Source organism: Mucilaginibacter psychrotolerans (assembly GCF_004519315.1).
GTDB lineage: Bacteria > Bacteroidota > Bacteroidia > Sphingobacteriales > Sphingobacteriaceae > Mucilaginibacter > Mucilaginibacter psychrotolerans.
In genome coordinates this window covers 1-57,014 of sequence record NZ_SOZE01000023.1, presented here as the reverse complement: position 1 = coordinate 57,014, position 57,014 = coordinate 1, and the positions used below count along the sequence as shown (strand labels likewise).

General features: G+C 46.5%; 59 protein-coding genes and 1 riboswitch (1 of these 60 running past the window's edge). Of the genes, 40 read left to right on the top strand and 19 right to left on the bottom strand.

The genetic code is table 11. From position 1 onward, the window contains the following. On the top strand, positions 1-2,036 hold the 3' portion of the coding sequence (locus E2R66_RS19705; protein WP_133233755.1) for a YfhO family protein. Its footprint begins 505 nt before the window's first position; only the last 2,036 of its 2,541 coding nucleotides appear in the window; the start codon falls outside the window, past its left edge; its stop codon occupies positions 2,034-2,036. A gap of 236 nt (positions 2,037-2,272) precedes the next feature. Here the strand turns inward: E2R66_RS19705 and E2R66_RS19700 are convergent, their stop codons facing one another. The 5 genes from E2R66_RS19700 to E2R66_RS19680 form a co-directional block, all read right to left on the bottom strand. Then, positions 2,273-2,812: a hypothetical protein gene (locus tag E2R66_RS19700; protein WP_133233757.1), complete on the bottom strand. Its 540-nt coding sequence runs from the start codon at positions 2,810-2,812 to the stop codon at positions 2,273-2,275. Positions 2,813-3,402: 590 nt separating this feature from the next. Continuing rightward, positions 3,403-4,065 (bottom strand): hypothetical protein, encoded by a 663-nt coding sequence (locus E2R66_RS19695; RefSeq protein ID WP_133233759.1) that lies wholly within the window; start codon positions 4,063-4,065, stop codon positions 3,403-3,405. A 216-nt stretch (positions 4,066-4,281) separates the two neighbouring features. Beyond that, complete coding sequence (locus tag E2R66_RS19690; RefSeq protein WP_133233761.1) at positions 4,282-4,842, bottom strand: YciE/YciF ferroxidase family protein; 561 nt, start codon at positions 4,840-4,842, stop codon at positions 4,282-4,284. A gap of 82 nt (positions 4,843-4,924) precedes the next feature. Then, entirely contained in the window at positions 4,925-5,545 is a 621-nt protein-coding gene (locus E2R66_RS19685; protein WP_133233763.1) for an Abi-alpha family protein, read from the bottom strand. Positions 5,546-5,581: 36 nt separating this feature from the next. Continuing rightward, positions 5,582-6,910 (bottom strand): APC family permease, encoded by a 1,329-nt coding sequence (locus E2R66_RS19680; protein ID WP_133233765.1) that lies wholly within the window; start codon positions 6,908-6,910, stop codon positions 5,582-5,584. 519 nt (positions 6,911-7,429) lie between these two features. Between E2R66_RS19680 and E2R66_RS19675 the strand changes: the two genes are divergently transcribed. Together E2R66_RS19675 and E2R66_RS19670 are read left to right on the top strand one after the other, a co-directional pair. Further along, positions 7,430-8,164 (top strand): acyl-CoA desaturase, encoded by a 735-nt coding sequence (locus E2R66_RS19675; protein WP_133233767.1) that lies wholly within the window; start codon positions 7,430-7,432, stop codon positions 8,162-8,164. 200 nt (positions 8,165-8,364) lie between these two features. Further along, positions 8,365-9,621, top strand: coding sequence for a pyridoxal phosphate-dependent aminotransferase (locus E2R66_RS19670; protein ID WP_133233769.1), 1,257 nt, complete (start codon positions 8,365-8,367; stop codon positions 9,619-9,621). A 158-nt stretch (positions 9,622-9,779) separates the two neighbouring features. On the opposite strand, the gene E2R66_RS19665 is transcribed toward E2R66_RS19670, so the two are convergent. Next, positions 9,780-10,496: a hypothetical protein gene (locus E2R66_RS19665; RefSeq protein ID WP_133233771.1), complete on the bottom strand. Its 717-nt coding sequence runs from the start codon at positions 10,494-10,496 to the stop codon at positions 9,780-9,782. Between the two features lie 55 nt (positions 10,497-10,551). On the opposite strand from E2R66_RS19665, the gene E2R66_RS19660 reads away from it, so the two are divergent. Together E2R66_RS19660 and E2R66_RS19655 are read left to right on the top strand one after the other, a co-directional pair. After that, a complete protein-coding gene (locus tag E2R66_RS19660) occupies positions 10,552-11,259 on the top strand; it encodes an SAM-dependent methyltransferase (RefSeq protein WP_133233773.1) in 708 nt (235 codons plus the stop codon). Between the two features lie 6 nt (positions 11,260-11,265). Then, positions 11,266-12,870 (top strand): FAD-dependent monooxygenase, encoded by a 1,605-nt coding sequence (locus E2R66_RS19655; protein WP_133233775.1) that lies wholly within the window; start codon positions 11,266-11,268, stop codon positions 12,868-12,870. 463 nt (positions 12,871-13,333) lie between these two features. Here E2R66_RS19655 and E2R66_RS19650 read toward each other — a convergent pair whose 3' ends face one another. Next, positions 13,334-14,992 carry a glutamine--tRNA ligase/YqeY domain fusion protein gene (locus E2R66_RS19650; protein WP_133233777.1) on the bottom strand — a complete coding sequence of 553 codons (1,659 nt, stop codon included), beginning with the start codon at positions 14,990-14,992 and terminating at the stop codon, positions 13,334-13,336. Positions 14,993-15,280: 288 nt separating this feature from the next. On the opposite strand from E2R66_RS19650, the gene E2R66_RS19645 reads away from it, so the two are divergent. The 11 genes from E2R66_RS19645 to E2R66_RS19595 all read left to right on the top strand — a co-directional run bounded on the left by E2R66_RS19645 (position 15,281) and on the right by E2R66_RS19595 (position 22,707). Beyond that, positions 15,281-15,703 (top strand): cobalamin B12-binding domain-containing protein, encoded by a 423-nt coding sequence (locus tag E2R66_RS19645; protein ID WP_133233779.1) that lies wholly within the window; start codon positions 15,281-15,283, stop codon positions 15,701-15,703. 10 nt (positions 15,704-15,713) lie between these two features. Further along, on the top strand, positions 15,714-16,496 hold the full coding sequence (locus E2R66_RS19640; protein ID WP_133233781.1) for an enoyl-CoA hydratase/isomerase family protein: 783 nt from the start codon (positions 15,714-15,716) through the stop codon (positions 16,494-16,496). A gap of 262 nt (positions 16,497-16,758) precedes the next feature. Then, positions 16,759-17,343, top strand: a complete 585-nt coding sequence (locus E2R66_RS19635; RefSeq protein WP_133233782.1) for an outer membrane beta-barrel protein — start codon at positions 16,759-16,761, stop codon at positions 17,341-17,343. Between the two features lie 197 nt (positions 17,344-17,540). Beyond that, a complete protein-coding gene (locus E2R66_RS19630) occupies positions 17,541-17,744 on the top strand; it encodes a hypothetical protein (protein ID WP_133233784.1) in 204 nt (67 codons plus the stop codon). Between the two features lie 226 nt (positions 17,745-17,970). After that, entirely contained in the window at positions 17,971-18,540 is a 570-nt protein-coding gene (locus tag E2R66_RS19625) for an outer membrane beta-barrel protein (protein ID WP_158288455.1), read from the top strand. A 194-nt stretch (positions 18,541-18,734) separates the two neighbouring features. Next, on the top strand, positions 18,735-20,168 hold the full coding sequence (locus E2R66_RS19620; RefSeq protein WP_133233788.1) for a sigma-54-dependent transcriptional regulator: 1,434 nt from the start codon (positions 18,735-18,737) through the stop codon (positions 20,166-20,168). A gap of 7 nt (positions 20,169-20,175) precedes the next feature. After that, positions 20,176-20,385, top strand: a complete 210-nt coding sequence (locus E2R66_RS19615; RefSeq protein ID WP_133233790.1) for a hypothetical protein — start codon at positions 20,176-20,178, stop codon at positions 20,383-20,385. 76 nt (positions 20,386-20,461) lie between these two features. Beyond that, positions 20,462-21,505: an AI-2E family transporter gene (locus E2R66_RS19610; RefSeq protein ID WP_133233792.1), complete on the top strand. Its 1,044-nt coding sequence runs from the start codon at positions 20,462-20,464 to the stop codon at positions 21,503-21,505. Between the two features lie 116 nt (positions 21,506-21,621). After that, positions 21,622-21,888 (top strand): YtxH domain-containing protein, encoded by a 267-nt coding sequence (locus E2R66_RS19605; RefSeq protein ID WP_133233794.1) that lies wholly within the window; start codon positions 21,622-21,624, stop codon positions 21,886-21,888. Between the two features lie 48 nt (positions 21,889-21,936). Next, entirely contained in the window at positions 21,937-22,275 is a 339-nt protein-coding gene (locus E2R66_RS19600; RefSeq protein WP_133233796.1) for a phage holin family protein, read from the top strand. A gap of 3 nt (positions 22,276-22,278) precedes the next feature. After that, entirely contained in the window at positions 22,279-22,707 is a 429-nt protein-coding gene (locus E2R66_RS19595; protein ID WP_133233798.1) for a hypothetical protein, read from the top strand. Positions 22,708-22,791: 84 nt separating this feature from the next. On the opposite strand, the gene E2R66_RS19590 is transcribed toward E2R66_RS19595, so the two are convergent. Further along, positions 22,792-23,004, bottom strand: a complete 213-nt coding sequence (locus tag E2R66_RS19590; RefSeq protein WP_133233800.1) for a hypothetical protein — start codon at positions 23,002-23,004, stop codon at positions 22,792-22,794. A 266-nt stretch (positions 23,005-23,270) separates the two neighbouring features. Here E2R66_RS19590 and E2R66_RS19585 point away from each other — a divergent pair, with 266 nt between their 5' ends. Further along, entirely contained in the window at positions 23,271-24,560 is a 1,290-nt protein-coding gene (locus E2R66_RS19585; RefSeq protein ID WP_133233802.1) for an HAD-IB family phosphatase, read from the top strand. A 100-nt stretch (positions 24,561-24,660) separates the two neighbouring features. Here the strand turns inward: E2R66_RS19585 and E2R66_RS19580 are convergent, their stop codons facing one another. Continuing rightward, positions 24,661-25,125: a universal stress protein gene (locus E2R66_RS19580; RefSeq protein WP_133233804.1), complete on the bottom strand. Its 465-nt coding sequence runs from the start codon at positions 25,123-25,125 to the stop codon at positions 24,661-24,663. Between the two features lie 55 nt (positions 25,126-25,180). After that, on the bottom strand, positions 25,181-26,518 hold the full coding sequence (locus E2R66_RS19575) for a voltage-gated chloride channel family protein (RefSeq protein WP_133233806.1): 1,338 nt from the start codon (positions 26,516-26,518) through the stop codon (positions 25,181-25,183). Positions 26,519-26,545: 27 nt separating this feature from the next. Next, a riboswitch (Fluoride riboswitch) is annotated at positions 26,546-26,610 on the bottom strand. A gap of 115 nt (positions 26,611-26,725) precedes the next feature. Between E2R66_RS19575 and E2R66_RS19570 the strand changes: the two genes are divergently transcribed. Both E2R66_RS19570 and E2R66_RS19565 read left to right on the top strand, forming a co-directional pair. After that, positions 26,726-27,280, top strand: coding sequence for a hypothetical protein (locus tag E2R66_RS19570; RefSeq protein WP_133233808.1), 555 nt, complete (start codon positions 26,726-26,728; stop codon positions 27,278-27,280). A gap of 135 nt (positions 27,281-27,415) precedes the next feature. Then, entirely contained in the window at positions 27,416-28,369 is a 954-nt protein-coding gene (locus E2R66_RS19565; protein ID WP_133233810.1) for a tryptophan 2,3-dioxygenase family protein, read from the top strand. Between the two features lie 283 nt (positions 28,370-28,652). On the opposite strand, the gene E2R66_RS19560 is transcribed toward E2R66_RS19565, so the two are convergent. Next, on the bottom strand, positions 28,653-29,111 hold the full coding sequence (locus E2R66_RS19560; protein WP_133233812.1) for a hypothetical protein: 459 nt from the start codon (positions 29,109-29,111) through the stop codon (positions 28,653-28,655). A gap of 105 nt (positions 29,112-29,216) precedes the next feature. Here E2R66_RS19560 and E2R66_RS19555 point away from each other — a divergent pair, with 105 nt between their 5' ends. Further along, positions 29,217-30,281: a branched-chain amino acid aminotransferase gene (locus tag E2R66_RS19555; protein ID WP_133233814.1), complete on the top strand. Its 1,065-nt coding sequence runs from the start codon at positions 29,217-29,219 to the stop codon at positions 30,279-30,281. 230 nt (positions 30,282-30,511) lie between these two features. Here E2R66_RS19555 and E2R66_RS19550 read toward each other — a convergent pair whose 3' ends face one another. Both E2R66_RS19550 and E2R66_RS29155 read right to left on the bottom strand, forming a co-directional pair. After that, positions 30,512-31,258 carry a class I SAM-dependent methyltransferase gene (locus E2R66_RS19550; RefSeq protein WP_133233816.1) on the bottom strand — a complete coding sequence of 249 codons (747 nt, stop codon included), beginning with the start codon at positions 31,256-31,258 and terminating at the stop codon, positions 30,512-30,514. Beyond that, entirely contained in the window at positions 31,258-31,791 is a 534-nt protein-coding gene (locus E2R66_RS29155; RefSeq protein WP_133233818.1) for a serine acetyltransferase, read from the bottom strand. The genes E2R66_RS19550 and E2R66_RS29155 overlap by 1 nt, the downstream gene beginning before the upstream one ends. A 113-nt stretch (positions 31,792-31,904) precedes the next feature. Between E2R66_RS29155 and E2R66_RS19540 the strand changes: the two genes are divergently transcribed. The 3 genes from E2R66_RS19540 to E2R66_RS19530 all read left to right on the top strand — a co-directional run bounded on the left by E2R66_RS19540 (position 31,905) and on the right by E2R66_RS19530 (position 34,587). Next, complete coding sequence (locus E2R66_RS19540) at positions 31,905-33,179, top strand: glycosyltransferase family 4 protein (RefSeq protein ID WP_133233820.1); 1,275 nt, start codon at positions 31,905-31,907, stop codon at positions 33,177-33,179. Beyond that, on the top strand, positions 33,179-33,925 hold the full coding sequence (locus E2R66_RS19535) for a glycosyltransferase family 2 protein (RefSeq protein WP_133233822.1): 747 nt from the start codon (positions 33,179-33,181) through the stop codon (positions 33,923-33,925). Before E2R66_RS19540 ends, E2R66_RS19535 begins: the two co-directional genes overlap by 1 nt. Before the next feature lie 200 nt (positions 33,926-34,125). Next, on the top strand, positions 34,126-34,587 hold the full coding sequence (locus E2R66_RS19530) for a ferritin-like domain-containing protein (protein ID WP_133233824.1): 462 nt from the start codon (positions 34,126-34,128) through the stop codon (positions 34,585-34,587). Between the two features lie 104 nt (positions 34,588-34,691). Here E2R66_RS19530 and E2R66_RS19525 read toward each other — a convergent pair whose 3' ends face one another. Beyond that, positions 34,692-36,350, bottom strand: a complete 1,659-nt coding sequence (locus tag E2R66_RS19525) for a M28 family metallopeptidase (RefSeq protein ID WP_133233826.1) — start codon at positions 36,348-36,350, stop codon at positions 34,692-34,694. A gap of 270 nt (positions 36,351-36,620) precedes the next feature. Here E2R66_RS19525 and ileS point away from each other — a divergent pair, with 270 nt between their 5' ends. The 4 genes from ileS to E2R66_RS19505 all read left to right on the top strand — a co-directional run bounded on the left by ileS (position 36,621) and on the right by E2R66_RS19505 (position 41,787). Beyond that, the gene (ileS, locus tag E2R66_RS19520; protein ID WP_133233828.1) at positions 36,621-40,004 is read left to right on the top strand and encodes an isoleucine--tRNA ligase; all 3,384 of its coding nucleotides are present in this window, start codon (positions 36,621-36,623) and stop codon (positions 40,002-40,004) included. Between the two features lies 1 nt (position 40,005). Continuing rightward, entirely contained in the window at positions 40,006-40,389 is a 384-nt protein-coding gene (locus E2R66_RS19515) for a TraR/DksA family transcriptional regulator (protein ID WP_133233830.1), read from the top strand. Next, entirely contained in the window at positions 40,390-40,995 is a 606-nt protein-coding gene (locus tag E2R66_RS19510) for a lipoprotein signal peptidase (RefSeq protein ID WP_133233832.1), read from the top strand. A gap of 294 nt (positions 40,996-41,289) precedes the next feature. Then, positions 41,290-41,787, top strand: a complete 498-nt coding sequence (locus tag E2R66_RS19505; protein WP_133233834.1) for a thioredoxin family protein — start codon at positions 41,290-41,292, stop codon at positions 41,785-41,787. A gap of 276 nt (positions 41,788-42,063) precedes the next feature. Here E2R66_RS19505 and pyk read toward each other — a convergent pair whose 3' ends face one another. Together pyk and E2R66_RS19495 are read right to left on the bottom strand one after the other, a co-directional pair. Then, the gene (pyk, locus tag E2R66_RS19500) at positions 42,064-43,500 is read right to left on the bottom strand and encodes a pyruvate kinase (protein ID WP_133233836.1); all 1,437 of its coding nucleotides are present in this window, start codon (positions 43,498-43,500) and stop codon (positions 42,064-42,066) included. A 63-nt stretch (positions 43,501-43,563) separates the two neighbouring features. Further along, positions 43,564-43,989, bottom strand: coding sequence for an IPExxxVDY family protein (locus tag E2R66_RS19495; protein WP_240049354.1), 426 nt, complete (start codon positions 43,987-43,989; stop codon positions 43,564-43,566). A 143-nt stretch (positions 43,990-44,132) separates the two neighbouring features. Between E2R66_RS19495 and E2R66_RS19490 the strand changes: the two genes are divergently transcribed. From E2R66_RS19490 to rnc, 3 genes are read left to right on the top strand one after another with little or no spacing between them, the layout of a single operon-like run. Beyond that, positions 44,133-44,369 carry an acyl carrier protein gene (locus E2R66_RS19490; protein WP_031266521.1) on the top strand — a complete coding sequence of 79 codons (237 nt, stop codon included), beginning with the start codon at positions 44,133-44,135 and terminating at the stop codon, positions 44,367-44,369. A gap of 20 nt (positions 44,370-44,389) precedes the next feature. Further along, a complete protein-coding gene (gene fabF / locus E2R66_RS19485; protein WP_133233840.1) occupies positions 44,390-45,643 on the top strand; it encodes a beta-ketoacyl-ACP synthase II in 1,254 nt (417 codons plus the stop codon). A gap of 11 nt (positions 45,644-45,654) precedes the next feature. Next, on the top strand, positions 45,655-46,380 hold the full coding sequence (rnc, locus tag E2R66_RS19480) for a ribonuclease III (RefSeq protein ID WP_133233842.1): 726 nt from the start codon (positions 45,655-45,657) through the stop codon (positions 46,378-46,380). 91 nt (positions 46,381-46,471) lie between these two features. On the opposite strand, the gene E2R66_RS19475 is transcribed toward rnc, so the two are convergent. Beyond that, complete coding sequence (locus E2R66_RS19475; RefSeq protein ID WP_134737950.1) at positions 46,472-47,242, bottom strand: hypothetical protein; 771 nt, start codon at positions 47,240-47,242, stop codon at positions 46,472-46,474. Positions 47,243-47,430: 188 nt separating this feature from the next. Here E2R66_RS19475 and E2R66_RS19470 point away from each other — a divergent pair, with 188 nt between their 5' ends. The 10 genes from E2R66_RS19470 (at position 47,431) to E2R66_RS19425 (ending at position 54,176) form a co-directional block, all read left to right on the top strand. Next, positions 47,431-48,309, top strand: a complete 879-nt coding sequence (locus tag E2R66_RS19470; protein WP_240049353.1) for a YicC/YloC family endoribonuclease — start codon at positions 47,431-47,433, stop codon at positions 48,307-48,309. A 90-nt stretch (positions 48,310-48,399) separates the two neighbouring features. Further along, entirely contained in the window at positions 48,400-48,969 is a 570-nt protein-coding gene (gene gmk, locus E2R66_RS19465) for a guanylate kinase (RefSeq protein ID WP_133233846.1), read from the top strand. Between the two features lie 56 nt (positions 48,970-49,025). After that, positions 49,026-49,373, top strand: coding sequence for a four helix bundle protein (locus E2R66_RS19460; RefSeq protein ID WP_262710312.1), 348 nt, complete (start codon positions 49,026-49,028; stop codon positions 49,371-49,373). 61 nt (positions 49,374-49,434) lie between these two features. Beyond that, positions 49,435-50,010: a nicotinate (nicotinamide) nucleotide adenylyltransferase gene (gene nadD, locus E2R66_RS19455; protein ID WP_133233850.1), complete on the top strand. Its 576-nt coding sequence runs from the start codon at positions 49,435-49,437 to the stop codon at positions 50,008-50,010. Positions 50,011-50,014: 4 nt separating this feature from the next. Next, positions 50,015-50,203: a hypothetical protein gene (locus tag E2R66_RS19450; RefSeq protein ID WP_133233851.1), complete on the top strand. Its 189-nt coding sequence runs from the start codon at positions 50,015-50,017 to the stop codon at positions 50,201-50,203. 123 nt (positions 50,204-50,326) lie between these two features. Next, complete coding sequence (gene miaE / locus E2R66_RS19445; protein ID WP_133233853.1) at positions 50,327-50,926, top strand: tRNA-(ms[2]io[6]A)-hydroxylase; 600 nt, start codon at positions 50,327-50,329, stop codon at positions 50,924-50,926. Positions 50,927-51,138: 212 nt separating this feature from the next. Then, the gene (locus tag E2R66_RS19440) at positions 51,139-52,251 is read left to right on the top strand and encodes a Kelch repeat-containing protein (RefSeq protein WP_133233855.1); all 1,113 of its coding nucleotides are present in this window, start codon (positions 51,139-51,141) and stop codon (positions 52,249-52,251) included. 332 nt (positions 52,252-52,583) lie between these two features. Further along, positions 52,584-52,784, top strand: a complete 201-nt coding sequence (locus tag E2R66_RS19435) for a hypothetical protein (protein ID WP_133233857.1) — start codon at positions 52,584-52,586, stop codon at positions 52,782-52,784. Between the two features lie 22 nt (positions 52,785-52,806). Beyond that, on the top strand, positions 52,807-53,184 hold the full coding sequence (locus E2R66_RS19430) for a response regulator (RefSeq protein WP_133233859.1): 378 nt from the start codon (positions 52,807-52,809) through the stop codon (positions 53,182-53,184). 62 nt (positions 53,185-53,246) lie between these two features. Next, positions 53,247-54,176 carry a PepSY-like domain-containing protein gene (locus E2R66_RS19425; protein ID WP_133233861.1) on the top strand — a complete coding sequence of 310 codons (930 nt, stop codon included), beginning with the start codon at positions 53,247-53,249 and terminating at the stop codon, positions 54,174-54,176. Between the two features lie 453 nt (positions 54,177-54,629). On the opposite strand, the gene E2R66_RS19420 is transcribed toward E2R66_RS19425, so the two are convergent. Continuing rightward, positions 54,630-55,460 carry an N-acetylmuramoyl-L-alanine amidase gene (locus tag E2R66_RS19420; protein ID WP_133233863.1) on the bottom strand — a complete coding sequence of 277 codons (831 nt, stop codon included), beginning with the start codon at positions 55,458-55,460 and terminating at the stop codon, positions 54,630-54,632. Positions 55,461-56,229: 769 nt separating this feature from the next. After that, positions 56,230-57,014: IS3 family transposase (locus E2R66_RS19415; protein ID WP_158288454.1), on the bottom strand; the 785-nt coding region annotated here is incomplete at its 5' end.

Here is a 57,014-nt window from a genome sequence, read left to right as displayed (position 1 = left end):
ATCTCAGCGGCTCGGCATTGGCAGCTTTTTTTCTGGCCATGGAAATTCGCTCCAACCACATTCAAATGACCTATTACCTGCTGTTATCTATTCTCATTTTAATGGGCATCGAATTATTTCATGCCGTAAAAGGGAAAAAACTACAGCCGTTTTTAAAGGCATTGGGCTTTTTGAGCGTGGCTACTTTATTAGCAATAGCTGTAAATGCCTCAATCCTTTGGAGTACTTATGATTACGGCACAGAAACAATCCGTGGAAAATCAAATCTTAAATCTACTACTGCCGAGCCTACTAATGGTTTAGATAAAGAATATGCTTATCAATGGAGCCAGGGCGTTGGCGAATCGTTTACGTTTTTGGTACCCAATGCTTATGGCGGTGCGCTACCAAGCTCGGTACCAATAAGCGATGATGCCGCAACTATCAAAGTATTTACCGATAAAGGCGTACCACAAGATCAGGCCAAACAATACGCGCAGCAAATAACATCCCAAATAATACCTCTTTATTGGGGTAACAAGCCGGGCACATCGGGGCCATTTTATTTTGGTGCCGTAATTTGCTTTTTGTTTGTATTGGGTCTAATTATCGTACGCAACCGCTTAAAATGGTGGTTACTGGGTACAGTGTTACTTACGCTTTTCCTTTCGTTTGGCCGCAATCTGCCGTTCCTTTCAGATCTGTTTTTCCAGTATTTCCCACTTTATAACAAGTTCCGCGCGGTAGAATCTATATTGGCTGTCGCAAGTCTTTGCTTCCCTATACTTGCACTGTTGGCCGTACAGGAAGTTATTGAGAATCCCGACAAAAAGGCTATTACTAAGAAATTATACTTAGCCGGCGGTATTGTGGGTGGGCTTACCTTAATTTTGATTGCAGTACCCAGCGTATTGTTAAGCTTTAGGACTGATAACCATACAGAAATGGTTAATTACCTGTCACAAATGCTGAGAAGCGATGCTGCCACAGCCAATGCCGTTGGCGATGCCGTTGTTAAGGACCGAATGTCTCTTGAGCGAATGGATGCTATCCGCACCTTTATATTCCTGCTATTAACCTTTGGCGTTTTATGGGCATACATTAATAATAAAATACAGGTGCAGATACTGTCTGTAATATTATTTGTTGCCGTTTTGGTAGATTTTTGGCAGATAGATAAACGCTACCTGAAAGAGAGTAGTTTTCAGGATAAGGTTGAAGCCGCACAAGTAGTAACACCGCGCGAAGTGGATAACTTCATTATGAAAGACCCCGACCCCGATTTCCGTGTATTTGATGCGGGTGCAGATTTTCGTTCGGATACTTTCAATCCATTCTTCCATAAATCGGTAACGGGTTATTCGGCTGCCAGGCTAAAACGCTATGAGGAAGTATTTTTAAATCAGTTTGCTAAAAGCACCAATCACGATGTTTTAGATATGCTGAACACGAAATACATCATTACAACTGATGAGAAAACGAACAGCGCTAAGCTACAGAATAACCAAACCGCTTGTGGCCACGCCTGGTTTGTGAGTAGCATTAAATATGTGAAAAATGCCGATGAAGAGATGCAGGCCATCAGCAGCTTTTCGCCAAAGGATGAGGCAATGGTTGATATGCAATACAAAGCTGTTGCCGAGGCCAGGACGCTTGCAGGCGATACCGCTGCAAGAATAGACCTGGTGAAATACTCGCCCGATCATATGATTTATAAGAGCACTTCTGCGGCCAACCAGGTAGCGGTGTTCTCTGAGATATATTACAACAAAGGCTGGAAGATGTTGATAGATGGTGCTGAGCAGCCGTACTTCAGGGCCGATTATTTATTGCGTGCCGCCAATATCCCGGTAGGTAACCACACTATCGAATTTGTGTTCCACCCGGCATCATATTACACCGGCGAAACCATCTCTTTGGCAAGTTCGATATTATTGGTGCTAGCCCTGGCCGGTGCTTTGTTTGCCGAGATAAAAAGAAAAAGAAACGAGCCGGTGCCTGCGCCGATTGTGGTTGCTAAAGCTGCAGCTAACCCTCCGGCAAAGAAGACCAAATAGGAGGCGCAGTTTGTTAAAAACAAAAAGAGCGATGAGATCACCTCATCGCTCTTTTTGTTTGGCGGGCAAATCGGCCTTTTAGGATAATAAGGCCGCCAACCGGATTTATTTGATGTTGTAATCTATTATACGTTCTTTTCCAATTTCGGTGCCGAATGCTTCGCTATCTATTTCTATTAGCCCCACACCTTTGGCTACAAAAAAATGGTAAGTACCATAGCTTTCAAAACCGGCACCTAGTAATCATACTCAAGGTCGATCTGGGTGTTTATAACATCTGTGAAAGTGTGGCCGCCAATAGTTTTGCTTACGCCTTTTTCTATTACCTTGCCCGTAAGCCTGCCGGGTATTCCGTTAATCAGGCCGCTATCTGTAGGTTTGGCTGTCCAGGTATGGCCAACGGCGGTAGTATCGTTAAGAAACTGAAAATCTAAGGTAAGGCCGTTCACAATGGTGTTGGCCCTTAGCACAGCAATATGGTTGCCGTAATAATATAGTCCGGCTGTGCTACCATGGGCTTTTGATGTGCTGGTAATGTTGTGATACAATTTGCCGTTTACGGTGCTTGTTTCGCCGGTTACCCTGATGGTGAGGGTGTCTGGCGCCGTGCCTGTTATTACGTTGTTATACGTCCAGTATGACCCTGATGTCAGGGGCATATAACTGTCGGATTTGGTGCCACCGCTGCCGCTGGTTGCTATGTCAGGGGCATCAAGTTTACAGCTCTGCGTAAATAAAGCTGCCAGGGTAATAAGGATTAGGGTTTGCTTTTTCATACAGCTAAATATAGTTATAATTATTTAGCTGTAAGTTAATTGCTTAAATAAGCGATTTTATTATGTGATTATTTCGTTGCGTTTGATATGATAATAGTACAATGATAACCGGTCAATAGGGGTACCATCACATTTTTTTCTATTACGCTACGCGCTATCTGTATGAAGATCGCAATTGGTAAACGTTTGATCTTTATTCTTTATCCTGTTGCAAAAGTATTTTGATATGGGTTACTCTTCCAGGTGTTATGCCGTCAAACAATCGCATGTTGTTGGTAAATGTTTACGCATTAATCGCATCGTACACGCATTGTTTTGCTGATGCTGAAAACGGTATGGTAGGGTTTTTTTTACGCAAAAAAACAAATGCCCAACCCTTTTTATGTATGGGTTGGGCATTAAACAGTCCCCCAAGAAACTTCGAATTTATTTTTATAGTGATAGTTTTTAGAGACCGACCTTTACGGAGTTGCTTAGCTAAGCATTTGTTTTTCATAGTGTGTAGGGTAGCTAACCATCCACAAGGCTACGCATCCGGATGGTTAAGGTAGCTTTATGGTTCCGCGCTGGTTTATTGGCTTGGTGCAGCATTATTTGATGTTGTGGTTAATCAGTTCAGATTTACTCACGGGGGTGTCATCGTACCTGGTATATATAGCAATTACGCCAATGTTTTTCGCTACATAAAAATCGAAGGTGAATATCGTAGTAAACACGCCTCCCAGTTTGCTTTGCAGCTCAAGTTTGTTGTGGATTACGTTATTGTATGTTTTACCCAAAATGGTTTTGGTGATACCCTTTTCTGCCACGATGCCCTTTATCTGAGATTCGGGAGCGCCTGCAACTACTATAGGTACTGTCCAGGTATCGCTAACCGCCAGTTCATCGTTCAGGTAAGGCAGCTCCAAAGCCATGTCGGCTTCAGCATTAAAGCTGTAATTGTAATAAACGTGATTGGTGAAATTAAGATAGGTGCTTTCGGTCTCGCCGCCGGTAACAGAGGTAAGCTTATAAAATGTTTTGCCATTGTACACTTTAGTGGCATCAGTCATGGTGTTTACGGTAATTTCTACTTCGGCATCGGTGTCATCGCCAATGGCGGCAGTCTCGTTGCGATAGCTCCAGGTAGAACCTGCGGTAAATGGCTGGTAAGCGCCGCTTTCATTAGGCGCTGGGTTGTTAGCATTGTCTTTTTTGCAAGCACTGAATAATATGGTGGTTATTGCTAACAAGGATAGGATGTATTTTTTCATGGTCGTAAAAATGGATGGCGCATGGCCATCTTTTAAATTGTGAATAGATGTATTTAATGCATAATGCTGCGCCATACGGGCCCTGTACTTTGTAACATTATGATTACCATGACGGGAGGCAAGGTGTATGTGTTACACCAGCCCTGTTTTTTTACAAAATAAAAATGGCCACCCGCAGGGCAGCCATTTTACTAACGCTTTCTAAAAAATGCCGAATTATTCTTTTTCGGTTTTGGCAGTATCGTTGATACCGGCCTCCGCTATTTGGGTAAGCAGGCTATCGCAATTCTTTTCTTCATCAAGTGTGGCTTGCAGCAAATCAGCAGCCTCGGCATAACCTAAAGTTAGTGCCAGCGTGCGCAGGGTGCCGTATGAAGCGATTTCGTAATGTTCAATCTTTTGCGCGGCAGAGATGATACCTGCATCGCGGGTTAAGGTGCCTTTTTCTGTTTCGCTAACGATTTCTTCGCCCTCTTTCAAAAGTCCGGCCATGGCTTCGCATTTTACGGCTACGGCTTTTTCGTCCAGCGAAGCAAACGCGCTTTCCAGTCGTGTAATATGGTTTTCCGTTTCGGCGATATGTGTTTGTATCGCATTTTTCAATTCTTCTGATGTAGCTGCTTTAACCATTTTCGGCAAAGCCTTCACCAGGTGCTTTTCTGCCCAGTAAATGTCTTTAAGTTCATCTAAAAATAATTCGTTCAATGCCGAGTCTTCAACCAAGTCGGTTGTCTCGGGTGCTTTTTTTGTGCTGGTTGATGCTTTGGTAGTTGCCATAGGTAGTTAATTTTTGATTTTGTTTATACCTTGTCAACACAAGCCGTAGCTATAAGTTTTAGTTACTATGTAATTAATTTAATTATAACGATTGATCTGAGACCGCGTAGATGCGGCACGCCTGGTAAAAACTTTTGCCAAATCTTGTCGGGAAAAATATTCCGCTGGGGTATGCAATGTTGCTAGATAATATACCCCTACCACCGTCATTTCTCATCCTCTCCTCTATCAGATTTAATCGAGTTACGTTTCCTATTTCTTCTTCCGTAAATTGTTTAACGGTGAAGGTGTTTAAATCTGTTTTGACAATTATAAATTCGAGCAAAGCCAATTCGTTGCTTGACAGTTGTTTTAACACATCTGGATAAACATGCGATATCAAGTTTTTACTGGAATCGATATAGTTTGACATAAGATTAGCCCAGGCTTCTTGTAAACTTTCTTCTTCCTCCAACCCAACTGCTTCTAAATATGGAACCAATGCTTTAAGATTTATCTGCCGCATGGTAATATTATTATCAGCAACAATCTTTTCGATTTTCTTGAAATTTCTTATTTGATTTTTAAGTCGAAACATTTTGAGATTATCCGTCATTCTTAAACTCAATTCTTCAACCACACTGCCAAAAAGTTTATTAAATAACCCACTCGCGACGTCAAGTGATTTTTCGATTGTAGTAGATTTTAGGTTTAGGTCTCCCATAGGTTCATATTTTTAGTAGACGCAATATAAGGTTATTTACCTATGCCTCCTGAAATGCGGTTTCCTCCAGCATACTACCTGCCAGAATAGTTCGGCAGTGCTCAATACCGCAATGGCAAAAAGCGCAGCTTTTACGCCGCCACCCTCGGATGCAAATGCCCCGCCCAAGGCAATGAAATATACGCCGAATGGCAACAACGCCGCAATACAAAGTCCAGCAGTACTTAGTGGTATCTTAAAGGGCCGTTTAGTATCGGGCTCGGAAATGCGCAGTCGGATAAGCGAGATGTATTCCAGCGATAGGCCCGCACCGTAAACCGTTACATCAATGATCAGCAGCTCGGCCAGGGGCCATAATATCATGAAGCTTACCACCAGCGAGCACAGGACGATAGAGACGTACGGCGTACGGAACCGCGAATGCAGTATGTTTAGTTTCTTTGGCAGTAGGCCATCGGCGGCCATGGCTTTAGGCACGCGTGATACAGAAAGCAGTACCGCCGCATAAATACCTAATGAACTGGCCATGCCACCCGCCGCCAAAATAGCGCCCAGCCAGTGCCCGCCCACTAATTCGCCTAAAGCGGGGAAGCCCTTGTCAAAAAACAGCTGATGGCCAATGCCGGCTTGTATGGCCACTGCTACCGCGAAAAAATAGATTACCATCACCAGCGCAAAGGCGATAAATGTAGCCCTAAGGTAAGAGCGTACCGGTTTCTCTACTTCCTCGGCATAGGTGGTGATGTTATCCCAACCAAGGCAGTTCCACATCACGAAATAAAGCGACATGCCGAAAGAGGGGAACGACAGGCCATGCAATGTTTGATGCGGTATGGTTAGGCTGCCGCCATGCTTATAAATAGCCATCACGTACAACACGATGAGCGGCGACAATACCGCCGCGCTCAGGAATAAGGCCACCCGGCCTACGGGCACTATCCCCAGTATGTTTAGCCCCGCCGATGCCCATATGATGCACAGGCAAACAGGTATGCGGTATGCTTCTATCCCCGGGAAAAAGAACGATGCATAGCCTACGAAAAGCACAGGGTATATGGCAAGGTCTACGAAAGTGTATATCCAGGTCCACCAGCCTTCGTAGAAGCCCCAGCGGGTACCCAGCGCGTGCTTAACCCATTTGTAATAGCCGCCTGTAACGGGCATCATACAATTAAGCTCCATCACCGTGAAAATGGCAGGCACATCCCAAAGCAATGGCGTTATCAGCAGTATGAGGATAGCAGCATGATTGCCGGCGTAGGCCAGTAATTGCTCCAGCCCATAGGGCCCGCCGGATACGGTAAAGAATATCAACGCAACCAGTTGGAAGGGCTTTATCTTTCTGTTTAAGGCGGGTTGCTGCATGAGCTATAAAAATATCATAAATTAGCCATTCTCGAAACGATGAGCCAATTTTGCCCGCCACGCATGCTTTTTTTGAGCGAAGTGTTTCGCTTTGCGAGTGACACACCCGAAACACCTGCTTTTTTTCTAAATATATGATTATCATGTATTTAATTCACATACGCAAAATTCCGTGAAACAACCTTTTGTTCAAGTAGGTTTATTAATTGTCTTTATATTAATTACTTAACAAAAAATAGTAAAAGTCAGTGAAACACTTTTTCGGGCAGAATTGAACTGCTTTTGAAACACCTCATGTAAACCCTACGCCAAACTAACATCTACCTGCAAAACAGAAAGGGGCAATTACGCACTCCGCAGGAGTCTGTCGGAAAAGAGGAGGAATCGCACATGCCTCCCGTGCATGGTTTCTAAAAGGCAATCCCCGTAATTAATCAGTCGTTTTTAAAACCAAATCGCTTTTTAAATCGTACATTTGTAATGATTATAAATAATACCACCATAATTAAATAGACTATTGTGATAATACTCATCTTCTTTCTTGCCCATTGGTTTTTATCCCTGTTCTTCCAAACGTTTTTCCTGCACAGGTACGCTTCGCACAAAATGTTTACCACCAATATATTTTTTGAACGGACATTTTACATAATGACTTACGTTTTCCAGGGCTCATCTTTTTTAAACCCCAGGGCTTATGCCATTATGCACCGTGAGCACCATGCATATAGCGATACCGAGAAAGATCCGCATTCCCCTCACTTTTTTACCGATGTTTTTCAGATGATGTGGCACACCGTATTGAGCTACCGTGACCATATCAAGCGTTTAAAGGAACCCGAAGAACGCTTTAAAGGCAATTACCCGGAATGGAAGTTTTTGGATTATATAGGTTCGTCTATCGTTTCCCGTTTAATCTTCGGCGGTTTATACATCGCTTTCTACGTGCAGTTTGCAACCGCCTGGTGGATGTTCCTGCTGATTCCTATCCATTTCATGATGGGCCCTATCCACGGCGCTATTGTAAACTGGTGCGGCCACAAATACGGTTATGCTAACTTCGATAACAACGATAAATCAAAAAACACTACGCCATTCGACTTTTTGATGCTTGGCGAGTTGTTCCAGAATAACCACCATAAACGCCCTAACAATGCAAACTTTGGCGCCAAATGGTTCGAGATAGACCCGGTTTACCCGGTGATGAAACTGATGCACTGGGCCAGGATTATCAGGCTGCGAAAGGCATACTTGTAACAGAAGCAAGAAATTAGATACAAGAATCAAGAAAGACGGGAATCGAAAGATATCCCGTTTTTTATTTTTTGGTGAGTTTTAGTAATTCCCGCTACCTGTTTTTGCCCTGCTATTGCTTAATGTCTTGATTCCTGGCTCTTGCTATCTTGCTTCTTTCTCCGGCTGTCTTTTATCTTCCGGCAAAAATCTATATTTGCCTCATGAAAGTATCGGTATTAGCGCAGAATTTAAGCGGCTCTGAAATTATTAAGATAGCAGGCGAAATAAATGAGTTGAAAAAACAAGGGCAGAACATCGCCAACCTCACCATAGGCGATTTCGACTCAAATATTTACCCTATCCCTACCGAACTGAAAGAGGGTATTATTGATGCCTATAACCACAACCAAACCAACTATCCCCCGGCAGACGGCATGCTCAGCCTGCGCGAAAGCGTGGCGGGTTTCCTGAAAAGCCGACTGGGTTTGGCCTACGCGCCCAATGAAATATTGATTTCGGGCGGTTCACGCCCCTTGATATACTCAACTTACCTTGCTTTGATAGATCCGGGCGACTGGGTGGTCTTCCCGGCACCTTCGTGGAACAACAACCACTATTGCGACCTTACCGGCGCCGAGCCAATCATCGTAAACACGCGTGCCGAAAATAACTTTATGCCTACGGCCGATGAATTGCGCCCGCATGTTAAAGGGGCTACGCTGCTGGCACTATGTTCGCCCCTGAACCCAACGGGTACCATGTTCAGTAAGAAGGACCTGGAGGAGATATGCGACCTGGTGATCGAAGAAAACAAAAGTCGCCCCGAAGGCCAAAAACCATTGTACCTGCTGTACGATCAGATATACTCGCAGCTTACCTTTGGCGAATACAAACACTACGACCCGGTAACCCTTCGCCCGGAGTTGAGGGATTACACCATCTTTGTAGATGGCGGCTCTAAATGCTTTGCGGCAACGGGTGTGCGTGTAGGCTGGGGCTTTGGCCCGGCAGCAATCATCAACCACATGAAAGCCATTGTTGGTCACATGGGGGCATGGGCGCCCAAGGCTGAACAGGTTGCCATGGCCGAGTATTTAAAGAATGAGCCTGTGGTTGATACTTACCTGGATAAATTAAAAGCCAATATACAAGCAAGCCTGAGCACCCTTCACTTGGGTTTCCAGGCCTTGAAAGCCGAAGGCTTCGCCATAGATTCTATAGTACCGATGGGTGCTATATATTTGACGGTAAAAGTAGACTACATAGGCAAAACCACGCCCGATGGCAAAGTGCTCGCCAACTCGGCCGATGTGAACTTTTACCTGATAAAAGAAGCAGGCGTTGCCCTGGTGCCGTTCTCAGCCTTCGGTACAGATGACATGAACCCCTGGTTCCGCGTATCGGTAGGGGCAAGTGCTTTACAAGAGGTTGAAGATTTATTGCCGAGGGTGAAAGCGGCGTTGAGCAAGCTGAAGTAAATCACCGCTCAGGTGACTTAAAATCAATAACCAACCACCTTCATTGCCGTCTCATTTATGAGACGACGGGGCAATACATGAGTGCACTATTCCGTTGGCTGAAGCCCAACGACAATGAAGGTGGAAAGCTGAACATATACTTGCAAATCGCCTACCGATCAGGCCGCACTCGATATATACTTCACCAAACTCCGCTTTGCTACCGGTAATAAAGTTTGCTCCAGCGGGAAAGCAATATCGCTTTGTACGTAATACACAGCCGGGTTGGGCAGGTGTTTGCGGCGGCGAATCAGGTCGAGCTTGATATTTTCGGGTGTGGCAACGATGCTTTGCTCATAGGTATCTACAAATTGCACATTAATGCCTCGGAATTTATCGTCCTTATGCTCAAAAATAGTTACCTGGTATTCGTAAATGTAATTGGTACGTTCCTTGCCGTTACGCAGGCTAAAATAGCCGTGGTAGGGCATTAAGGGCACCAGCCCGATCGGGTCAATAACGAGACGGCTTTCTACAAAATCATAAATTTCTTTGCCCGTTTGTATAGCAGGGTTCATTTTGGCAAGCGCATAATAAATAATGCTTTCAATTTCGGCCATCGCGTTATCATCCTGCACTATTTTTTGATAGGTGAGCTTCACGGCAGCTATATCTGCCTTGGTTAGGCGCTGCGGAAAAGTTTGCTGTAAGGCGGTTTTGTTGTTCCTGAAATCGAGCAGGTTGTTGTGATGGAATATCAGGTCGCTCAGGTTTGGGTACAGGCGGCTTTTATCGAAATGGCGATTTATCTCCTGTAGATAATCCAGCAAAATGTATTTTTTATGCTCAAAATCTATTGAGCCTTCTATGAACCAGTTGATGCCTAATGATTTCATATTTTAAACGATTTTACGATTAGCTTAAATTAAATAAAAAACGTCAATTTGTAGCATGCAACCAGGAACGCTTTTTTTAATACCAGTACCCCTTGCCGATGCAGCTGCTGCTAAATCGCACACACCGTACCTCGTCGACACTATAAACGCCGTAAAAGAATACATCGTAGAGAACGAAAAAACCGCCCGCCGCTTTTTAAAAGAGGCCGGTTTGAAAACCCCGCAAAGCGAATTGCTGATACATGATTATGGCAAACACAACCGCGACGCAGGCCTAAAAGAATTCTTTACAGGTTTGATGGCCGGTAACGACGTTGGTTTAATGAGCGAAGCCGGCTGCCCCGGCATTGCCGATCCGGGCGCCGACATCGTAGCCGAAGCACACCGCAAAGGCATCAAGGTAGTGCCCCTGGTTGGCCCAAGCTCGATATTGCTGGCGCTGATGGCATCGGGCTTCAATGGGCAGAGTTTTACTTTCCACGGGTATATACCCATTGATAAATTAGAGCGCGCCAAAAAAATAAAGGAGATGGAGGTGTTAGCCGAAAAAAAGCAAACACAAATTTTTATAGAAACGCCTTTTCGCAACGATAGTATGCTGGAAGATGTGCTTAAACACAGCAAGCCGCAAACCAGGCTTTGCATTGCCTGCGATATTACTGCGTCGACAGAATTCATTAAAACCCTTACCATTGCCGACTGGAAAAAACAGGTGCCCGACCTGCGCAAGCGGCCGGCTATCTTTTTGTTGTTCCATGCCTGATAAGCTATGATACCCCTGCCGAAACATACACAGGTGCTTATCGTAGGCGCAGGCCCGTCGGGCCTGATGATGGCGGCGCAGTTGCTGCGCTACGGTATTGTACCGGTTATTATAGATACCCGGCAGGGGCCAACCAGCCAAACGAAGGCATTGGCGGTGCAGGCCCGTTCCATGGAAATTTACCGGCAAATGGGCCTTTCCAACCAGGCGCTGAAAGAAGGCAAACCGGCTACCGGGGCGGTATTGCACCGTGGTGATACCGTTATGGCCCGCATCCCGCTAACGGAAATTGGCGTAGGGCAAACACCCTTCCCATACGTTTTTATGTTGCCGCAGAGCAAGAACGAGCGTATTTTGCTGGATTACCTTACGCTGAATTGCTGCCCCGTTTACTGGGAAACATCGCTTAATGCCTTAAGGCAGACAGGCGATGGGGCAGATGCTACTTTACAAGCAGACGATAGTACCCACACCCTGCATGCTGATTATGTGATTGGTGCCGATGGTGCACATAGCGTAGTGCGCAAGCAATTGGGCATACCCTTTAGCGGCGATACATACGCGCACAAGTTTTACCTGGCCGATATCAAATTCAAAGATGGTTTTGACGACGACTGCCTGCATATGTTCCTTTCGAACATGGGTTTCGCGGCCTTTTTCCTGATGCCAGAAGAGCGTACTTACCGCGTAGTAGGCAACCTGCCCGCAGCATTGGATAAGGACGGTATTACTTTTGAAGAAGTATTGCCCCACCTGCGTGCGGTTACCACCCAGCCGCTTAATATTGAGAACCAAAACTGGTTTACGGTGTATAAACTGCACCACCGTATGGCCGATAAATTTAATGAGGACCGCTGCTTTTTAATTGGCGATGCCGCGCATATCCACTCGCCGGTGGGCGGACAGGGCATGAACACTGGCTTGCAGGATGCCTATAACCTGGCCTGGAAACTGGCAGGCGTGGTAACCGGGCAATTGGCACCTGGCATATTAATCAGTTATGCCGAAGAACGAATGCCCGTGGCCCGCGCCCTGCTAAGCAGTACTGATAGGGCGTTCAATGTGATTACCTCGCAAAGCTTTTTCAGTAACCTGTTTAAACGCTTTATCGTTCCGCCGCTGCTTAAATACATCTGGAAAAAGGATAAGATGCGTACTGATGCATTCCGGGCCTTATCGCAAATAGGTATCAACTATCGCGATAGCAAAATCAACCTGCACCTGAGCCACAACAGCAAAATAAAAGCTGGCGACAGGCTGCCCTATCTGGAGATATTCGATGAGAAGAAACAAGAGATGACGGATATACACGCCTGGTGCAGCAAGCCCGGGTTTACGCTCATCACCATTGGTATCGTACAGGAAAACTACCTGTTTGCCCTTGCCAAATGGATTACACAGCAATATAACCTAACGCTTAACTTTTTCCACCTACCACCTTCAGATAAAAACCAGCACATCCTGGATACCTTTGAGATACGCCCCGGCCAGCGCAAAGCACTCATCATACGCCCCGATATGTACATCGGCTACGTAAATGATATCATCGATATGGATATGATGGATAATTACCTGCGGGAGGTTGTAGCGTTTAGCCCCCTAACCCCCTGAAGGTGGAGCTTTTAATTAGCATTTAAATTTTTATTCTTTTTTCAATCAGCAGGAAAGCTTCGGGTGAAAGCGGGCAGAACGTGGTGGGCTGTGCGGCTGCAAGGGCATAGGGATTGTTTGCTGAAGCGAGGGGGCGGCGCGGCGAAGCAAGGGGCAAATTATCCCAGCCCGTGGTTCTGCCCGGTTTGCAGGGCAAAGGCTCGTGCGGCAAAGAAGCCTCTCTGCTGAAAGCACTTTTTGGTTACTTTTTGGTGCTTCAAAAAGTAACAAGCCCCTCGCGGCGAATGAGCGAGCGGATGCTTTCATTTAAGCACATGGTTTGTAAAAGTCCCACAGCACTCCGCCCGTCCTATGAGATTGCCACGTCGCCCCATCGCACATCCCCCCGCCGCTCCTCGCAATGACAAATTGGTAAGTTTTGCTCACAAAAAAGCCCGCCTGATAAAATCAAACGGGCTGCTAACTACTTCTTCACCCACCCATCCTTCAACGTCACTGTGCGGTTAAACACCAGTTTATCGGCGGTTGAGTTCTTATCCAGCGTGAAATAGCCTTTACGCATAAATTGTACCGGGGTGCCAATTTTGGCGTTAGCCAAATCCGGTTCTATATAAGCCGTAGTTAATACCTGCAGGCTGTTGGGGTTGATGTAATCTTTAAAGTCGCCGTCCTCGTTACTCGGGTCTTCCACCTGGAAAAGACGGTCATACAGACGCACTTCGGCGGTTTTGCCGTGCTCTACGCTCACCCAATGGATGGTGCCTTTTACGTTGATGCCGCTGGTATCATTACCGCTTTTTGATTCGGGAATGTAGGTGCAATGTATCTCGGTGATGTTGCCATCAGCATCCTTCACAACACTTTCACCTTTGATGATGTAAGCGTTTTTGAGGCGCACCATGCCGCCAATGCTCAGGCGGAAATATTTCTTGGCCGGCACTTCCATAAAGTCCTCGCGCTCTATCCAAATCTCGCGACCGAATGGAAACTCGCGACTTCCATCGCCACCTTCCACTTCGGGGTTATTCTCACCCTGGAAGGCATCCGTTTTGCCTTCTTCGTAGTTGGTGATCACCAGCTTCACAGGGTCGAGCACCGCCATACGGCGCCAGGCGGTTTTGTTCAGGTCCTCGCGGATGCAGAACTCCAGCAAACCAACGTCAATCATGTTCTCACGTTTGGCAACGCCAATGCGTTCGCAAAACTCGCGGATGCTGGCAGGCGTGTAGCCACGGCGGCGCAAGCCGCTGATGGTAGGCATGCGCGGGTCGTCCCAGCCATCTACGTGGCCATCGGTAACCAGTTGCAGCAGCTTGCGCTTGCTCATTACCGTATAATTCAGGTTCAAGCGGGCAAACTCGTATTGCTTGCTCGGGAACAGGTTTAGTTTCTCTATAAACCACTCATAGAGCGGGCGGTGGGGGATGAACTCGACCGTGCATATCGAGTGCGTAATTTCTTCAATGGCATCGCTTTGGCCGTGCGCAAAATCGTACATCGGGTAAATGCACCAGGCATCGCCGGTGCGGTGATGGTGGGCATGCTTAATGCGGTACATCAATGGGTCGCGAAGGTGCATATTTGGCGAAGCCAAATCAAGCTTAGCACGCAATACTTTGGCACCATCAGGGTATTTACCGGCTTTCATATCGGCAAAAAGCTGTAAGTTCTCTTCAACACTGCGGTTGCGGTATTCGTTACCCACGCCGGGTTCGGTCGGTGTGCCTTTTTGAACGGCAATCTCCTCGGCGCTGCTGTCGTCAACGTAGGCAAGGCCTTGTTTGATCAGTTCAACGGCCAGGTCGTATAATTTGTCAAAGTAGTCGGATGCATAAAGCTCTTCGGCCCAATCGAACCCAAGCCATTTTACGTCTTCTTTAATGCTGTCAACATACTCCACATCCTCTTTTACGGGGTTGGTGTCGTCGAAACGGAGGTTGGTTTTACCACCGTAACGCTGGGCCAAACCAAAGTTTAAGCATATCGATTTGGCGTGCCCGATATGCAAATAGCCATTAGGCTCCGGCGGGAAACGGGTTAGAACCCTGCCGCCGTGCTTACCTTCGGCAATATCGCCCTCAACAATTTCCTCTATAAAATTCAGTGATTTTTCTTCGCTCATGGTGTGTAAAACAGGCTGCAAAAGTACGGAAAAATTGGCTGTCTGAACTCGAATTAAACGAATTTTAGGAATTGGCAGAATGATTGTTAAGCGTTTTAAATTCTGTGAATTCGCTTAATTCCTTAAAATTCGAGTTTGACAACACAACCTGCAAAGCTCCGTACCTCTCTGAGGCTCCTCCGCGCCCTCGGTGGTTAAAAAATCCCGCCAAAGAATACGCAAAATATTGCGTCTCCACCAATCAGAAACAATTTTCTTACTTTTACCACCAACCAACCGCCGTTTACCATGAGCGATACCCAATTCAACCGCCCCATACGTGTTTTAGTAGCCAAAGTAGGGCTGGATGGGCACGACCGCGGTGCACGCATCATCGCCACCACCCTGCGCGATGCGGGCATGGAAGTAATTTATACCGGCCTGCGGCAAACGCCGGAAATGGTGGTGAACACTGCGCTGCAAGAGGATGTAGACGCGATAGGTATCAGTATCCTCTCTGGTGCGCACATGACGGTTTTCCCCAAGGTAATGGCGCTCATCAAACAAAAAGGAATGGACGATGTGCTGCTCACAGGTGGCGGCATTATCCCTGCGGATGATATGGCCGAACTCAAAAAAATAGGCGTAGGCGAACTCTTCCCGCCGGGTACCAGTACGGCAGATATCGTAAAATACATTACAGAATGGGTACACGCCAACCGTAACTTTTAATATAACGATTATGGATTTCCAGAATTTACTGATAGAAAGCAAAGGGCGAATACAATATATCACTATCAACCGCGAAAGCAAGTTAAATGCCCTCAATAAGCAAACCCTTCAGGAACTGCATGTCGCTTTAACAGAAGCATTCGGCAACGCTGAGGTAGGCGGCATCATCATCACAGGTGCCGGTAAAAAGGCATTTGTGGCCGGTGCCGATATTGCCGAGTTTGTTGGTGTTGATGTTGAAGCCGGCCGGGCGATAGCCCTGGAAGCACAAACTAATGTATTCGATGTAATTGCCAACGGCAGCAAACCTGTTATTGCAGCTGTAAATGGATTTGCCCTTGGCGGCGGACTGGAACTGGCGATGTCCTGCCACATCCGCATAGCCAGCGATAATGCCAAAATGGGCCTGCCCGAAGTTACCCTTGGCCTGATACCGGGCTATGGCGGCACGCAACGTTTAACCCAACTGGTTGGCAGAGGCAAGGCTTTAGAAATGATCATGACGGCAGATATGGTAACCGCCGCGCAGGCATTACAATCGGGCCTGGTGAACCATGTGGTACCACAGGAAGAATTGTATCTCAAAGCAGAAGAAATTCTCAATAAAATACTCACCCGCGCGCCGCTGGCTTTAGCATCGGCAATTAAAGCTGTTAATGCGGCATCAACGGATGGCGTTAACGGTTTCGATGTGGAGATAGCCGAATTTGCCAAAGCTTTCGGCACGGAAGATTTTACGGAGGGCGTGGCTGCGTTTATGGAGAAAAGGAAACCCGAATTTAAAGGAAAGTAGCCATATGGGCTTTTTTGCGCGTTTTTGAGCGAAAAAGGCACCCTAGGTGTTTAATTCAGGACACATAAATATTACCTGAAAACAACGGTTCTAGCTGTTCTTTACACTCTCCTGACCAAATCACCCATCTGGTCAAAAAATAAAATATTGTTAATCAATCGATTGAATTAACCTTACAATCGGATGAAAAATCATATCCAATTTCATGCTTTAATTTGTGGTGTGCTAATCAAAACAGCACAGTATTTAAATTTTACATATCATGAAAAACGCATTCAAAATCACAACCATCGCTTTAGCTTTCGTAGGATTATCCTTTGCAGCAAAAGCACAAACAGCAACTACTACTACCACAACTAAAAGCGGCATACGCTACAGCATCGGTGTTGACGCAGGTATCCCAACGGGTAACTTTAAAGATAACTACAAATGGAACCTGGGCGGTTCGGTGCAGGCAGATATCCCTGTCGCCAGCCAGTTATTCGTAACCGTTAACGCGGGTTATAACAATGTGTTCGGCGAGAAAAATGTAGGCGGTGTTGCTGCTGCAGATGTGCCAAACCTACAGTTATTGCCAGTTAAGGCCGGTTTAAAGTTCTTCCCGGTAAGTAATTTCTACATCCAGGGCGAAGCTGGTGCTGCATTCCTGCTGAACAAATCAGATTTCTTTAATGATAAATCAGTAGCATTTGTTTACGCACCACAAATAGGTGTTCAGTTCCCGGTTAGCGCAAGCGGCAACTTTATAGATGCAGGCGTACGTTATGAAGGTACCACCAAATACAGCAGTGCCTTCGATAACAGCAAAGTAAATTTTGTAGGCGTACGTGTAGCTTACGGCTTTTAATAGGCCCTACATTTACCAAAACCACCGAAAAACAAACAAACAGGGGGGAAGCCAGAACGGTTTCCCCCTGTTTGTTTTAAGTCAGCCGCTTTTCTAACAATGATGTTACAAAAGCCCAGCCACTAAATATTTGTTTTAAGCGTTGTAGCATCTGATACAATTACGGCGTAATAGCTGTAAAACAACCTTAGCCACACATGCAAAAACTCTTTACCATTATTATATTAACCACAATCGTTGTCGCAGCCAAAGCACAAAGCAGCAGCACTACCATAAGTGGCATCCGTTACAGCATTGGCATAGATGCGGGCATCCGGTACGAAAAAACAACCCAATACAGCCCCAGCCCCAATGGCAGCAGCATGCAATTTTGCGCACTGCTTGTGAATTACGGCTTTTAAGAATTTACCCTATATCTACACTTGTTTTAATTAAAGCGGGGGCTGGCTGGCCTCCGCTTTTTTTGCCGGGCAATATTATATCCGCTCCTTGTATCGATGTATGCCTTACCCACGTAATCATTAAAAAGCCGCCGCCTGAACCCGGCTTAGATGCCCCCAACTTAACAAAACCATAAATGCCATTTAAATGCCTTTTGGCAAATTACACACCTTATATAATATCAATATGAAAATCTTAACAACCATCATCGCAGTTATCCTGCTTACTTTTGCAGCCAAAGCCCAAACTACCCGTGCCGCCAAAGCGCAATTCTCCATCGGCATAGATGCCGGCATCGCAACCGCAGGCATCAAAGAGACGAACTCAGTGATGCTCGGTGTTTCGCTGCAGGCGGGTATCCCTATTGCAAAGGAACTGCAGTTTACTATCGGCACGGGCTTCCAAAACTATTTCGGTAAGTCGCTTGCTTTAAATTTGCAAGATGCGCCTTCCAGCTACAAAACGCCTTCGGTACAAATTGTCCCGCTTAAAGCAGGGCTTAAGTACTTTTTAGAACCTAACTTCTACATACAGGGCGAAGCGGGTGCAGCATTCTTGCTGAACAAATCTGCTTTCTCGGGCGATAAATCGGTCGCCTTTACCTATGCGCCGCAAATTGGGGTACTATGCCCGGTTAACACAAACGGTAATTTCATCGATATCGGCATACGTTATGAGGCTACGCGTAAATTCAACGCAGATTACGAAAACAGCAGAGTGAGCCTGGTAGGGCTGAGGGTAGCTTATGGGTTTTAAGGGTTGAAGAACAAAGCAGTAGGTACTGCGTAACGAGTTGATTCATCGCCAATATTATTTGCATTAAATTTTTTAAGTACATGCCGGGTGCTTATCCCGATTTTTTTGCCCAACTTTAATTAATTCGTAATTTTTAGCAAAAAATTGTACCTTAACCTCGTTATATTCTCTACCTGTAAACTGTTATAGCCAATATGAAGAAGATTCTCATCATAGATGACGAGGTGAACGTTGGCCTGTTGCTTTCTAAGTTCTTAACACGCAATGGGTTCGAAGTTGATACTGCCGCCAACGGCAGCAGCGGGATGGAGTGTCTTAAAAATAACGCCTACAGCCTAGTGCTATGCGACTTCCGGCTGGAAGATACCGATGGGCGCGAGATGCTCAAAAATATCAAGTTGTTGTACCCCAACACCGGTGTAATTATCATTACCGGCTATTCGGATATTAAAATGGCGGTAGAACTCATTAAAATGGGCGCCTACGATTATATAACCAAACCGCTATACCCCGATGAGATACTCACCACTATCTCCAAAGCAATAGAAACCCAATACGCCCTGCTGGAGATGGATAACGACTACACCAGCACCAATAAACCGCAGAAAGAGGGTAAAAAACAAGTGTTTTCGGGCGAGTTTGTAGCCGGCACCAGCCGGGCATCTAAAGAACTGCTAAGGCAGATAGAGTTGGTTGCGCCAACCAATTACAGCGTAATTATACTTGGCGAAAGCGGCACGGGTAAAGAATCGGTAGCCAAGAGCATACACCTTAACAGCCCCCGCGCCAACCAACCTTTTATTGCCATGGATTGCGGCTCGCTTACCAAAGAACTGGCCGCCAGTGAGTTCTTTGGGCACGAGAAAGGCTCGTTTACTGGTGCTTTTGCCACCAAAATTGGCCACTTTGAAATGGCTAACGGTGGTACCTTGTTTTTAGATGAAGTGGGCAACTTGTCTTACGAGATACAGGCCGCCTTGTTGCGCACCGTGCAGGAACGCAAGGTGAAGCGCATAGGCAGCACCAAAGAGATTGATTTGGATGTGCGCATTATTATAGCCACCAACGAAAACCTGCAGGAAGGTATCTCCAAAGGCCGTTTCCGCGAAGATTTGTATCATCGTTTCAACGAGTTTAGTATATACATGCCGCCGCTGCGCGATAGGGGTAACGATATCGTGATGCTGGCTGGGCATTTCCTCAAAATTGCCAACCAGGAACTTGATCGAAACGTAACCACTTTCTCGGCAGAGGTTTATGAATGTTTTATGAACTATAGATGGCCAGGCAACATACGCGAACTAAAGAACGTGGTACGCCGAGCAGCCCTGCTTACCGAAGGAACCGAAGTGGGCCTGAAGAGTTTGCCGCTGGAGATATCGAACTACCGCGTTGTAGCGTACGAAACGTCGGCGGGCAACGGTTATAGTAGCGCACCTGTAGCTGCGGCAGCCGAGGTAAAGGAAAACCCCCGGCATGACCTGAAGAACGCAGCCCTTGGTGCCGAGCACGAAACCATTTTAAAGGTGCTGCGCGAGGTGAACTTCAACAAAACAAAAGCAGCAGAGATTTTGAATATCGACCGTAAAACGCTTTACAATAAAATGAAGGCTATTAACCTAAAATAACAATGTTATGGCGAGCAGTACTATGCCCGATGCCGAAGCCCTTTTAGCACTAAAGCACGATATCAAGAACCAACTATCCAATATTCATTTGGCTATAGAGGGCCTGCGCTACGAGTTAGAAGATTTGGATGGAGATACGGCACTTTATGTGGATAGCATGCTCGCCTCTGCCCAAAAGATAGATCGCCTGCTTGATAGCATACCACCCGCTAATTAATTATAAATAAACCCCTGGTTTATAAACCTTTTTGCCGGCCCTTTGTTAATCAATCATACTAAGGCTTTTCACAAGCATGTCCATTTTTAACTATAAACAGCGTAACAACATCGTACTGGTAAGCATTATAGTGCTTGGCTGCTTTTTGCTGTATGCGTTAAGCGAGTTGTTTAGCTCTATATTGGGCGCTATAGTGTTGTTTACCATCTTCCGTCCGTTTTATTTGTGGATGGTGGATAAGAAGAACCTTAACGGCACATTCGCCGCACTCATTATCATTTTTATTTCCCTTATCGTTATCGTAATACCGTTCCTGTCGCTCAGCATTATGGTGATAGGCAAAATAGGCAGTATCAACAAAGATGCCCTGCCCATAGATAAATGGACGGCCAAAATAGATGCCTTTACCGGCAGTAACTTAAACCAACCTCATTTTGCAGAAGATACCCTGCAAAAGCTGGGTGCTTACGGGGCCGACTTGTTTCCCTCGCTGCTGGGTAGCGCGGCAAGCATCATCATTACCCTGCTGGTGATGTATTTTTTGATGTATTTTATGTTTACGCAGATGGGTGCCTTCGAGAGCGGCTTACTGAAGTACGCGCCGTTCCGTGAGCAGCACGCGCTTAAATTTGCCCAGGCCCTGCGCGATTCTACTTACTCAAATGTATTGGGGCAGGGCATCATTGCCATTACGCAGGGCGTATTGTTGGCCATGGGCTTTTATGCCTTCCAAATACCCGATGCGGTTTTTTGGGGCGTGATAGGCGTGTTCCTGTCGTTTTTGCCGGTGGTGGGCGCGCCTACCATGTGCATACCTGCAAGCATCATATTTTTTGCCAACGGGCAAAACCTTAAAGGGGTATTGCTGCTGGCCTATGGGCTGCTTTTCATAGGTAATGTAGATAACGTGCTGCGCGTTATCATCAACAAAAGGGTGGGCAATACGCACCCTATCATCTCGGTTATAGGTGTGTTTATCGGCCTGCCGCTTTTTGGCATACTGGGGCTTGTTTTTGGGCCGGTTTTGCTGTCGTATTTCTTATTATTGCTGGAAATTTACGAGACCAACCGCCTCGCTGCCGACAGGCTGGAACGCATACGCACCGGGCCCGATACGTAACAAAATGGCGGTTTTAAACGTTAATGATTATATTGTTAAAAACACGCCTAAGGCAATCGCCTGAAATAAATTTAGTAATTAATAAAACAAATATTCAACTTATAAATTAATACATTATGAACGATAACACAAAAGTAGTTGTCGCGTTGCTTGCAGGATTAGCAGCAGGTGCGGCACTTGGAATTTTATTTGCACCCGAAAGAGGAACCGAAACACGCGACAAGCTTTCAGATTCATTGAAGAACCTTGGCGACACCATTAAAGAAACTGCTTCTAATGAACTCGACAGGATCTTGAGTTTAAAAGACACCGTTGTAGAGAACATTAAAAGCAAAGTAAAATCGACCGAGGAAGAGTACCAGGACGATTTGGAGCACGCATAAATTTTACCGTTTGCGGGTTAATACAGGACCCCAATTTTTTTCCGATATATGGAACAACAAAAAGAGACAGCCCGCCCAATTATAGATCAGGCAAAGGAATACGTTGAAACACGCGTAAAGCTTTTGAAACTGGAGGTAATTGAACGCAGCACAGCCATAGCAGCCAACATTGTTGTTGAACTGGTTGTAGTCATATTCTTCCTGCTTACATTTTTGTTCGCCAGCTTTACATTAGCCTTGTTCCTTGGCGATGTGTTCCATGCTTATTGGAAGGGCTTTGGCTCGGTTGCAGCTTTTTATATGCTGCTGGCTATAATTTTAGTAGTTGCCAAAAAGCCGATAGAGCGGCCAATTGTTAATATCCTGGTAAGGAAGCTATTTAAATAAAATATGAACACCCTTATACAAAACGCAAACGATCTGAAGTTAGAGATAGCCAGGCTTAAGAATCTGGAGGTGGAGCAGTCGGTAGCGTTAAAGTCGCGTTTCGCCAGCCCTGCGGCAATTTTTTCAACGGCCATGACGCTGTTCCCAAAATCGCCAACGGTTGATGGTGTAAAGAACGAGAGCTTTTTTAGCCAGGATTTTTTAGGGTTGTTATCGCGTATCTTATTGCCGCTAACGCTCAACAAAACACTGTTCAAGCATTCGAATTTTTTAGTGAAGACGTTGGTGGGCATCCTGTCGCAAAAGGCATCGCACTATATCAGCGAAGATGCTGTACAAGGTATTTGGGGGAAAGCCAAAGCGCTGTTTGCCAAATTCACTCAGAAAAAGGCGGAAACAAAGGTACCGGTACCCGCCTACGTTAATTCATAACAACATTGTCCCTGTTGCGAAACAGGTACAAGAAAGGGATAGGCTTGAGAAAGTTTATCCCTTTTTAGTTCCTCGCGATCTGAGCTATCCTGTCGGTGCCTGCGCTTCTTTCTCGCGTTTCCACCTTGCGCCGAAACTGATGGTTGCTATAAACGCCCCGCAGGCCAAACCACCCGAAAATCCTCGTACGAAATCGGCAATTTTATTGCCATTGAAGTAATGCGTAAAATTGGTGGTGATGAACGCTATAGTTGCTATAATGGTAACCAACAGGGCGATGTAAAATTTTCTCTTCATAGTAATAGGGAATGCCCCGGCCCAGTCCGGCGTTGCATATGTTATAAAAATAACTTAAAGTTCAATATCTGGCAAATAAACAAGTGTCGCAGGCCAGAAAAAGAGTCCTCATCCCTTAGTTACGAAAGCACAAGCTGTCCGGCGTTTGCCGAAGCCGCCAGCAGAGCACACCTCCCGTATGTTGCTAACTCTCCTGTTGTTTAAAAATCCGGGGATGCTGTTCTGCCAAAAATGTGCACATTTGCAGCAGCAATTTGTACCCTTACATGGATCAGTATTTTATCATAGATTTCGATAGCACCTTTACACAGGTGGAAGCCTTAGACGAGCTTGCCCGTATCTCGCTCAAGAATCATCCCGATAGGGAAGCCATCTACAAGCAGATAGAAGATCTTACCAATGCTTCTATGGAGGGCCGACTCTCGTTTACCGAGAGTCTGCAAGCCAGGGTAAAGCTGCTTTGCGCCAACCGCGACCATCTGAAGATGCTGATTACCCACCTTAAGAAAAAGGTATCGGTATCTTTTTCGCGTAACACAGCTTTCTTTAAAGACCACCAGGAAGAAGTACTCATCGTATCGGGTGGCTTCAAAGAATTCATCATCCCGGTTGTTACCGAATACCATATCAAAAAAGAGAATATCTATGCAAACACATTCGTATTCGATGAGGAAGGCAATATTATAGGTTACGATCGCAATAACCCGCTTTCGCAGGAAGGTGGCAAGGTGAAACTTCTGAAAGAGCTTAACCTGCAGGGCGAAATATTTGGCATAGGCGATGGCTACTCCGATTTTCAGCTGAAGGAATCGGGCATGATCAAAAAATTCTTTGCCTTTACAGAAAATATCGAACGTAAATCCGTAGCCGAAAAGGCCGATCATATTACCCCCAGCTTTGATGAGTTTCTGTACATCAACAAATTGCCACGTGCCATATCATACCCCAAAAACCGTATCAAATGTTTGGTGGTAGGTGATATAGACGATGAAGCCCTTGGGCAGATGAAACGCGAAGGCTACAACCTGCGCCACAAGGATACGATAGAAGAGAAATACCTGGAAGAAGCCGGCGTATTGTTTTGCGACGAAGCCAACCAGCCCACGCCAGAGCAAATACAGAATGCGGGCCGCCTGAAAGTTATAGGCTGTTTCGGCAGGATAGGCCGCAAACTGTCTGAAGCGGCTTGCGATGCCGGTATCATCATCTTTGATGATCCGAAGGATAACCCCCGCAATTCAGATTTTATCCCCAAAAGAGTTATCGCGTTCATGAACGAGGGGCGCACGCACATGAGCTGCAACTTCCCCGATCTGCAACCGCCACGTAATAACAATGCGCACCGGTTGATACACATCCACAAGAACGTGCCCGGCATACTGGCCAAGATAAATGAGGTGTTTGCCCGCCACAACATTAATATCGTGGGCGAGTTTTTGGTAACCAACAGCCAAATAGGCTACGTAATTACCGATGTAAATACCGGCTACGAAACCGGCGTACTAAACGAGCTGAAAGCTATAGAAAACACGATAAAGTTTAGGCTGCTGTATTAAGTTGTTTGAATATCGAATGATGAACCCCGAATAGCCAATGATGAAGTAAAAATGCACTTCGAAATTAATTATTCGGAATTCGGTGTTCAATATTACTTCCCTACTGAAACGGTACCACCAGCACCGGCACTTCTGCGTGGCGTACTACGCTTTCGGCTACGCTGCCCATAAGTAAGCGATCGAAGCCACTACGGCTGTGCGTACCTACCACAATAAGGTCGGCCTTGAACTCTTTACTGCAATGCAGTATGCCATCAGCTGTAGCACCATATTCGCTAAAATGGGTAACCTCCAAATCGCCTGCATATTTTTTTATGGTGCGCTCAACCAGGTTTTCGCCGATGTTTTCCTGTACGGCGAGCATTTCTACCTCGTTGATGCCTGTATCGCCAAAGGGCAAACCGGTAATGCTATCATTGGTGTTGATAGGTGACACTATTGGCTCAACTATATGCACCAGGCCAACATGTGCGTTAAATTTTTGAGCGAGGCTAAAACCGTAAGCCGCGGCGTTATCGGCAAACTTGCTGTCGTCTATCCCGATGAGTATTCTGCTGATTTGCATGGTATGATGTATTTGCGTCTAATATAACAATACTGATGCAATATGTTTTTGTTGTCTATAATTTATACCTGTTAAACATGCGATGCAGGTATCCGGGCTTTACGGCTTTCTGCGCGTGCAGCTTATTGCTGGCAGCACGCTGGGCGGAATAGATGCCGCCTTCGCCACTAAATAGGTACGCAATAAAGCAAGCCACTGCAAACAGCAAAGCATAGTGCCCGCCAAAAAGTTCTATACCCATTAGCGTGCAGGCGAGCGGGGTGTTGGTTGCCCCTGCAAATACTGCGATAAAGCCCAGTGCCGCAAACAGCCCAACCGGCGCGTTCATCAGTTCTGCAAGCGTGTTGCCAAGGGTGGCACCAATATAGAACAATGGCGTAACCTCCCCACCTTTAAAACCGGTACCCAAAGTAATGGCCGTATAGATAAGCTTCCATAACCAGCTGAACGCGAACGACCCGTCATGCTGGAATGCCGATACAATGGTTACCGCCCCCGGATGCTCGGCCGCTACGCCCAGGCTTAAATAATCGGGTCGGCCAAGCAGATAGGTAAGGCCGATGATGATCAACCCGCCTATAACGGGTATCAACCAGGTAGTTTTTATCCATTTAAGCGAAATAGCTTTTACCACGTGCGTAGCCTGCGCAAATGCCATGCTTGCCGCACCGAACGCAATGGCCGCTGCTACTACTTTGGCAAGTAACAACAGGCTTAGCGGCAAATGCTGCCCATAGATAACCTGACCCGTATCAACGATATCTACGTGATAAGCCGTATGCTTAATGCCCCAGGCCGCAACGGTAATATCGCCGACGAAGCCCGCGACCAGGCAAGGAAAAAGAAGCTTGTAATCCATACGGCTAACAGCTATCACCTCCAGCGCGAAGATGGCACCCGTTACGGGCGTGCCGAATACTGCGCCAAAACCCGCAGCAACACCTGCGGTGAGTATTGTTTTTTTATCCGCCTCATCCAACTTAAACCAGCCGGCAAAAAGGTTGGCCAAACTGCCACCTATCTGTACCGCCGTGCCCTCGCGCCCTGCCGAGCCGCCAAACAAGTGGGTAATTACGGTGGTGATTAATATAAGCGGAGCCATGCGCTTTGGCACGCCTGCGCCGGGCTGGTGTATCTCATCAATGATAAGGTTATTACCACGCTCTGCCGATTGCCCGTACCATTTGTACAGCAAATTGATAGCCACGCCTGCCAGCGGTAGCAGAAACAACAGCCAGGTATGCCCAAACCTGAATTGTATGGCCCAATTAAGCAGCCATAAAAACAGGGCGACCATACTGCCTATGGCAATAGCTACAGGCGTTACCATTGCCGCCCAACGGGCAATATATTTTAAGAGATTGAAAAGCGTGGAAGAGATTTTTTTGAACATAGCCTACATGCAAATAAATATAAAAATATTTGAGTAGGCGCCATCAGCTTTGCAGCGGTTCAATTAGGCGGAGCACCATCGCCTTGCCCTGCAAATATATCATTATTTCGGATGTGGGATTTGGGATTTCGGATTTATTTTAGGACGATTCCTTTGAATTCGGGTTTTGCCGGGTTACTTATTTGAACGGAACGATATTAATAGGAAATGGGAATTGCCGAAGATTCTGTAAATATCAGCTGGAAAAGTGTCGCAAAGCGGATGCGGATGAAATTGCCTGCGTGGATGCCTAAGTCCATCAGGGTACCAATGTTCGTCAAAGTTGTTTTTATATTGGCGTTGCTGGGTGGAGTGGCGTGCTATTGCGGGGCACTCATAAAAATATATCCGCAAAAACAATCAGTAGGTTATTTTGCGGGCGAGTGCTACGGCACCTGCGAAGTAAATTATATCATAACTGCTGATAGCTTAGTGGTAGACCGTTTTAACAACGTTACCCGTAAAAAGGAGCATATCGTAACCAAGGGTGATTTCAGGAAATTGAAGTTCGAAGTGCCATTGGCGATGATCCTGCACCCCAAAAACTTTGGCTGCCCCGACTGCTCAGACGGCGGCGCACTTACGCTTGGCTTTACTTACCGGGGTAATACATACAGCTATGCGCTCGACAGTGACTATGCCCCCTGGTATTTTAAAAACATGGGTGATGTAATAGGAGACAGGATAGCTAAAGTGGACAGCATCGCTCCATATAAAGATTAATTATTTCGGACGCGGGATTTGATATTTTCCGGTTTATTGCGATTCGGTCATCCCCAATCCAATTTTAAAATCCGAAATCGAACATCCGAGCGCCGAAATTGAATATCTCGTATCTAAAATCTATTTTTGCCTCTAATGAGCATCTCCCCGGAAATAGAAAAAAAATTAGCCCTGTTGCAAGAAAAGTACGAAGCCATGGGGCAGGATATGAGCAGTTACCTGGATGGCTTGCTGCACGCCGATTTTCTTACCTATTGGGATTATATCCACCTGGATACCTTGCTGAGCCTGCAAAGCCCTAAAACGCCTTTCCCGGATGAAGAGATCTTCATTATGTACCACCAAATTACCGAGTTGTATTTTAAGCTGAGCCTGCACGAGTGCAAGCAAATTGCCGCCGCACAGCCGCTTACCGCAGCTTTCTTTACCGCGCGCGTGCAGCGCATCAACCGGTACTTTGAGGCGCTCACCAATTCCTTCGAGATAATGGTTGATGGGATGGAGAAGGAGCAGTTTTTGCAATTCCGGATGTCGTTGCTGCCGGCAAGCGGTTTCCAGAGCGGGCAATACCGCATGATAGAGATTTACGCTACCGATTTCATCAATCTGGTGGCTAAGGACCAGCGCGAGCAATTGGGTAACGCATCCATCGAAGAACAATTCGAGCAGATTTACTGGAAATTCGGCGCTACGGAACTCTCTACCGGCAAAAAAACGCTTACGCTGAAGCAGTTCGAGAAGAAATACGCCAAAACATTCATCGAACTGGGCAAAAGTGTTACCGCTACCAATTTTTATCATTTATACAAACAACTCACCGCACAAGGCGATGACACCACGGCATTAGTCGAACAGCTGAGGCAGTTGGATATCAACGTAAATGTAAACTGGCCGCTATCGCACTATAAATCTGCCGTACGCTACTTAAATCGCGAACCCGAAGAGATAAAGGCTACCGGCGGTACTAACTGGCAAAAGTACTTGCCTCCGCGTTTCCAAAAAAGGGTGTTCTATCCTTCGCTATGGTCGGCAGAGGAATTGGAAAACTGGGGAAAAGGTTGGGTAGATAAAGTGGTGAGCGGGTTATAGGTCGGCGGTGTTCTAGATAAATATCAATAACGTCATGCTGAAATTTTATCAGCACCCCATCATAAAAGTCGCCACTTTGCTAAGTCGCTTTGCATCAATCTCCACCGCGTCATTGCGAGGAACGAAGCAATCTATACGTAGGACAGAGAGCTTTGCTAATCCGACCTGCTTGCCGGGAGATTGCTTCGTGCCTCGCAATGACGTTGTGGTAAGCTGTTTGTGATTAAAGCAAAAATTTGATGGCGGTGCGCGTACCGAAAAAGCGGATGTATAACGCTCCGGTTTAGCTTGCCGTCAGCATGCTATATTCCTTCATCCTATCAGCTATCAACTTCTCGAGTTCGGCAAAACCTTCGAATTTGTTCATCACGAAGAGCGATTTTTTAGACGGGAACTTGTTGATGAGGTAAATGCCTTGCTTGGATGGTTTTACCTGGCTTATGTTCTCGAACGCAATGGCCACATCGGGTTGGTTAAGGCCGTGCAGGGTAATTTTGTCATCGTCTACCAACAGTTTGGTGTCATCCACGCCAGAAAAGTACTTGCGGCGGCCGTAAAAAAAGCCGGTTACCAGTAAAATAATAATAATAGCGAATATCGATACATCTCGTATCTCGCCGCTTCGGTAAAGCAGGTTATACGCAAAAATGCCAACTATGGCAGCGTATGAGCCTAACATCGTAATGGTCCACAACTTTTTTAATTTGGTGCGGCCTTCGGTAGTCAATTCGTATTTGGACATAGAATTTAGGATTTAAGCTTACTAAGATAACTTTATATAATAGAAAAAGTAAAAAGTGCAACGAAAAATTTTTAACTTGCCATTTTTCGATTAACACGTACCGTCATGACAGACACTTTGGACTTTAAACTTACAAAAACAGCGCACTCCCGGTTACAGGAAACCGATTTTGACAATCTTCCCTTTGGGCGCACCTTCTCCGACCACATGTTTGTGGCCGATTATGCAGATGGCGAATGGAAAAACTTTGAGATTTTACCTTACGGCCCCATTGCCATGAGCCCGGCTATTTCGGCCCTGCATTATGGCCAGGCATTTTTTGAAGGGATTAAGGCTTATAAGCATGCCGATGGTACGGTCAGCATTTTTCGCCCCGAAAAAAACGCTATCCGTTTCAACAAATCGGCCGAGCGCCTTTGCATGCCAACGCTGCCCGAAGACATATTTATACAAAGCATTGCCGCCGTGGTAGATTTGGACCGCGAGTGGATACCCACGAAAGCCAACCACGCGCTTTACATCAGGCCGTTTATGTTCGCTACCGACCCATACCTGGGCGTAACACCATCGGCTACTTATAAATTTGTAGTGATACTAGGCCCCGTTGGCCCTTACTTTTCAAAGGCACTGCGCGTAAAGATAGAAACACATTACACCCGCGCTGCCGAAGGTGGTATGGGCTATGCCAAAGCAGCCGGTAACTACGGCGCATCTATGCTTCCCGGCCGCAAAGCTGCCGAAGAAGGCTTTGACCAATTGATATGGACCGATGCTAAAGAGCATGCCTATATAGAAGAAATGGGTGCCGCTAACGCGATGTTCCTGTTAGATGGTACGCTGATAACTGCCGAAGCAAAAGACACCATTTTGGATGGCGTAACCCGCGATACGGTTATTGCTTTGGCTAAAGAGTGGGGCATCCCGGTTGAGGAGCGCAAGGTTTCGGTAGCAGAAATTATCGAAGGTGCCAAAAGCGGCAAACTGACCGATGCATTCGGCGCAGGCACTGCAGCTACCATCGCCCCGGTTGGTTCATTCAGTTACAATGGCGAAGAATACTTCCTGAGCGATCCAAAAACAAGGGCGTTCTCTAACCGCGTTTTCGATACACTCGATGCCATTAAATATGGCCGTACTGCCGATACACACGGGTGGAATTATATCGTATAACTTATAGTTTAGGATAGAATAGGAGCCCTGCAAGAAATTGCGGGGCTTTTTTGTATCCCTTCCCAATGTCATTTCGAACCAAGCGATAGCGAGGGAGAAATCTTGTTAGATATGCAAAGCCGCTACGCAATTCCACTACTTTGAGTAAACAACAAGATTTCTCGTCGCCCCACCACACAGCCCCGCCCCAGCTCGCTCGAAATGACAAAGTGGTTAAGTTTTAAGGACGCTTACCCCTCCGCCTTCACCACAATATAAGGCGATAACGCCTTGCTCTCCACTGGGATAATTTTGGTAAATACCTTCCCCGCCACCCAAATGGTTTTCATCAGCAGTTTGGCCATGGCTTTCTGTTCAGATTTATTCTCCAGCCATACCGTGAATTTGCCGTGATAATAAGCCTCTACATTTTTTAGCCCTAGCGCTTCGCAGCTGCTTTTCAGCAGGGCGAGGTCCATGCTGGCGATGTTGTGCTTATCGTAGTTTTCTTTATCGAAGTTGCGCTGCAGCCAACCGTTCACACTTTTAAAATTGGGCAGGGTGATAAACAGCGTGCCGCCGGGTTTTAAAAACTTCAGGTGTTCGCCAATAATGAATTTAGTATCGTTGAAATGCTCTATCAGCCCGAAGGAAAGTACCAAATCGTATTTCTCGGCAGGTTGGTAAGTGAACAGGTCGGCTTCTATTATGCCGATGTCGCCGGGTTTTAAATCGTTTACTTCAAGCAATTGGTTCACCAAACCCGGATGGATAAAATAATCGAGCAGGGTGGTTTTTAGCCCCTTATATTTTTTAAGATAGATAGCATAATAGCCCGGGAAACCACCGAGTTCGATGCCGGTTTTAGCGCCCTTTTCGGCAATGATTTTGCCCAGTATATCGCCGAAGACGTAATTAGGCTTCAGCTTAAAGATAAGCCCGATTCTCGATTCCCAAAACGATTTCCAAAAAGCCCTGTCGGTTAAATTATTGTCCATTAAATATTTGTTGTTGGGTTTATGGCCTCCGTTTTCTTTTCCAGCAGTCTTGCCGGGTTGCCCACGGCTACACTGTTTGCGGGTATGCTTTTTACGACCACGGCACCGGCACCAATTACCACGTTATCGCCAATTTCAATATCGCCAATGATGCAAACGTTGGCACCAATATCTACGTTGTTTCCTATCTGCGGGCAGCGGCTGAGCGTGCCGTCTGCCAGTTTTTTGTGGCCAATGGTAACACCGTTGCGCAAAACGCAGCCCTCGCCAATGATGGTACCGTAGTTTACCACAAGCCCTTGTCCGTGGTAAAATACCAGGTTTTTGCCCGCTTTAAGTTTGCGCGGCAGTTCGATGCCGAGGCTCCATTCCACAAAAAAGCGGTAGAACATAAGGTAAGGGAAAAAGATGATCTTCAGCAGCATGTAGCGGTTGATAGCATTCACCAGGCGAAACATAAAGAGCACCAGCCGCGCTTTGATATTGCCCCGGTTGGCCCGCCAATCCTGGAATAAATACGCGAAAAAATTCATGCCTTGCTGCTTAATTTTGCTGTGATGCCCCATGCTGATGAAGATGGAGCGTTCAAAAGTAAAATTTTTAATTTTAGTATCATTATACTTGCCCCGATAATTGACGTTGCCGAATGAAGGTTGCCCTCATAAACACATCTGATGCCGGCGGTGGTGCCGCCGAAGCATGCATGCGCCTGATAAAGGCCCTGCAATTGCAACAGGTACAGGTAACCATGGTGGTACAGCACAAAAACCGCAACGAGCCGGCGGTATATGCTGTAGAAAAAACCAAACTGGACAGGCTCCATTCAAACTTCAATTTTTTTTACGAGCGACTGCCCTTTATCGCCTTTAAGGCTAAAGACAGGAGCGTGCGCTTCGCTTTTTCTACCGCCAACGCCGGTACAGATATCAGTAATGAACCGATTATACAGGATGCCGATATCCTGCATATCCATTGGACAAACTCCGGCTTCCTATCTATTGCCGACCTTGATAAACTCATCAAATTAAACAAACCCATCGTGTGGACGCTGCACGATATGTGGATGTTTACAGGCGGCTGCCATTATGCAGGCGATTGCATGCACTTTGAGTTGGAATGTGGTAATTGCTATTTTTTGCGAAATCCTAAACCTAACGATATATCGCATACCGGCTGGCAGCGCAAAAGCAAAATGCTGGGCGATGCTAAAAATATTTCCTTCGTAACCTGTAGTAATTGGCTTGGTCAGGTGGCAAAAACAAGCTCGCTGCTCAGGAACGCCAGCATACAAGCCATTCCAAACCCTATAGATACCGAGCTATTTGCCCCGCGGAAAATGGACGAGGCGCGTAAGAAATGGGGGATAGACCCCTCTAAAAAGATCATCCTTTTTGGTGCAGCCAACATTGCGGATAGGCGCAAGGGGCTGGCTTACCTGGTTGAAGCCCTGGACTACCTCAAAAACTATCCCGGCACGGATCAAATAGAGATGGTGATCTTCGGTAAAAACAAACGCTTCGATACTGGTACTTTACCTTTTCCGGTGCATGCTCCGGGTATCATCCGGTCGCCGGAAGATCTGGCCGAGCTTTACAGCCTGGCAGATGTTTTTGTGCTGCCATCTATAGAAGATAATCTCCCCAATACCATTATGGAGGCTATGAGTTGCGGTACGCCTGTGGTGGCATTTGATACCGGCGGCATCCCGGATATGATAGACCATCAGCAGAACGGCTACCTGGCGGCGTTTAAATCGTCGGCAGATTTGGCCGCTGGCATAAACTACGTGCTCGCTGCCGACAACCCTGCGATACTTTCAGATGCGGCTCGTCAAAAAGTGCTGCGCGATTTTAATAACCAAAAAGTTGCCGGGCAGTACATCAGTCTGTACCAATCGCTGTTGAAGGAGGTAAAGCCCTGATGCCAACGTTATCCGTAATCACTGTTGTTTACAACAACGTAGCCGATATAGGTCGCACGCTGCTATCGGTAATGAACCAAACCTATCAGGAGATAGAATACATCGTCATCGACGGTGGCTCTAAGGACGGTACGCTGGAGATCATCAATGCCTATAGAAGCCGCATAGCCAAATTCGTTACTGAGCCCGATAAGGGCATTTACGATGCCATGAACAAGGGCCTTGCCCTGGCCACGGGCGATTACGTCATCTTCATGAATTCGGGCGACGAGTTTTACGCCGGCGATACCGTTGAAAAGGTTTTTGCCACTGCCGATGGCGCAGATATTTACTACGGCGAAACCGAAATGGTAAACGCCCAGCGCGAAAGCCTTGGCCAACGCAGGCACCAGGCCCCTGCCAAATTCAACTGGCGCAGCTTTAAATACGGTATGAGCGTGAGCCACCAGGCCATCTACATCCGCAGGGAACTGGCTGAGCCTTACGACGCGGCTTACCAGTTAAGCGCCGATATCGATTGGATCATTCGCGCGGCAAAAAAGGCAAAAAAAGTTGTTAAGGTAGATGGGTATGTGGCCAAATACCTGGTTGGGGGGATGTCTAAAGCCAAACACCGCCAAAGCCTGGAAGAGCGCTTTGCCATTATGCGCAGGCATTATGGCCTGTTGCCCACCGTGTTCAACCACCTGGTTATTGCTTTTAATTTAGGCACATACTGGCTTCGGCACAAACGCACTAACGATTAAAAGCCGAGATAAAATACCATACAGCCTGTCCTAACCTGCCTCGTTTAAGTATCCTACTTATCTTTCAACATCCAAAAATATTATTTTTTTCGCTGTAAAATACAGGCGGTAGGTGCTTTTTCAATAATTTATTTAATTACTAATTAAATAATGGCATGGTGCTTGCATATACCCTATCAAACAAATAATAAAACATCACCATGGAAACTACCACAGAAAAATCAATCGAAGTACTAAACGACCTGATAGAAATCAATAACGACCGTATAGACGGTTTTAGCCGTGCTGCCAAAGATTTAGGCGAAGGCGATGCCGACCTGAAAGCAGTTTTTGACAAATTTGCAACAGATAGCCGCCAGAACGTGCAGGAACTAAGCGCAGCCGTTGGCCAGGCAGGCGGCGAATTAGAAACCGGCAATACCGTTGCAGGTACCATTCACCGTGCCTGGATTGACGTAAAAGCCACTTTTAGCGGCCACGACCGCAAAGCCATTCTGGACGAATGCGAGCGCGGCGAAGATGCCATCAAAAAAGCATACCGTGATGCGTTAAACGAAGACAACGGTTTATCGCCAGAGCAAGCTTCTTTGATTGCTACGCAACAACAAGCCATCAATTTAGGCCACGATAGCATCAAAGCTTTACGTGATGCGCAGGTATAAGCTAATATTTTTTAACCGGGTGCAATCCTGACAGTTTCGCCCAAATGCAAAAAGCCGCTTCATATCAAATGGAGCGGCTTTTGCATTTTATGACTTTTGCAGATTTAATGCGCCATCGATTTATCCCGTATGGCCTTAAATTCCGAGCCTGTTTTCCAGCCGGGGAAGGTGGTTTCGTTGCCCAGTTTAAGGCCAATCTGATACATCAAACCGGCAGTCTGCGCCATGCCAAGGGTGTTCATGCTGTCGCTATATTCATCTGATGGTTGGTGGTAATGGTTGTCATTATAATCCTTGGCTTGCGCCAGTCCGTAGGCCTCGCCTTTGTCGATAGAGGTTGCGCCGTTGTGCAAATCCAAAGCCGGCACGCCAACCTTGGCAAAATTAAAGTGATCCGACCGATAGTAGCTGCCCGAGCCGGGTTTTTCGTCGCCCTTCACACCCCAGCCATTTGGTTTGGTGAGTGCGATGACATAATCGTCCAAATCGTTCTGTCCTTTGCCGGTGATAGAGAAATCGCTTGTTTCGCCAAATGCAGATAGCGCATCGATATTTAAATCCGCAACGGTTTTGTTTAGCGGATAAACGGGGTGTGTGCCATAGTATTCAGAGCCCAGCAAGCCCTGCTCTTCGGCAGTAACCGCCAGGAAAACAATAGAGCGTTTCGGTTTATCTTTTGCCTGCGTAAACTTTTTGGCTACGGCCAATATCGCCGCAACGCCGCTGGCATTATCTATGGCGCCATTGTAAATGCTATCGCCTTTCGCATCGGGCTTGCCTTTGCCAAAGTGATCCCAATGGGCTGTGTATAGGATATACTCGCCCGGTGCAATGCTGCCTTTTAGGGTGGCAATCACGTTGTGCGAGGTGGAATACTTTAGTTTATTTTTTAGCGATATCGATACCGAACTATTCAACGGCACGGCTTTAAAATCTTTTTTACGGGCGTAGGTGCGCATATCTTCGTTAATGCCAGCGCCTGCCAGTAGCTTTTTGGCGGCATCTTCACTCAGCCATCCCTCTACCTTGCAGCGATTCATGTGCTTATCTGCCTGGGTAAGGTATAGCTTAGAGCCCGTGAAGCTGTTTTGTATTACCTGCCAGCCATAGCTTGCCGGTTCGGTTTGATGTACGATGAGTACCCCTGCCGCACCCTGGCGGGCGGCTTCTTCGTACTTGTAAGTCCAGCGGCCATAGTAGGTCATGGTGTCGCCTTTGAATAATCGTTCGGGTGCTTTAAAGCCCGGATCGTTTACCAATACCACAACGGTTTTGCCTTTTACATCCAGCCCTTTATAATCGTTCCAGTTATATTCCGGCGCAACCACGCCAAAGCCGGCGAATACCAGCGGCGAGTTTTTTAGGTCTACAGCGGGCAGTTCCTGGCGGGTAGCGGCCACAAAGTCTACGGCCATCTTGCCGTCCAGCTGTGTTTTGCCGGTAATTTGCATGGTAGGCTCGGCGGCGGGGCCAATCTCTACCATGGGTACATCCTGGTAGTAACTGCCGTTGTTACCCGGTTCCAGTCCCAGTCTTTTGAATTGGGCCGATATATAGGCAATGGTTTTATCCTCGCCCGGGGTAAAAGGCTTGCGCCCCAGCAGCGAATCATTGGCCAAAATGGCGATATGGTGTTTGATATCGGCAGCGAGCGCAGTATCAGCAGTAGTCGCGGCGGTTTGCTTTTTCTCATCGGAACTGCAGCCGGCGATTGCGGCGGCCAAGCCGGTTAGGGCAAATAATTTGAGGGTGTTTATTTTCATAGCGGGCTTGTTGAAAACCAAATATAAGAAACAGCCTCGACTATTTAACCGCAGAGAACGCAGAGCAGCCACAGAGGTACACAGAGCCCTGCATATGGCTAATTAAAGCCTTCTTATATCTCCGTGCCTCTCTGCGTGTCCTCCGCATCCTCTGCGGTTAAAAATCGCCACCACGCTATAATTTTGCTCCGCCATTTCCCTCCTTTTCTCCTTTTTTAAGATAAAATTGCGTATTTTTGCAACCTTTAAAATTCGACGCGAAACACATTGATGTACAAGGAATATAAGCAGTTAGATCTGTCGCAAACAGGTAAGGATATACTGGAGTTCTGGCAGCAGAACGGCATATTTGAAAAGAGCATAAGCAGCAGGCCGGCAAGTAAGCCGTACACTTTTTACGAAGGCCCGCCAAGCGCAAACGGGATGCCCGGCATCCACCACGTAATGGGGCGCTCTATCAAAGATATTTTTTGCCGTTACAAAACGCTGAAGGGCTACCAGGTTAAACGCAAAGGCGGATGGGATACCCATGGCCTGCCCATAGAACTTGCTGTAGAAAAATCACTTGGCATTACTAAAGACGATATTGGTAAAAAGATCTCCGTAAAAGAGTATAACGATGCCTGCCGCAAGGAGGTAATGCGCTATACCGACGTATGGAACGACCTGACCGAGAAAATGGGCTACTGGGTAGATCTGGAAAACCCTTACGTTACCTACGAAAACGAATACATCGAAAGCCTTTGGTGGATACTGCAGCAGCTGTATAACAAAGGTTGGCTGTACAAAGGTTATACAGTACAACCCTACTCACCAAAATCGGGCACGGGTTTGAGCTCGCACGAGTTGAACCAGCCGGGTACCTACAAAATGGTGAAGGATACTACCATCACCGCGCAATTCAAAGTAAAACGCGATAGCGATTCGGAGTTTTTATTTGAAGGTGTGGACACCGACGTATTCATCCTCGCCTGGACGACCACCCCTTGGACATTGCCCTCTAACTGTGCCCTGGCCGTTGGCGAAAACATCACCTATGTAAAAATAGCCACCTTTAACCCATACACCTATGCCCCGGTTGCAGTGGTATTGGCTAAAGATCTGGTTAAAAAATATTTTAAGGCTGAAGGCGAAGGCGCATCGTTCGACGAATACAAGGGCGGCGATAAGGTAATCCCTTACCGTATAGATGCTGAAATAAAAGGCAGCCAACTGGTTGGTATCCATTACGAGCAGCTGATGCCGTATGTTACGAATGAAGACCTGGAGAAAAATGCCTTTCGCGTGATCCCGGCAGATTTTGTTACGACCGAGGATGGTACCGGCATTGTGCACACCGCATCGGTTTTTGGTGCGGATGACTTTAGGGCATGTAAGGAAAACAACGTGCCATCGGTAATGGTGAAGGACGAGAACGGCAAAGATGTACCGCTTGTTGATAAGCAGGGCCGCTTTGTTGACGAGGTTACCGACTATGCCGGCCGTTACGTAAAAGAAGAATATTATAGCGATGCAGAGCGTGCCGTGGAAGGTTTTAAACCGACTGACGTACTCATCTCCATCAAGCTGAAAGAAGAAAATAAAGCTTTCAACGTACAAAAATACGAGCACAGCTACCCGCACTCGTGGCGCAGCGATGAGCCGATATTGTATTACCCGCTGGATAGCTGGTTCATTAAAACCACCGCCGTTAAGGATAAAATGGTGGAGCTGAACAAAACCATCAACTGGAAACCTGAAAGCACCGGCACAGGCCGTTTTGGCAACTGGCTGGAGAATTTGGTAGACTGGAACCTGTCCCGCTCCCGCTACTGGGGTACCCCGCTGCCGATATGGCGCGAGGAAAATGGTGGCGAGGAAAAATGCATCGGTTCGATAGCTGAACTGAATGCCGAGATTGAAAAATCTATTGCCGCAGGCTTCATGCCTGAAGGTTTTAAGCTGGAAGATATGCACCGCCCTTATGTGGATGATGTGATATTAACCTCCGCCGCAGGCAATAAAATGCTGCGCGAGCCGGATTTGATCGACGTTTGGTTTGATAGCGGCGCCATGCCCTATGCGCAATGGCATTTCCCGTTCGAGAATACAGCTGATTTTAAAGCCGCCTATCCTGCAGATTTTATTGCCGAAGGTGTTGATCAAACCCGTGGGTGGTTCTTTACCCTGCATGCCATTGCCGTAATGCTGAGCGAAGCCAGCGACGAGATAAAAGCCGTTAATGCCGAAGTTGGCAATCAAGGCATCGCCTTTAAAAATGTTATCAGTAACGGCCTGGTGCTGGATAAAAACGGCAACAAAATGAGCAAGCGCCTGGGCAATGGTATCGACCCGTTCGAAACCATTAATCAATACGGCGCCGATGCGGCCCGCTGGTACATGATCAGTAATGCCGCACCATGGGATAACCTAAAGTTTAACCTGGAAGGGCTGGACGAGGTGCGCCGTAAGTTCTTCGGTACGTTGTACAATACTTATACGTTTTTTGTACTCTACGCCAACATAGATAAGTTTAAATACGAGGAAGCCGAGATAGCCATTAACGACCGCCCGGAGATTGACCGCTGGGTAATTTCGTTACTAAACACCCTCAGTAAAGAGGTGGATGCCTACTACGCCGATTTTGAGCCAACCAAAGCTGCGCGTGCCATACAGGAATTTGTGGATGTGCACTTCAGCAACTGGTTTATCAGGCTGAGCCGTCGCCGTTTCTGGCGCTCGGATAGTACGGAGGATAAGCTATCGGCCTACCAAACGCTTTATACTTGTTTAATTACCATCAGCAAGCTGATGGCGCCTATTGCGCCGTTCTTTGCCGAGCGTTTGTATACCGACCTTAACTCGGTTACCGGTAAAGAGGAATTTGAATCGGTGCATTTGGCTTACTTCCCCGAGTATAATGCCGACCTGGTAGATAAGGCTTTGGAAGAGCGCATGGGCTTGGCGCAGGATATATCGTCATTGGTGTTATCGCTCCGTAAAAAAATAGAGATACCGGTGCGCCGCCCGCTGGGCAAAATACTGCTGCCTATTTTGGATAAAAACTTTAAGGAGCAGGTGGAGAAGGTGAAGGACCTTATCTTATCAGAAACCAACGTAAAGGCGATAGAATACATTACCGATACCGAAGGCTTTGTTAAAAAGAAGATCAAGCCAAACTTTAAAGCCCTGGGCGCTAAGGTAGGTAAGGATATGAAAGATGTTGCCGCTGCCATCAACGCATTCGGCCAAACAGAGATTGCCAAACTGGAAAGCGAAGGCTCAATACTGCTGCTTGATGGTAAATACGCAATCACTACCACCGACGTAGAAATCATCGCCGAGGATGTTCCGGGCTGGCAGGTTGCAAATTTAGGCAAACTAACAGTGGCTTTAGATGTTACGCTAACCGAAGAATTAAAACAGGAGGGGATATCCAGAGAGTTGGTAAATCGTGTACAGAATCTGCGAAAGTCGAAAGAATTTGAAGTTACCGATAAGATAATCGTCCGCGTGAGCGACCACCCTTACATCGGGGAAGCAGTGAAAAATAATTTATCCTATATTTGCGCCGAAATTTTAGCTGATAGCCTTGTGCTTGATAATGAGCTAACTGAGGGCGATAAAGTAGAGATTGATGGAAATGAAATTTTAATAGCTATTAGTAAAAGTTAACATGAGTCAAGAACCAGTAAAAACAAGATATTCTGACGCAGAATTAAAAGAATTTAAAGACCTGCTGTTAGAGAAACTGCGCAGCTCTAAAGAAGAGCTTGCGGCGTTGGCAACATCATTGAGTTCGCCAAACGCAAACGGTACAGATGATACCGCCGGCACATACAAAACATTGGAAGATGGCTCTGCAACTTTAGAAAAAGAGCAGATAAACCAGTTGGCTGCCCGTCAGAAGAAATTCATAGAGCAGTTAGAGGCCGCTTTGGTGCGCATAGAAAATAAAACGTACGGTATTTGCCGCGAAACCGGCAAGCTTATCCCTAAAGAGCGTTTGCGTGCTGTGCCGCATACCACGCTTACTATGGAAGCAAAATTGAAGCAGTAAATGAAGGCAGCTTATACAAAACCCTTCTTAACCGCTGCATTTATCGTATTGCTGGATCAGATTATTAAAATTTGGGTGAGGCAACACATGCTGCCCGGCGATGTGATCCACTTCATGGGCAACAGGGGTATGCTCCGCTACATTGAAAACAACGGTATGGCCTTTGGTATGGAGCTGGGCGGCGAGCTGGGTAAACTTACCCTTACACTTTTCCGCATTGTGGCGGTAGGTGGTATAGGTTATGGCCTGGTGCACCTTATTAAGCATAAATACCATCGTGGGTTGATTATGATGGTGGCCCTGATACTGGCCGGTGCTTTAGGCAATATCATCGATTCGGTTTTTTACGGCGTTATTTATGGTTACGCACCGTTGTTCCACGGTAAAGTGGTAGATATGTTTTACTTCCCGTTGGTATCGGGGAATTTCCCCATGTGGTTCCCCATTTGGAAAGGGGAGGAGTTTGTTTTCTTCCGGCCGATATTCAACCTGGCCGATTCGGCTATATCCATAGGCGTTATCATGATACTGCTGAACCAAAAACGTTACTTTAAACACGAGGAGCCCGAGGTAAGCAGCCCCAACAGCGAAATGGTGGAAGACTGAGGGTGTGAGGTAAAAAAAACAAAATAGAAAACAATAAAAGCGGCATCAGCCGCTTTTATTGTTTAAACGACCTCGTCATTGCGAGGAACGAAGCAATCTCTACGCAAGACAATCCACCTTGCAAGTCGCTCTGCTTGTAGGGAGATTGCTTCGTTCCTCGCAATGACGAGGTGGTGGTGGACTGCTTTAATACCTCATTGACGTGTAAGGCCTGCCCTGTCACGGAAAGTTTACACCGGCGCTTCCGTTATTTGCATGCAAATGCATACATTAGCCATAACAACACAGCCCTTTATGAAAAAAATACTCCTCATTGCCGCCATCATCGCCTTTGTTAATATCGCTAAGGCGCAAACAACACCCAACCTGTACAACCCGGCTGCCAATGCCAAGGCCGATATTGCCGCCGCAGTAAAACAGGCCGCAAAAGAGCATAAGAATGTGTTGCTGCAAATTGGCGGCAATTGGTGCAGCTGGTGCCTGCGCTTTAACAAACTGGTTACCACTACCGATTCGCTTAACAATTACCAGAATGCCAATTACGTGATAGTGCACGTAAATTACAGCAAAGAAAACATGAACGAAAAACTGCTGGCCGAACTGGGCTACCCGCAACGTTTTGGTTTTCCGGTGTTTATTATTCTGGATGAAAAAGGCAACCGCCTGCACACCCAAAATTCAGGCTACCTGGAAGAAGGTAAAGGCTACAGCAATACGAAAGTGTTGGAGTTTTTCCAAAGCTGGTCGCCCGCAGCGCTGGATCCGAAAACTTATGCGGAAAAGACGAAGTAGAGATTAGAGATTAGGAAAACTATATAAACAAGAAAAGCGGCGACAGCCGCTTTTCTTGTTTATAAGCACCACGTCATTGCAAGGAACGAAGCAATCTCCTGATTTGCAGGGCGGACTTGCAAAGAGGCTTGTCCTGCGTAGAGATTGCTTCGTTCCTCGCAATGACGAAGCTTTTTAAATCAAAAAAGAGGGTTACCGCTCATCACGATAACCCTATTTATTATTTTCAATCCCCCGTCTTCGGACTTTCTGACTAAAGACTTCCGGACTTAAAACTTATTCTACCACACTTACCCTAAGCATATTGGTTTTACCATGCTTGGTAATAGGCACTGCTGCGGTGTTGATAACCACATCGCCAACCTGTATCAGGCTTTGCGCTTTCAGGATGTCGTTAACATCGGTTATGGTTTGGTCGGTGCTTTCTAACTGGTCGTAGTAAAAAGCACGTACGCCCCAAACAAGGCTCAGCGCGTTAAGCAGCTGTTTGTTTGATGTAAAGATGTAAGTGCCTGCTTTTGGCCTGTAGCTTGAAATTTCGAACGCTGTGTAACCCGAGGTAGTCATAGATACTATACCAGTTGCTCTGGTATGCTCGGCTAAATAAACGGCGCTGCCGCAAAGGTTATCGCTCAGGAAATTGGGGTGCGCAGTATCCAGATTTTCTTTCTTCGATGCGTTGAAAGGGTAGCCTAAATCTTCTACGTTACGCACAATTTTAGCCATGGTTTCAATAACAATAACCGGGAACTCGCCAACAGAAGTTTCGCCGCTTAGCATCACTGCATCAGCACCATCCAATACAGAGTTGGCTACGTCGTTCACCTCGGCACGTGTTGGGCGCGGGGTGGTTATCATGCTTTCCAGCATTTGGGTAGCTACGATAACCGGTTTAGAAGCATCGCGACATTTACGGGCAATCATTTTTTGCAGCAAAGGCACTTCTTCCAGCGGGCACTCAACGCCCAAATCGCCGCGGGCAATCATTACGCCATCAGTAGCCGCTATTATCTCGTCGATATTCTCAATAGCTTCAGGCTTTTCAACCTTGGCAATTACGCGGGCTGCCTTGCCGCTTTCTTTGATAATGCGTTTAAGATCTATAATATCCTGGCCGGTGCGTACGAAAGACAGGCCTACCCAATCCACATCCCACTCCAGGGCGTATTTAAGGTTGGCAATATCATCCGGAGTTAAACTTGGGATAGATACCTTAGTGTTTGGCAGGTTAACGCCCTTGCGCGATGTTAAGATGCCGCCGTGTACCACCTCGCAAATAACGGTATCAATGCGGTTAGTGTCTATTACCTTCAGTTGCAGTTTACCATCATCCAACAGGATAATTTCGTTTGCCTGCACATCCTGCGGAAAAGTTTCGTAGGTAATGTATATCTGGTTGTCGTCGCCAACGCATTCGTGCGTGGTAATGTTAATACGTGTACCGTTTATAAGGTGTATGCCGCCATCTTTTACCTGGCCTATACGTATTTTGGGGCCTTGTAAATCGGCCAGGATGCCAACATTGGTTTTGTATTCAGCGTTTATCTCACGAATGAGGTCGATAAATTTTTTGTGGTCTTCGGGTTTGCCGTGCGAAAAGTTCAGTCGGCAAACGTTCAGTCCGGCGCGTATCATAGATAATAAAACATCTTTTTTGGAACACGCAGGCCCCATGGTGGCAACAATCTTGGTACGATTATAATAAAAATTCATATTCTCGGGTTTAAATCGGGCTATATTATCTTATAGTGTAGTATAGACACATCAAAATTTGCGCTAAAATAATAGATTTTCGCGTGATTTTATTTTTTTCGGTTCAATCTTTACGGCGGCTACTACTTCGGGTATCTTATTAATTGCCGAAATTAGGCTTTCAAGATCGTTTTCGTCGATATAATTTTTAATTAAAATAAAATAATCGGCTTCGCGCATTTCGGGCACAAGGTAACCCTCTGAACCCTTATTACCAATAAAAATAAAGTCAGTTTCGGTGTTTTCCCAGGTATGCTGATAAATAGAGAACAAAATCTCGCTTCCGCCGGGGCCAATATCCAGTTTAAGGTCGTCTTTGCGCACAAAATTAAAGTTTAAACTTTTGTTAATAAGGTAACAAATGCGGTAATCTTTAAGCGATGTGGTGAGCGCAATTAATATAAAATCAAAATCGATCTCAAACTTTAAATTTTTCCTGTTCAAAATCATTATTTTTACGGCGTTAAAATTACTAATCCAAACCTTTGCAATAAAATATTGTTCTGATAATTATGCGAAGTTTTTAGGTTTGATATTTAACATAATTTATTTTTCTTTGCACTGAAAATTATTAATCATTAAAAATTAAGACTATGTCTGATATCGCTTCAAGAGTAAAAGCTATTATCGTGGAAAAACTGGGTGTTGACGAAAGTGAAGTTACCCCAGAAGCAAGTTTCACCAACGATCTTGGTGCGGACTCTTTAGACACCGTGGAACTAATCATGGAGTTTGAAAAAGAATTTAACGTTGCAATACCTGACGATCAGGCCGAAACTATCGGTACTGTAGGCCAGGCTGTTGCTTACCTTGAGAAAAACGTTAAATAAGCTCCTCTTAAAACTGTTAAATGGAGTTTAAAAGAGTTGTAGTAACCGGGCTTGGAGCGCTTACTCCAATTGGTAACACCGTACCAGAGTATTGGAACGGCTTAATCAATGGGGTAAGCGGCGCTGCCTTTATCAAGAGTTTCGATGTATCGAAATTCAAGACTAAATTTGCCTGCGAAGTAAAGAATTTTGACGCGGAAGGTTTTTTGGGCCGTAAAGAAGCCCGCAAGCTCGATCCCTTTGTTCAATATGCTTTGTTCTCTACCGAAGAAGCGGTTAAAGATGCCGGATTAGATTTCGGAAAACTGGATACCAGCCGCATAGGCGTTATCTGGGGTTCGGGCATTGGTGGTTTGAAAACGTTTTTAGACGAAGTGGTGAACTTTGCCAAAGGCGATGGTACTCCCAAATTCAATCCGTTCTTTATTCCGAAGATGATTGCCGACATTGCACCTGGCCATATCTCTATCAAATATGGTTTACGCGGGCCAAACTTTACAACGGTTTCGGCATGTGCTTCATCAAATAACTCGCTTATTGATGCCTTCAATTACCTGCGCCTTGGTAAAGCCAATATGTTTATCACCGGCGGTTCTGAAGCTATTATAAACGAAGCTGGTATTGGCGGTTTCAACGCTATGCACGCACTATCAACCCGTAACGACGACCCTTCTACTGCGTCGCGCCCATTTGATTTGGATCGCGATGGTTTTGTAGCAGGCGAAGGAGCGGGTACCATTATTTTAGAAGAATTGGGGCACGCACTAAAACGCGGTGCCAAAATTTATGCTGAAATGGTTGGCGGCGGCATGAGTGCTGATGCTTACCATATGACTGCACCGCATCCCGACGGCTTAGGCGCATCATTGGTAATGAAAGCCGCGTTAGAAGATGCCGGTTTAACCCCTGCGGACGTGGATTACGTGAACGTACATGGTACCTCAACCCCTATAGGCGACCCGCAGGAAGTAAAAGCAATACAGGATGCCTTTGGCGACCGGGTTTATGATATCAACATCAGTTCAACAAAATCAATGACCGGCCACTTGCTTGGCGCGGCAGGTGCTGTTGAAGCAATAGCCTCTATTTTGGCGCTGAAGAATGGCATCATCCCGCCAACTATTAACCATTTCACTGATGATCCGGCTTTCGATCCGCGCATCAACTTTACCTTCAATACCGCGCAAAAACGCGATATTAACGTGGTACAGAGCAATGGTTTTGGGTTTGGTGGCCACAATGCATCGGTAATATTTAAAAAATACCAGCAATAACCCCGCGTTGGATGCCAATAAGCCGCTTTTACAAGCTATACTTTTCTCCTAATAGAAAATACGTTAAGGTTTTAAAGAATTTGCTCGGCTTTGTGCCGGGCAATTTATCTTTATACCGTTTGGCTTTCAGGCACAAATCGGTTGCTCAAAACATACGCAAAGGCGTAAAGAACAGTAACGAACGCCTGGAATTTTTGGGCGATGCCGTGCTGGGCAGCGTGGTAGCCGAAGTGCTTTTTAAGCTTTACCCTTACGAGGATGAGGGCTTCCTAACCGAATTGCGCTCTAAAATAGTAAGCCGCAACAACCTCAATGCCCTTGGTAAAAAGCTCGGCTTTGATAAGCTGATAGAATTCGATACCAAAATATTGAATGGCGGCAGGCAAGGCTCGTTGCTAGGCGATGCCTTCGAAGCGCTCATTGGCGCCGTTTACCTGGATAAGGGCTATGATTTTACCAGGAACTTTCTGGTGAATCACATTATCAAATCTCATATCGACATCCATAAGCTGGAGCAAACCGAAACCAACTTCAAAAGCAAGCTGATTGAGTGGTGCCAGCGCCACGGCAAGGACATCAGCTTTGATGTGATCACCAACCTCGATGGTGAAAGTGCCAAGCTGTTTACCGTACAAGCCGTTGTTGACGGTGAAGTGATGGGCTCTGGCAAGGAGTTCAGTAAAAAGAACGCAGAAAAGCTCGCAGCAGAAAAAGCATGCGCGGCGTTGGGGATCTGATTGATTTCGGATTTCGAATGTTCAATTTCGGATTGAGGCTTGGTTAAGTCGGTTAACCACTCTCCACTCACTAATCAACTACTCACTAAAACTAAGGTTTCTTTATCTTTAATTCCCCCGGTCCACCCAGTGATACTGGCGCATTTATTTGGGGCAGGGCCTGGTACTTGTCGCTGTTGCGTTTGTAGTATTGGTAGTTGGTGCTGATGTGTTTCATGAGATCGTAATCGGCCCAAATCTTTAGGTCCTCGTACGATGGCCGCCAAAAGCCCATGAATTTTTGTGCTTCTACGGTATCTTTTACGCCGGTAACCTTCATTACCAGTGGCAGGTTGTATCGGCGGTCAACCTCGGTTGCTTCCAGTTCGCGTTTGCTGAAGGCTGCGAAGCGCCTGGCACGCCCGGGTGTTTTGCCGAATAATTCGTAAATGCCGGTTAAGGGGTTGGTTAAAAAACTCAGTACAGGCGGCTTGCCATTGTAAAAGGTACCCTGGCTTTTATATGCCCCCATAATTTCTTTAAGTTCCTGCCTTTTGGTTTGGCCAACCACGCGCACCTCGCTCAGCTTAAACTCGGGCTGCATGTAAACCACCATGCCGAAGCCCTCGCACTTTTGCTGCTGTACGGTATAATCTGATTTGGTAAATTCAAGGGTATCGCCAATATTGGCTTTAATGGTGTAGTTGCCTAGCTCGTCGGTAACGGTTTCAAACCTATTCTTTAAGTTCTTAACAGATACGCCCGATAGCCTGTCGTTTGATATTTTGCGGTACGTGGTACCCTTTGCCTCCTGCGCCTGCGCACAACACCGGCAAATCAGCATAAACAATAAGGTGCAGGTAAAAAGGCGCTTCAAGGGCATAAATATTTATAATACAAACTTATCGCTTTAAAACGGTTCCAAATGTGAAAAAGTGTTAAAAGCGGGAGAGAGGTTTGAGGCTTGAGTTTAGCGGTTAGTTTCTATCGCCTGGAATTACCTGATCACCAGCTTCGATCTCTAACCTCCGTTCTCTAGCCGCTAATTAACTAAAATAACTATCTTTGCACATGATAAAATCCATGACAGGGTATGGAATTGCCAGCTTCGATTCGGGCCGCACAAAATATACCGTCGAAATTAAATCCCTGAACAGCAAATTCTTAGAACTGTCCCTGCGCTTACCCAAAGTTTTCTCGGAGAAAGAGTTCCAGCTGCGCAACGATTGCAGCAAGCAGATAGAACGCGGAAAAGTAAACTTATCCATCAATGCCGAGCAAGCCAATGCCGCCGAAGTGAAAGCTGCCGGTATAGATAAGGCCTTGCTTAAGCACTACTACAGCCAGCTAAAAGCCGTAAGCGACGAACTTAACGAGCCGGGCGGCAACCTGTTGCAACTGGCCCTGGGCTTGCCCGAGGTGGTTAAGTTTGAAGAAGAATCGATATCTGAAGACGAATGGAAACTGGTAGAGAAAACCTTCAACCAGGCTATGGCGGCGTTTCAGCAGTTCCGTAGCGATGAGGGTAACGTGTTGGAACAGGATATCAGGATGCGTATAGGCATCATCCTTAAGAATCTGGAGCTGGTAGAAATTGAAGAACCTAAACGCGTGCCGGTTATCCGCGAGCGCCTTAACCAATTCTTAAGCGAAGCCGTTGGTGCCGAAAGTATAGATAAGAACCGCTTTGAGCAGGAACTGATTTACTTTATAGACCGTTTAGACATCACCGAAGAAAAAATAAGGCTGAAGGCCCACTGCGATTACTTTTTAGAAACGCTGAAAAATGCTGATGCCAATGGTAAAAAGCTGGGCTTTATTTCGCAGGAGATAGGTCGCGAAATAAATACCCTGGGTTCCAAAGCCAACGACGCCAACATGCAAAAGCTGGTGGTAGGCATGAAAGAGGAACTCGAAAAGATAAAAGAACAATTACTAAACGTGTTGTAAGTTGTTGTAAGGTTTAAGGTTGTAAAGTTGGAATGTTATAAACCCAACAGCAACCTTTAAACCTTGCAACCTTTCAACTTTCCAACAATAATGAAAGACGGTAAACTCATCATATTTTCGGCCCCATCGGGTGCAGGCAAAACTACTATTGTGCATCATTTGCTGGGCCAGATACCCAATTTGGAGTTTTCCATTTCGGCCACCACAAGGGCACCACGCGGCGATGAGGAGGATGGGAAAGACTATTACTTCATCAGCCTGGCCGAGTTCACCCACCGTATTGCCAAAAAACAATTCGTAGAATTTGAAGAGGTTTATACCGGCACGTTTTATGGTACCTTGCGCGCAGAGATTGAGCGCATATGGGCAAAAGGCAAAACGGTTATCTTCGATATCGACGTAGAGGGCGGTTTGCACCTTAAGCGTAAGTACGATGGGCAGGCGCTGGCCATATTTGTGCAGCCCCCGTCGCTAGAGGTTTTAAAAGAGCGATTGACCGGTCGCGGCACAGATAGCCCCGAAAAACTGCTGGAACGCTTTGGAAAAGCAGAAAAAGAATTAAACTACGCCCCGCAATTTGATATTATCCTCAAAAATTACGATCTTGAAACGGCTTGCGCAGAGGCGAAGAAATTGGTGACAGATTTTATAGCCGGTTAACAGTTTGCAGCTGGCAGTTTGCAGTTTGATTTACGACGGGTAGTTATAAAGATTTAGTGTTGTACAAGAAAAGCTTTACTCTGGCCATGGAGATTTTTTCTGTAACGAAGCAATTTCCCAAAGAAGAAATATATTCATTAACGGATCAGATAAGAAGGTCTTCTCGTTCTGTCAACATCAGCACTATCGAAGCTTACCGAAAGCGCAGGTATCCAAATCATTTTGTGAGCAAGCTAACCGATGCTGATATGGAAAACAGCGAAACTCAGGGCTGGCTGGAATTTTCCTTAGCGTGCGGATATATTACTAAAGAGGTTTATGAAAAGCTATTAGCTCTATCGGGCGAAGTGGGGCGGATTTTGCAATACATGATGGATAATCCGGATAAATTCGGCGCGGGATAACTCCAATGCAAACTGCCAACTGATAATTAACTGCCAACTGCACACTGCAAACTGCAAACTGATGAAAATAGGGCTACTATTCGGTTCGTTTAATCCCATACACATAGGGCATTTAATCATTGCCAATTACATGGCCAACCACACCGCGCTGGATAAAGTGTGGCTGGTGGTATCGCCACAAAACCCGCTGAAGAAATACGGCGACCTCATTAACACCTACGACAGGCTGGAAATGGCCAAACTGGCTACCGACAACGCCACCAATATTGCCGTGAGTGATGTTGAACTGAAGCTGCCGCAGCCTTCGTACACCATTGATACCCTGGCGCATTTAAAAGAAAAACACCCCGAACACGAGTTTGCCCTCATTATGGGCTCAGATAACCTGGCCACCCTGCATAAGTGGAAAAACTACAAACTCATCCTGCGCGATTACCGCATCTTCGTATATCCACGCCCCGGCCACGAGAATGCCGAGTTTGCCTCGCACCCCTCCGTTACCATCACCATGACCCCGCAGATGGAACTATCGGCAACGTTCATCCGTAAATCCATCGCCGAAAAAAAGAACGTACAATATTTTGTGCCCGATGCTGTTTTGAATTTTATAGAGAGCAAGGGTTTGTATAAAGTATAAAGTTATGGATGCATTAGTAATTTCGAAGGAAGGGCTACACGAAGTCTTGAGTAAGTTTCCGGATACGGTAATCTTAGAGGGTTTCATCGAAAGTATCATCATTCATGCTAAAATCGAAAAAGGGGTCGCAGAACTGGAACGAGGCGAAGGCATGGATTGGGAGGATGTAAAAAAGGAAATGGACAAATGGTGAAAAACGAAGTCAACGGCGGATACTCGCTTGCATACAAATAATCCTGCGTTCACAGGTGGGCTGTAAACCCTTCTTGTTGCTCGCCTCTTATATCTTACCTCCATTCTTCCTATCTTTGCTCCTGTGAGCGAGAAAACCATCCTAAAACTACACCTGCCTACCGACCCGCTTTGGGTGAAGAACGTGGTAGAAAGCAATATAGAAGAATTGCTTACCGACCACGCCTACTGCGAGCAAAAGGCCGCCACCAATGCCATCACCATCATTGTACAAAACCCCAACCTCAGCGATGTGGTGCAGGAAATGATTGCCCTGGCCCAGGAAGAAATGGATCACTTTAAACGCGTTCATGATATAATGCTGCAACGCGGCTTTACGCTTGGTAAAGAACGTAAGGACAATTACGTAAACGAACTGCGCAAATTCATGATCGTAGGCGGTGGCCGCGAAGCACAATTGATAGACAGGCTGCTGTTATCGGCCATGATAGAGGCCCGCAGTTGCGAACGCTTCAAGGTACTCTCCGAAAATATCAATGATGCTGCCCTTTCCGAATTTTATTACGAACTGATGGTAAGCGAAGCCACGCACTATGCCATGTTTATCCGCCTCGCTAAAAAGCACGCCGTAGAAATAGATGTAGATAAACGCTGGGCCGAGTTCCTGGCCTACGAAGCCAAAGTGATACAAAACTACGGCAAAGGCGAAACCATCCACGGGTAAGCGTCTCCAATTACCTTTAATCCTTTCAATCCCTCAACGGCAAAGCCCTCCTGCGCCGACAAAAACAATTACGTGCGGAAAATCGTGTTCTTATCGACACAAAATCCTCGTTTACCGATACCCACTACCCCGCCTTCTCCCTCCCCGCTACATTTACATCAATAAATTCAAGTATTCAGCATTGCCTTGTATAAGCAATTATTAGTATCGTCATGAAAAAAGCCGCTGTTTACCTCACAATTATGGCCCTGTTTGCCAGCCTTGCCTTTATGCCCATGGGCAAAGGCGATGGCCACTGGGAACTGCTTAAAACAAAAAACAAGATAGCCGCGCGCAGCGAATGCAGTTTTGTGCGGACGGACGAGGGCTTCTTTTTAATTGGCGGCGATGGCCCCGCCATGCCGGTTGAGGACCTTGACCTGGTTACACTCACCTGGAACAAGAAAGCCATAGCGCCCGTGCCGATGCACCATTTACAGGCCGTGGCTTACGACTATAAAATATATGTTCTTGGCGCATTTATGACGGGCAATTACCCCAACCAAACGCCTATAGACCATGTGTACCGATACGATACGCAATACAATATGTGGGAAGTTGGAGGCGAAATACCTGCCAGCCGCCGCCGCGCAGGCGGAGGCACCGCCGAATATAAAGGCAAACTGTACCTGGTGGCCGGTATTACCAACGGACATACCAGCGGCACCAACGCCATGTTTGATGAGTACGACCCGATAAAAAAGACCTGGAAGCAACTGCCCGATGCCCCGCACATACGCGACCATGCACAGGCGGTAGTGGTGGGCGATAAGCTTTACGCCCTGGGCGGGCGCAATACCAGCTTACACGACAAGGATAACTTCATGTCCTTTTTTGATAAGGTGCAGTTGGCGGTAGATTGTTACGATTTTAAAAAAGGCAAATGGAGCACGCTAGCCGCCGAGCTACCTCTGGGTACAGGTGGCGGCACAGCTGTAAACCTGGATGGGAAAATATACTATATAGGCGGCGAGCGGGCAACCGCCACTACGCCCAATGGCCCGCAAAAAGATGTTTTTTATTACGACCCGGCCAAAGGCGGCCAGTGGGTAAAAACCGCCGACCTTAATCTGGCACGAAACGGCGTTGGCGGAACGGTTTACGAACATAAGATTTATATAGCCGGTGGAGCAGGCGGCGGCATGCCGGGTCCGTCGCCAGGAGCAGGGCCGGGCGGGCCACCGCAAGGGCCGCCACCACCTAAAGGCGATAAAGCGCCGCAGGGCCCTCCGCCGGGCGGGCAAGGCGGCGGCGATATAGCCGTAGAAGTATTTACGTTGAAATAACCCGCGAAATTAACGGAGCAGGGGGAGGCATTCAGGTGTTTAGGTTAGCAAGTCCTCCCCCTCCGCTCCGTTCAAAAGATGGCTTCATAAGCGTTCTGTTTTTTTCATATAGTTCAGTAGGGGCGTTTGTGTGTGCTGCACTGCGCCCCATTTTTTTGCACTAAACTAATCTGCCCGTTTTCGCCCGAAGCTGAGCTGTCTGAACCGTTGATCTTATTGATTAAATGATTTCGCTGATGGGAATTATTTTCTCGTCAAATAAATCAGGCTAATCCGTTAATCCTAAAAATAATGGTTCAGAAATATTAACGGAATCATTTAATGTCTGAACCATGATTTTCCTGATTTTAGGATTTCTTGAAGCAAAAGATCAGGCAAATCCGTTAATCCTAAAAATCATGGTTCAGACAAAAAATCCAAGCAATAATCGCCTTAATCCGGAAAATCCGCTTAATCCCGGTTCCCTTTACCGATACATTCCCGCTGTTAAACGATACTCTGCAAAATGGCTCCTTGCAAAGCCTCACCTTTAGCTTAACAAAATTTAGCAATAAGATGAACGCCCTTCACGATAAAAAACACATACTGGTACTGGATAAGGATAACCGCATACTATCGGTAGTGGATGACCTGATGCACCTGGGCAATTTTGAGGTACACATTACTTACGACCCCAACGCTGTTTATGACCGCGCCAAAGCCCTGAAACCCGACCTGGTTATTTTAGATTACCTGCTGCTGAACAACGAGTGCCAGGAAATTTGCCGCGACTTTAAAGAAGATGCCGACCTACAGGGCGTGCCCATTATTGTGGTAACCAGCTACAAAAGCAAAAAGATACTGGCCGAAGCCTATAAATGCGAAGCGCTGTTTGTAAAGCCATTGGATATAAGCCTGTTTGCCTCGCGGGTAGATTACCTGATGGCTTCCTAATACGCCAAAAAAGCAATTGAATATATATAGAAACCAATTTTTTAAATAAAAAAAGCATGATCATGAAAAGGAAACTTATCTACTACAGCTTAATGCTGCTGGGCAGCGCAGGTATGTTATCGTCTTGCACCAAAGATGCCGCTACTACTGCCGAAGCTACCACTGCGGCATCTAAAACGGCCCTGGCTACCGCCGTTGCCAACACGGGTTCCATCGCTATTGCAACCGTAAGCCTATCGGGCGCAACCGATAGCCTTTACCTGGTGGGCTGCATGGGCAAGCGCGATAAAAAAGACACCGTAGCCTTTAGCGCATTGCCTGCCGCCGTTGGTACTTACCTCACTACCAACTATGCGGGCTACACGTTTAAAAAGGCCTTCTCGGTAAAAGACAGCACCGGCGTGCTGGCCGCCTACATTGTAGCCATCCAATTCAATGGCAACGCAGTGGGCCTTAAATTTGCTACCGACGGTACCTTCGTAAAAGTGTTGGAGCAACGCATTGGCGACGACCTGAAACACGGCCGCCGTTTCCACGAGGGTGGCCCCTTTGGCGACCGTAACGGCCAACCGCGCGATACCATTGCCCTATCGGCCATCCCTGCTGCCGTAAGCACTTACTTTACCACCACTTACCCTGCCGATACCCTGCTGCATGCCTTTGTGGCGCACGATAGTACTTATGTGCTCATCAGCAAAAACAACGGCCTGTTTGCAACATCCATTACCCCCGCAGGCAGCCTGGTTGTACGTGCCCAGATTGATGCCCGCCACGGCAAAGTAGCATCGGTTACCGAAGCCGCATTACCTGCAACGGCTACCACTTACCTCACCACTACTTATGCAGGTTACGTGTTTAACAAGGCGTTTTCGCTAAGTACTAAAGCAGGCGTTTTGCAAGGTTATGATGTATTTATAACCGTGAACAATACCAAATACGTGGTAACGTTTAATGCTACAGGCACATTTGTGGCGGCAAAGGCTATCCGTTAATTAGCCTCTATTTATATATATACCCGGCCCCCGGTTTTTCTTAGGAAGAACCGGGGCCTTTTTGTTGCTGAAGATTTGACTCACCCCGACGGCACTATCGTGCGTCGACCCTCTGCTCCGCAAAGAGGGTGAGGAAAAGAAAAAAAAGAAAAAAAGCCCCCTCTTTGCGTAGCAGGGGGTTTGGGGGTGAGTCGAATAGCGACGCAGACATGGCCGCATGGCAAGTTGACTCACCCCGACGGCCTGCATGCGCAGGCGTCGACCCTCTCTAACTTCGTTAAAGAGGGTGAAGAAAGCGGAAAGAAAAATAAAAAAAATTGCCCCAATTTCTCCCCTTCTTTGCGCAGCAGGGGGCGGGGGGTGAGTCGACTCTCAATGCAAATCCTAAAAAACTGCCCACTGCCCACTGCAGACTGCCCACTGCTAACCGCCCACTGCCAACCGCCAACCGGCTCAATACTTCCTATACACATTATACAACACATCCATATCGCAACAGGTGAGTACCGGCAGGTCGTCTGTTTGTACAAAGTGGCGTTTAAATGCGCTGATGGCGGCGGGGAGGTTGCTTGTATCGTACCCGATGAGCCGCAGAGCCGTAACATAGTCGAAACCTTCGGGGGCGGGTAGCTGCTCTACATCGGCCCACATACCGAAGCCTTTTTGGGCCAGCAATGCCCAGGGGAACAGTAGCCCGGGATCGGGTTTGCGGGCGGGGGCAATATCCTGGTGACCGATGAAATTTGCCGTTGGGATGTTATACGTTTTTTTGAGCTGCGCCAACAGCAGTAGCAGGCTTTGCATCTGCGCCGGGGCGAAGGGCTCTTTGCCCGTATTATCCAGTTCGATGCCGATGGAGCAGCTGTTCATATCGCTGATGCTGCCCCATTTGCTGATGCCCGCATGCCAGGCGCGCAGGTAATCGTTCAGCATGTGCACGATCTTGCCGTTTTTACTGATCACATAATGCGCGCTCACCTGCGGCTTTACCAGCGTAAAAGTTTTGATGGTTTGCGCCAATGAATCCTGCGCGGTATAGTGAATGATGACGTAGTTTGGCTTGCGCAGGTTAAAGTTAACGGTAGCCACCCACTCGCTGGCAATAGGCCTGCCCAGGCTATCGGCCAGGGTAACGGTATCCTGCTTTTGCACCACGGCCACCAAACTATCCGTTGCACTGGTGTAACGCTTCTCGGTAACAGCGTAGGGGTTAGTAACCTTTGGCGAACAGGAGGAAAAGATGATTGCGGCGAAGAAGAGGAGGGGGAGGTAAACGTTTTTCATGGATGGTAAAAATAGGGAAATATGCTGAGTAACGTGTAAAGGGGGTTTTGGTTCGAGGGGGAGAAGCAAATGCATGATGATAGATTAAAACCATTTTACCGGCATCAGCAAAATGGTCTGAAAAACTGATGATGATGTTTGGTTTAAAAATGTATCAAAACAATATTCATTTTGTCATTTCGAACCAAGCGATAGCGAGGGAGAAAACTTGTTATTAACGCAAGGCTCTCCATGCAAAGTCACGACTTATATGGTCAACAAGATTCTCGTCGCGCCTTTTCACGGTCGGCCCTGGCTCGCTCGAAATGACAAAGCTTTTATAGCGTTACGTTCGGTTTGCGCCCTGTTAGGAGCGTGCTGAGAATAAACTTAAGCTTGTGGATGTCGCGTTTTTCGATGTCGTTTATTTTCGGCGCTCAAGAGCGCGTCGCCGTTCTTTTTTCTGCGAAAAAGAAAGTAACCAAAGAAACTTAGCGTAGCGACTGATGCTCCGACATCCCCCTCCAATTTTTGTCTGAACTGACTCGTCCTAATGAAGGTTGACACTTGGTCTTGTCCGTGTTTTGGTTTACACTTGGTCTTGTCCGTGTTTTGGTTTACACTTTTGGATGGTTAAACATGGGACTTTTAATAACATTACAATAATAGTTATTGTTGCTTGTTGTCGTGTTGGAATGTGGGAAACTCCTTCAGTTTTCCATATTTCAACACGTTTTTCTTTTTTGCTTCTTTTTTCTTTTCACTCAATTGCTTCTGATGTTAATAACGGCTACGGCGGAGGGGCTACTATAGCTTTTTTCTTTCTTGTATTCTTCCAGTATTTTTTCAGCGGCTCGGTGGTTGAATGAGCGGCAGCCGGCGTCAAATAACTACAACTCATGTGCGGCCTGAGATTGTTATACGCATCGATTGCCATTTTTACGCTTATCAAGGCTTCTGATCTTGATTGGAATACTTTACTTAAATCGAATTCTGTTTTGAGGATGCCGTTAACCCGTTCAGCAATCGGGTTTTCATAAGCCTCGCCGTTCTGGGTCATGCTGATGATGACTTTTTCCTTATTGAGCATCTTTATATAATCGTAACTACAATATTGCACCCCGCGGTCTGAATGATGCATCAATGGCTCATCGCTTGGAGTGTGGTTGTTTAAAGCCATCTTCAATGCATTTATCGTGCCTTCATTGGTAAGGTAAGGATGAAGGCAGTAGCCCATGATCTTTTTGGAATAAGCATCCGTAATCAGGCTCAGGTAGTTAAAGTCATAGCTGATGGTGATATAAGTAATGTCCGATACCCATAGCTGTCCTGGCCGGACTAATTCCAGATCCTTAGCCAGATCCGGGTACCTATGGAATGCATGGTTTGAATTCGTCGTACGGGGACCGCGCCTTTTTTTCACGATTAGCAGGCCATGGTTGCGCATCAAGGTATTAAGCTTGTCCCGGCCCATCTTGATGTTATTCGTCCTAAGGGGCTGATATATGCACCGGTAAAGCTTATGTAAGCCCAAGCCTGGCAACTCCCTCCGGACTATCGCTATCAATTCCAGTA

Coding starts and splice junctions, on each gene's coding strand:
- E2R66_RS19475 (WP_134737950.1), bottom strand. CDS start 47,242: ATGCCCTTGAAGCGCCTTTTTACCTGCACCTTATTGTTTATGCTGATT.
- E2R66_RS19535 (WP_133233822.1), top strand. CDS start 33,179: ATGCCAACGTTATCCGTAATCACTGTTGTTTACAACAACGTAGCCGAT.
- rnc (WP_133233842.1), top strand. CDS start 45,655: ATGCCAATAAGCCGCTTTTACAAGCTATACTTTTCTCCTAATAGAAAA.
- E2R66_RS19425 (WP_133233861.1), top strand. CDS start 53,247: ATGAAAAGGAAACTTATCTACTACAGCTTAATGCTGCTGGGCAGCGCA.
- E2R66_RS19595 (WP_133233798.1), top strand. CDS start 22,279: ATGAACACCCTTATACAAAACGCAAACGATCTGAAGTTAGAGATAGCC.
- E2R66_RS19540 (WP_133233820.1), top strand. CDS start 31,905: ATGAAGGTTGCCCTCATAAACACATCTGATGCCGGCGGTGGTGCCGCC.
- E2R66_RS19650 (WP_133233777.1), bottom strand. CDS start 14,992: ATGAGCGAAGAAAAATCACTGAATTTTATAGAGGAAATTGTTGAGGGC.
- E2R66_RS19665 (WP_133233771.1), bottom strand. CDS start 10,496: ATGAAATCATTAGGCATCAACTGGTTCATAGAAGGCTCAATAGATTTT.
- E2R66_RS19560 (WP_133233812.1), bottom strand. CDS start 29,111: ATGTCCAAATACGAATTGACTACCGAAGGCCGCACCAAATTAAAAAAG.
- E2R66_RS19440 (WP_133233855.1), top strand. CDS start 51,139: ATGAAAAAAGCCGCTGTTTACCTCACAATTATGGCCCTGTTTGCCAGC.
- gmk (WP_133233846.1), top strand. CDS start 48,400: ATGAAAGACGGTAAACTCATCATATTTTCGGCCCCATCGGGTGCAGGC.
- E2R66_RS19680 (WP_133233765.1), bottom strand. CDS start 6,910: ATGCAGCAACCCGCCTTAAACAGAAAGATAAAGCCCTTCCAACTGGTT.
- E2R66_RS19640 (WP_133233781.1), top strand. CDS start 15,714: ATGGATTTCCAGAATTTACTGATAGAAAGCAAAGGGCGAATACAATAT.
- E2R66_RS19625 (WP_158288455.1), top strand. CDS start 17,971: ATGAAAATCTTAACAACCATCATCGCAGTTATCCTGCTTACTTTTGCA.
- E2R66_RS19590 (WP_133233800.1), bottom strand. CDS start 23,004: ATGAAGAGAAAATTTTACATCGCCCTGTTGGTTACCATTATAGCAACT.
- E2R66_RS19620 (WP_133233788.1), top strand. CDS start 18,735: ATGAAGAAGATTCTCATCATAGATGACGAGGTGAACGTTGGCCTGTTG.
- ileS (WP_133233828.1), top strand. CDS start 36,621: ATGTACAAGGAATATAAGCAGTTAGATCTGTCGCAAACAGGTAAGGAT.
- E2R66_RS19570 (WP_133233808.1), top strand. CDS start 26,726: ATGGGAATTGCCGAAGATTCTGTAAATATCAGCTGGAAAAGTGTCGCA.
- E2R66_RS19610 (WP_133233792.1), top strand. CDS start 20,462: ATGTCCATTTTTAACTATAAACAGCGTAACAACATCGTACTGGTAAGC.
- E2R66_RS19435 (WP_133233857.1), top strand. CDS start 52,584: ATGATTTTCCTGATTTTAGGATTTCTTGAAGCAAAAGATCAGGCAAAT.
- E2R66_RS19605 (WP_133233794.1), top strand. CDS start 21,622: ATGAACGATAACACAAAAGTAGTTGTCGCGTTGCTTGCAGGATTAGCA.
- nadD (WP_133233850.1), top strand. CDS start 49,435: ATGAAAATAGGGCTACTATTCGGTTCGTTTAATCCCATACACATAGGG.
- E2R66_RS19555 (WP_133233814.1), top strand. CDS start 29,217: ATGACAGACACTTTGGACTTTAAACTTACAAAAACAGCGCACTCCCGG.
- E2R66_RS19565 (WP_133233810.1), top strand. CDS start 27,416: ATGAGCATCTCCCCGGAAATAGAAAAAAAATTAGCCCTGTTGCAAGAA.
- E2R66_RS19635 (WP_133233782.1), top strand. CDS start 16,759: ATGAAAAACGCATTCAAAATCACAACCATCGCTTTAGCTTTCGTAGGA.
- E2R66_RS19515 (WP_133233830.1), top strand. CDS start 40,006: ATGAGTCAAGAACCAGTAAAAACAAGATATTCTGACGCAGAATTAAAA.
- E2R66_RS19550 (WP_133233816.1), bottom strand. CDS start 31,258: ATGGACAATAATTTAACCGACAGGGCTTTTTGGAAATCGTTTTGGGAA.
- E2R66_RS19580 (WP_133233804.1), bottom strand. CDS start 25,125: ATGCAAATCAGCAGAATACTCATCGGGATAGACGACAGCAAGTTTGCC.
- E2R66_RS19690 (WP_133233761.1), bottom strand. CDS start 4,842: ATGGCAACTACCAAAGCATCAACCAGCACAAAAAAAGCACCCGAGACA.
- E2R66_RS19530 (WP_133233824.1), top strand. CDS start 34,126: ATGGAAACTACCACAGAAAAATCAATCGAAGTACTAAACGACCTGATA.
- E2R66_RS19645 (WP_133233779.1), top strand. CDS start 15,281: ATGAGCGATACCCAATTCAACCGCCCCATACGTGTTTTAGTAGCCAAA.
- E2R66_RS19700 (WP_133233757.1), bottom strand. CDS start 2,812: ATGAAAAAGCAAACCCTAATCCTTATTACCCTGGCAGCTTTATTTACG.
- fabF (WP_133233840.1), top strand. CDS start 44,390: ATGGAGTTTAAAAGAGTTGTAGTAACCGGGCTTGGAGCGCTTACTCCA.
- E2R66_RS19490 (WP_031266521.1), top strand. CDS start 44,133: ATGTCTGATATCGCTTCAAGAGTAAAAGCTATTATCGTGGAAAAACTG.
- E2R66_RS19600 (WP_133233796.1), top strand. CDS start 21,937: ATGGAACAACAAAAAGAGACAGCCCGCCCAATTATAGATCAGGCAAAG.
- E2R66_RS19615 (WP_133233790.1), top strand. CDS start 20,176: ATGGCGAGCAGTACTATGCCCGATGCCGAAGCCCTTTTAGCACTAAAG.
- E2R66_RS19685 (WP_133233763.1), bottom strand. CDS start 5,545: ATGGGAGACCTAAACCTAAAATCTACTACAATCGAAAAATCACTTGAC.
- E2R66_RS19525 (WP_133233826.1), bottom strand. CDS start 36,350: ATGAAAATAAACACCCTCAAATTATTTGCCCTAACCGGCTTGGCCGCC.
- E2R66_RS19450 (WP_133233851.1), top strand. CDS start 50,015: ATGGATGCATTAGTAATTTCGAAGGAAGGGCTACACGAAGTCTTGAGT.
- E2R66_RS19655 (WP_133233775.1), top strand. CDS start 11,266: ATGATACCCCTGCCGAAACATACACAGGTGCTTATCGTAGGCGCAGGC.
- E2R66_RS19510 (WP_133233832.1), top strand. CDS start 40,390: ATGAAGGCAGCTTATACAAAACCCTTCTTAACCGCTGCATTTATCGTA.
- E2R66_RS19695 (WP_133233759.1), bottom strand. CDS start 4,065: ATGAAAAAATACATCCTATCCTTGTTAGCAATAACCACCATATTATTC.
- E2R66_RS19420 (WP_133233863.1), bottom strand. CDS start 55,460: ATGAAAAACGTTTACCTCCCCCTCCTCTTCTTCGCCGCAATCATCTTT.
- E2R66_RS19495 (WP_240049354.1), bottom strand. CDS start 43,989: ATGATTTTGAACAGGAAAAATTTAAAGTTTGAGATCGATTTTGATTTT.
- E2R66_RS19505 (WP_133233834.1), top strand. CDS start 41,290: ATGAAAAAAATACTCCTCATTGCCGCCATCATCGCCTTTGTTAATATC.
- E2R66_RS19630 (WP_133233784.1), top strand. CDS start 17,541: ATGCAAAAACTCTTTACCATTATTATATTAACCACAATCGTTGTCGCA.
- E2R66_RS29155 (WP_133233818.1), bottom strand. CDS start 31,791: ATGAATTTTTTCGCGTATTTATTCCAGGATTGGCGGGCCAACCGGGGC.
- pyk (WP_133233836.1), bottom strand. CDS start 43,500: ATGAATTTTTATTATAATCGTACCAAGATTGTTGCCACCATGGGGCCT.
- E2R66_RS19670 (WP_133233769.1), top strand. CDS start 8,365: ATGAAAGTATCGGTATTAGCGCAGAATTTAAGCGGCTCTGAAATTATT.
- E2R66_RS19470 (WP_240049353.1), top strand. CDS start 47,431: ATGATAAAATCCATGACAGGGTATGGAATTGCCAGCTTCGATTCGGGC.
- E2R66_RS19585 (WP_133233802.1), top strand. CDS start 23,271: ATGGATCAGTATTTTATCATAGATTTCGATAGCACCTTTACACAGGTG.
- E2R66_RS19430 (WP_133233859.1), top strand. CDS start 52,807: ATGAACGCCCTTCACGATAAAAAACACATACTGGTACTGGATAAGGAT.
- E2R66_RS19660 (WP_133233773.1), top strand. CDS start 10,552: ATGCAACCAGGAACGCTTTTTTTAATACCAGTACCCCTTGCCGATGCA.
- E2R66_RS19575 (WP_133233806.1), bottom strand. CDS start 26,518: ATGTTCAAAAAAATCTCTTCCACGCTTTTCAATCTCTTAAAATATATT.